Raw genomic sequence first — 43,005 nt, 5'->3', positions numbered from 1 at the left:
TTTGGGCGGCGCGGTCGATGTCGGCCTGCTGGACGGCCGCTACCGAACCGAAGATGTTGACCGCCTGGTAGTAGGTCCAGGCCAGGCTGTAGCAAGCTGGCCGGACGACCGAGTTGTACGTGGCGCAGACGCGCTTCAGGTCCGCGTAGAAGGCGCTGTCGACGCGGGACTTGTTGGCGGGGAACTGGCCGACGGCCTTGTAGTTGCGGTAGCCGAAGTCGTGCCGGTAGCAGCCCAGGTTGAAGGTGAACCCGAGCGGGTTGTCCGGGCTGGACGAGCAGTAGTCGGTGGACCAGTTGAAGTTGTACTCGGCCCAGGGTGCCCGGTTGACCCGGGCGCTGTTCCACGAGTTGTAGCTGGATGCGCTGGTCTGGGTCCAACTGGACAGCACGGAGAGCCGTTGGGCGGGGGTGACGGCGGCGGCGGGGGAGGCGATGGTGAGGGTGGCGAGCAGCGCTAACGCGCCCGAGGCGAGCAGGGTGGCGAGACGTCGGGGCACGGTTTACCTCCGCGGGGGTGGGCGGGTGGAACGGATGTTACCGGCGGGTTACCGGATGTCGATGAGTGTCGATCAGCTGATCAACTGGGCGGTATGCGCATCGCCAACTATTGGTGACATGCGTCGAAACAGACCAATGCCCCGGACGCGCGAGGCGTCCGGGGCATCCAGAAGAACGGGTCAGCGCAGTACGAACGCCGGCGGGCTCGCAGGGCTCTCGTTGGCCGACCGGTCCAGCGCTGTCAGCTGGTAGGTGTAGCGCCGACCGGGCTCGGCCGAGGTGTCCACCCAGGACTGTGCGCCGCCGGGCGTGGCCCGGACGGTGCCGATCAGGTGCGCGGCGTCGGCCGTTTCACACCGGCCGGGCAGCGTGGTGCCGTCGAACCGGTAGATCGCGTACGAGGTGGCGGTGCCGAGCGGGCCGACGCCGTCGGCGGGCTGCCGCCAGGTGAGCCGGACCCCGTCGGTCTGCCGGGTCGCCTTGCTGACCACCGGGAAGAGCAGCGGCCGGGCCGGCAGGTGAGGCGTGGCCGGCACCAGCGCCGGGCGGGAGTAGTGCTCGGCCGCGTAGATGTCGGTGGCGCCGAGGCGGTTGGCCCGCACCTGCACCGCGGAGAAGTGCACGTTGCCCTGCACCTCCGGGTACGACCGGTTGAGCGTCAGGTGGTCGGACAGCTCACTGGGGTTCTGCCAGTACGACCCGTACGCCGGGTCGCCGCTCTTGTAGTCGGCCTGGCCGATGTAGAGCTGCACGCGGGTGCCGCGCACCGTCTCGGCCCACCACGGTACGAGGCGCGCGTAGTCGGCCGCCGGGTACTGGCCGATGTACCAGTAGAGCTGCGGCACCACGTAGTCGATCCACTCCTGCTTGATCCACTTGTGGGTGTCGGCGGAGATGATGTCGTAGGACTGGCTGCCGGTGGTGTCGGAGCCGAGCGGGTCGGCGGCCTTGTTCCGCCAGATGCCGAATGGGCTGACGCCGAACTTCACCCACGGCTTCGCCGCCTTGATCTTGCCGTTCATCTCCTGGATCAGCAGATTGATGTTGTCCCGCCGCCAGTCGGCCCGGTCGGTGAAGCCCCGGTTGTGGGCCGCGAAGGTCCCGTCGTCCGGCACCTGGTAGGTCCCGCTGGGGTAGGGGTAGAAGTAGTCGTCGAAGTGGACGCCGTCGATGTCGTACCGCCGGACCGCGTCCATCATTGCGGTCTGGACGAACTCGCGGACCTCGGGGATCCCGGGGTTGTAGTAGAGCCGGCTGCCGGCCACACCGGCAGGTGGGTAGGCGAAGGTCCAGTCGGGGTGCTGCTGGGCGGGGTGGCCGGGGGCGAGCTGGGCGAGGTCCGTGCCGGCGCCGCCGGGGGCCGGCATGGACACGCGGTACGGGTTGAACCAGGCGTGGAACTCCAGGTTCCGCTTGTGCGACTCGTCGACCAGAAAGGCCAGCGGGTCCCAGCCCGGGTCCTGGCCGCGTACTCCGGTCAGGTATTCCGACCAGGGCTCGTACGGCGAGGGCCAGAGCGCGTCGGCGGTGGGCCGGACCTGCACCACGACGGCGTTGTGATGCAGTCGCCCGGCCAGGTCGAGCAGTTGGCGGTACTCGGCCTGCTGGGCCGCGATCCGGTTCGGACTGGTCTGGGACGCCTTGCTGGGCCAGTCGATGTTGACCACCGAGGAGATCCACATGGCCCGGAACTGCCGTTTCGGGATGGCCGGGTCGGTGGCGCAGGTGGCGGTGGTGATGTCGGCCGCGCTGGGTGCGGCGCTCGCGGGGGTGGCGGTGACGAACGTGCCGAGCAGGGCTGCGACCAGCCCGGCGACTCCGAGTCGTGCGGCTTTCATGCGGTGTGTCCCTTCGTTGGGGCTCCCGGATGTTTCGCGCGGCGCGCGGCAAGATTCGCCACTGATGTCCGCGTTACTGGTAGGAAATTTTCACAGTCTGGCCGTTGCCGCAAGAGTTCGTGGTTGACCAATCGCGCCGCTGGGTAGCAACGGCGGTCACCGGCCGCCACGAAGGTGGTCGCGCGGTGGGAGGGGTGACCGGGTGGAGGGCAGCACTGTCAACGTGGGCGCCATCGCCATCGTGCTGATCCTCGGCATCGTGGCGATCGTCGGCATCCGGGAATCCGCGCGCATCACCAACCTGCTGGTGCTGGTCAAGGTCGCCATCTGCGTCTTCGTGGTGGTCGCTGGGCTGTTCTTCGTCAAGGCCGCGAACCTCACCCCGTTCGTCCCGCCGGCCGAGCCCGCCGGGAGCGGCGACGACGGCATCAAGCAACCTGTCACGCAGGCGCTCTTCGGGCTGGAGCCGTCAGTCTTCGGCTTCGTCGGGGTGCTCAGCGCCGCCGCCGTGGTCTTCTTCGCGTACACCGGCTTCGAGGCCGTGGCCAACCTGGGCGAGGAGACGAAAAAGCCCAAGCGGGACCTCACCCTGGGGCTGCTCGGCACCCTGCTGATCTCCACAGTGCTCTACGTCGGCGTCTCGCTGGTGGTGGTCGGGATGGTGCCGTACACCGAGATCGATCGGGGCGCCCCGATCGCCTCTGCCTTCGAGTCGGTCGGCGCGGGCTGGGCGGCCGTGCTGGTCTCCATCGCCGCGGTCGCGGGCCTGACCAGCGTCATCCTGGTCGACCTGGTGGCGATGGGCCGAATCGGCTTCGCCATCGCCCGGGACGGGTTGATCCCGCCCTCGATCGCGAAGGTGCATCCGCGCTGGGGCACCCCGTACCGGATCTCGGCGATCATGACGGTGGCGGTCGCGCTGCTGGCCGGCTTCCTGCCGCTGTCCGCGCTGGCCGACCTGGTCAGCATCGGCGCGCTCTGCGCGTTCGTCCTGGTGTCGGTGGCGGTGCCGATCCTGCGCCGCAAGCGCCCGGACCTGGAGCGGCCGTTCCGGGTGCCGTTCTCACCGGTGCTGCCGATCGTCTCGGCGCTGGCCTGCTTCTACCTGATGCTCAACCTGTCGGTGGAGACCTGGCTGCGGTTCCTGGCCTGGATGCTGCTCGGCGCGGTGATCTACTTCGGCTACGGCTACCGCCGCAACCGGCTGGCCCGACACGAACCGGCGGTCGCCCCGGCCCCCCGTGAGCCGACCGCCGACAGCTGACCCGCCTAGTCGAAGAAGCGGGCCAGGTGGGACTGGGGTGCCGGGTCGGCGTCTGGGGGGAGGGGGGTCAGGTCGGCGAAGATCGAGGCGCCGTCGCAGCCGGCGTGCAGCGGGTACCACCGCGGCGCGCCAGGTGGCCGGAGCTGACAGATCCCCTTGAACGTCTGCACGTCCATCAGCCGGACGTGGGTCGGGTCGGCCACCGCGTTCACGTGCCCCCACCACGGGCTCATCACGTGCAGCACGCCACCGGGGCGGAGCACGCGGTGACACTCGTCGACCAGCGGCAGGAAGTCGATCAGGTGCTCCAGGATGTGCACCGCGAAGAGGACGTCCACCGAGTTGTCGGCGAGCGGCAGTGATCCGGACAGGTCCGCGACGGCGTTCACGCCGGGCGCCGGGTAGATGTCCAGCCCCAGGTTGCTCGACCACTGCTTGGTCGGCCCACAACCGAGGTCCACGACCACCGGCGCCCGCTCGCCGATGCCGACCCGGCACCAGACGCCGTAGACGCCGGCGAGCTGCCCCACCAGGCTCCGTACCAGCCGCAGCTGGGCGGGCTCGGCGACGTCACCGCTCAGGTGGGCCACCCCCCGGTCGAACCGCACCTCGACCGCCAGGTCCCGCAACCGATCATCGTGGCGGACCTGGTCCGCCCATGCCCGGGCGAGGAATTCGTCGATTGCCCGCAGCCGGTCGGCCGAGGGCGGAGTCTGTGCCAAAGCGACCATTCGGGCCACCTCCCGCCGCGCGTTACCCGCAATCGCGCCCGTTATGCCCCGCTCGTCCACCTCGTCGCCGACGCGGGGTGCGGCCGGCCGATGGACGTGTCGCAGGCTGCGGGGCAGGACCGCAGTCATCGTGATGCCACACAGGCATCACGATGACTCTGCGGCATCAGGCTCAACGCAGACATCGGCTCCGCACGGGCCGAGCCGCGCACGACCAACTCGGCTCATGCCACCGCAGTCGGCCCGGCGCGGTCGGGTCCAGCCGGAGAGGGTGCGGCGGCCGGCGCGGTCGGGTCAGCCGGAGAGGGTGCGGCGGCCCCCGCGCATCCGCTGGCGCGGTGGCGGGTCGGCGGGCTTCGGCCGCTTGAGGTGGTAGCGGTGCAGTTCGTGGTTGCCGGGTAGGGACGGGTCCTCGCTCATCGCGACCAACTCCCAACCCTGGTCGCCGGCCCGGTTCAGGTGGGCCAGCGAGGTGTCGCCGTACGGCGTCACGTCGACCATCGAGCCGTCCGGGCCGTACCAGACGAAGACGACCTCCCAGCCGAGGTCGTTGGTCGCCGCCTGGCGGCGGCGGACCAGCAGGGCGTACTCCCACTTGAGCATGGCGTCATTCTCACCCCGCGCCCGCCCACGGGCACGGATCAATCCTCGGCGATCCGCCCGGCGTCGACCCGCAGTCGCCGGTTGGTCTCGATGGCGGCCAGCATCCGCCGGTCGTGGGTGACCAACAGCAGCGTTCCGGGGTAGCTGGCCAGCGCCGATTCGAGCTGCTCGATGGCGGGCAGGTCCAGGTGGTTGGTGGGCTCGTCCAGCACCAGCAGGTTGACCCCACGGCCCTGCAACAGGGCCAGCGCCGCCCGGGTCCGCTCACCGGGGGAGAGGGTGGCCGCCGGCCGGGGCACGTGCGCCGCCCGCAGGCCGAACTTCGCCAGCAGCGTCCGTGCGTCCGCCGGCGACAGCTGGGGTACGGCCGCCTCGAACGCGTCGATCAGCGGTACGTCGCCGAGGAACAGCCCGCGGGCCTGGTCCACCTCGCCGACCACCACGCCGGGCCCGAGCGAGGCGGTGCCGGCGTCCAACGGCAGCCGGCCCAGCAGCGCGGCCAACAGGGTGGACTTGCCCGAACCGTTCGCCCCGGTCACTGCGACCCGGTCCGCCCAGTCGATCTGGAGATCGATCGGACCGAGGGTGAAGCCTCCCCGGCGTACCACAGCTCCGCGAAGCGTGGCCACGACGGCGCCGGCGCGAGGTGCGGCGGCGATCTCCATCCGCAGCTCCCACTCCTTGCGGGGCTCCTCGACCACGTCGAGCCGTTCGATCAGCCGATCGGTCTGCTTGGCCTTGGCGGCCTGCTTCTCGCTCGCCTCGGCGCGGAACTTGCGGCCGATCTTGTCGTTGTCGGTGGCCTTGCGGCGGGCGTTCTTCACGCCCTTCTCCATCCATCCACGCTGGGTGCGGGCCCGTGCCTCCAGCCCAGCCTTGGTGTCGGCGTACTCCTCGAAGTCCGCGCGGGCGTGCCGGCGGGCCACCTCCCGCTCCTCCAGGTAGGCCGCGTAGCCGCCGCCGTAGTGGTTCACCTGCTGCTGCGCCAGGTCCAGCTCCAGCACCCGGGTCACCGTGCGGGTGAGGAACTCCCGGTCGTGGCTGACCAGCACCGTGCCGGCCCGCAACCCGGTGACGAACTCCTCCAGCCGCTCCAACCCGGCCAGGTCCAGGTCGTTGGTCGGCTCGTCGAGCAGGAACACGTCGTACCGGCTGAGCAGCAGAGACGCGAGCCCGGCCCGGGCCGCCTGGCCGCCGGAGAGCCCGGTCGTCGGGTGATCCAGGTCGACCGCGAGCCCCAGGTCGGCGCTCACCTGCTCGGCGCGTTCGTCCAGGTCCGCGCCGCCCAGGGCGAGCCAGCGCTCCAGAGCGTCGCCGTACGCGTCGTCGGCACCGACCGCCCCGGCGGTCAGCGCCTCGGTCGCCGCGTCCAACGCCGCCTGCGCGGCGGTCACCCCGGTCCTGCGGGCCAGGAAGTCCCGTACCGTCTCGCCCGGTCGCCGTTCCGGCTCCTGCGGCAGGTGTCCCACGCTCGCGGTGGGCGGGCTGAGCCGCACGCTGCCGGCCTCGACCGGCAACAACCCGGCGAGGGTACGCAGCAGCGTCGACTTGCCGGCCCCGTTCGGCCCGACCAGCCCGACCACGTCGCCGGGGGCGACCACCAGGTCCAATCCGGCGAAGAGCGGGCGGTCGCCGTGCCCGGCGGCCAGGTCCTTGACGATCATCGTGGCGCTCATCAGGACGGCAGCCTATCCGGCCCCACGCATACGACCGGCCGGCAGCGGGCAGACTCAACGACGTGGTGACCACACTGGCGATCGACTGTGGCGGCGGGGGCATCAAGGCGTCCGTGCTCGACGAGGCGGGAACGATGCGGGCCCGGCCGTTGCGGGTGCCGACCCCGTACCCGTTGCCGCCCGCGTTGTTTGTCCGGACCCTGGTGGATCTGGGCGGGCGCCTGCCAACGGCGGACCGGCTCACTGTCGGCGTACCCGGGATGATCCGGCACGGAGTGGTCGTGAGCACGCCGCACTACGTCACCCGCAGCGGCCCGCGCAGCCGGGTCGATCCGGACCTGCAAGCTGAGTGGTCCGGCTGGGACGCGCGCGGCGCGTTGGCCGACGCGTTCGGGGTGCCGGCGTTGGTGCTCAACGACGCCGAGGTGCACGGCGCCGGAGTGGTCGCCGGCACCGGCTGTGAGCTGGTTCTCACCCTGGGGACGGGCCTGGGCAGCGCGCTCTTCGACGGTGGGGTGCTCGCACCGCACCTGGAGCTGTCGCACGCGCCGGTGCGCTGGGGCACCACCTACGACACGTACGTCGGCGAACCGGAACGGCGGCGGCTCGGCGACGCCTTCTGGTCCCGTCGGATCCGGCAGGTGGTGGACGGGCTCCGCCCGGTGTTCCGCTGGGACCGGCTCTACCTGGGCGGGGGCAACTCCCGGCTGATCCGGCCCGAGCAGTTGGCCCGGATGGGCGACGACGTCGTGGTGGTGCCGAACACCGCCGGAATCGTCGGCGGTGTCCGCGCGTGGGAACTCGCCGCCGGACGCCGGGGCGCCCGCACCTGACCCCCTCTCTGCCCGGAAGTGACCCGATCTCGACCGCGGGAACAGTCGCCAAACGTCCGGTGTTGTGCCAGCGTCGGAACAGGTGACGGTGCGACCCGAGGAGGTGGCAGATGGATCTTCTGGCGGACTACCGGCGGGCGACCATGTTCTTCGAGACCGGTGACCCCAGCGGAGCGGCCCGACTGCTGGAGCCGATCATCGACGCCGAACCCGGCAACGCGGCCGTTCGGCAGTTGCTGGCCCGGGCGTACTTCCAGTCGGCCCAGCTCAACCGGGCCGAGGAGCACCTGCGCGAGTTGATCGAGCGGGACCCGAGCGACCACTACGCGCACCACGTGCTCGGCCGGACGCTGGAACGGCTGAACCGACACAACGACGCGCTGCGGCACCTGCGGATCGCCGCCGCGATGTACGCGGCCAACGACGACTACCGGGCCGCGCTGGAGCGGGTGGAGACCCGACTGGGCGGCCGGCGCTGAGCGTGCGGCGTGACGTGGCAGGGGCGGTCCTTCGGGGCCGCCCCTTCCGTCGCCTCGCGGGTGACCTGCCGGACGTGCCTAGGATGGCGGACATGGGACCTGACCGGCCGGGGGCTGCGGCATGAAGCTCAAGCTGGACCTGCACGAGATCTTCAACAAGGGCCAGGACATCGACCGCGCGTTGCGCGGGATCATGGACGAGGCGGTGGCGAAGAAGGCCACCCTCGTCGAGATCATCCCCGGTAAGGGGTCCGGCCAGCTCAAGAAGCGGGTGCTGCGGTTCCTCGACCAGAAGGACGTCAAGCAGCTCTACCACCGCGTGGAGAAGGACTCGAAGAACTTCGGCCGCCTCTTCGTCCACTTTCGCTGGAAGTAGCGACGGCACAGCCTCTGACCTCAGGCCCCGATCTCAGCGACCATCGTGTCCGCGTCCTCGAACGACTCAACCGTGCGGAACCCTTCGGCGGCGTACAGCCCCGCAGCGAAGTTCGCCCGCTCCACGCTCAGCGACACGGTGCGGATGCCACGTTCTCGTGCGGCGTCCAGAACAGCGCGCAAAAGCGCCCGGCCCACACCCCGACCCCTCCAGGTTTCCACCACGCCGATAGTCAGCTCTGGCACGTCGTCACTGACGTACCCGTAGCCCGGATCAGCGGCGGTCAGGTATCGGAACCAGGCCGCGCCGACTGGCCGATCAGCCGGGTCCACCGCAACCAGGCCAAAGTCGTTTGGCTGCATCCACCCGGTGACATAGTGAGCCAGCGCGGGATTCGCCAGTATCTGCTCGCGAGACCAGTTGCGCTCAGGCAGCCAGTTCATGGCCTCCACGAGCATGTCAACCAGGAACTCGGAATCGGCCGAGGTGGCTGCGCGGATGCCGAGGTCGGTCACCGCCGAAGTCTCGCACACGGCTCCGACCAGGTCAGCCCTGTGGGTGCTGGGCCCAGAAGAGGGCGTGCCCGCTGCTGCCTTCCGGGACGAAATCCTCGGCGGTGATCGTCAGCCCCGCCTGCCGCAGCCATGCCTGTGACGCGGTGTCCAGCGTCGGCGAGGAAGCGGGCGACCGGCACCCCACAGCCGCATCCGAGGTCGAGGATTGCTGCTGAGGCAGGTAGGCGCTGGTGTAGGCCGGCGAGCCAGGGAGCGTACTGACCGTCGTCAGCGTCGTCCGATCGATAGTGGTAGGAGAGCGCGTCGTACCCGCGTCGGACCATGTCACGCTCGTCCCTCAGGCTCACTCCGGGAACGCTAGGCTCGGTGCCGCTTGCCGATCCATTGATCGCGGTACGGCTCCGTCCTGCCAGCGGTAGAGGTCGCGCAGCAGGGAAATCTCGGCGCCGTGATGGATCAGTTCCCTGTTGATGTGCAGGACGATGCCTTCCATGGGAAACCGCTCGGGACCCACAGTGGGCGGGTTCTCCAGGTCGGCGTCCGAGAGTTCGCGGACTCCCGCGTTCCACCTCCCGTACATCTCATCGAGCTGTTTCAGCGCCTCGTCAGCGGTCCCCGCGTAGGCGAACGTCTCGGAGTCGACGTCCTGGCCGCCGAAGTGCCATCCGACCCGGTAGCCCAGGCAAGAGACGATGATGTGCGCCAGCCGCCAGGCAATCGTGGTCACCGGCGCCGGCACCGGGTCAGGGGACGCGAAGTCCATCGTCCATTCCCCCGAACCTGCCGACATCGGTGCAGCCGACGTGCCACGTGGCCGGATGCTCCAGCAGCCATGCACCGGCTCCCAGAAGTACTCCTCATCGGCAAGACCGTGCAGCCGCGGCCGCAGGTTCTTGTGCCAGTGCCGGTCCAGCTGGTCCGCGATCCGCTCGCTCCTTGTCATTTCCGCACGGTACCTACAGCGAACACCTGGCGGTGCCCCTCGTGGACGCCGATGCCAGCTGGGCGTCGATGGTGATCGTTGGCCCGTAGGGTGTTCTGATGTCGACGGTGAATCTGCGGCGATCGGCGCGTGGGGTCGTCGTCGATGAGGACGACCGCGTTCTGCTGCTCCGACTCGCCATTCCCGATCCGGCTGGCACGATCGCCGTTTGGATCACTCCCGGGGGTGGCGTCGAAGACGGTGAGACGCCACTGGCCGCCCTGCGGCGAGAGCTGTGCGAAGAGGTTGGCCTTGCTCTCGATGCCGACCCGCCGCAGGTCTGGCGCCAGGAAATAGTCGCCTCCGGGTTCGCGCCCGGCCACGACGGCGTCGTGAACGATTACTTCCTGGTTCGGACCGCATCGTTCACGCCGCGGGGTTCGATGAGCGATGAGGAACTCGCCGCCGAGCACGTCATCGGCTGGCGTTGGTGGTCGCTGTCGGAGATCAGGGGGCACCGTGGCCCGGAGTTGTTCTCTCCCCGCGATCTCTCCACACCGTTGGCCGCGTTGATCGCTGACGGAGCACCAACCCAGCCTGTCCCGCTTGGCCTCTAGGCAGAGCCGAGCGGCCCCAGCGACGACAACGCACGGAGCACGAGGGTGGGCTGCCCCTCCTCCGCGATCTTGCGTTTTCTGTCGCGACATAAGTGCGCATTCGGTGCAATTCGGCGACCGAAACTGCAAGATCGACGCTGGTGGGGCGTTACTGGAGTGACGAACCCGGGTGTCGGGAGATGAGGACCGCCAGCGCCGCCACGCTGACCAGCAGCGCGAGGAACATCGCCGGCAGGGCCACGTAGAGCCCGAAGAAGAGCGCCCTCGACCGTTCCGAGTCGCACATCTCGCGGCAGTCCGCCGGGACCGACCCGGAGAGCGTGCCGAGGAGGAGGGCGAATGCCACGACGACGGCCACGTACCAGCCGGCGAGCACCAAGAACGAGGAGCGTGCGTCGATGCGTGGCGGTGACAGTGTCATCGCCGGAGTATCCGCTGTTGCGCGAGGAAGCGTCAGCCCGCGAGGGCGTCGGCGCGGGCGGTCGGGCGGCGGGACCAGCACTGTGGGCGCTGCCGGACGGCGAGCTCCAGAGCCTGATGGTCGGACTCGATCATTTCCCGGGCTATTCGACGCGCCATTTCCAGGCGGTCGGCGTGCATATCAAGATCCGTCGGGCCGGCGCCTGCCATCTCGAACTCCTCGTCAGTGTTCGAACTAGTCGCATCATGCGTCACGCCGAGAATCGTCACCATTCCCCGATCGGTGGAAAGCTTCCGCCGTACGGCTCGGGGTCACTTATCCCGGTTGCGCCGATGGTAGCGGTAGCCGCGCCGCCCTGCCCGGAACTGCGGATACCCCGCCTTGCCTGCGGTTTGTACATTGCACGGTGCGCGGATCGGGGGCCGCGACAAGTCCGGTGAGGGATCTTCGTTACGGGAGGACCGCCGTGCAGAATTCGAGCAGAACCGACCCCTTGTTCGTTGCCGTCGAAGCAGAGTCGATCACTCGTGTGGATGTCGCGGGGCTCGTTGCGGGCCGGCTGGCCGCCGTCCGGGTGCCGGGAATGCTGTCCGCGGCCCGTTGTCAGGCGATCACCGCTGCCCTCGCCAACGCGCCGATGGACCGCTACGACGAGAGCCGGGTCTTTCCCGTGGTCGCCAAGTTCGGCCCGGCCATCAACGACCACCGGTCCGTCGGTGAACTCCGCGAGGACTACTGGGACGCCGCCCGCGCGGCTGAGAAGAGCTGGTCGACGCTGGGTCTGTCGGATTCGCCCCGGGACCTGTGCCTGGCCGCGTTCCGGGACGCCTGGCCGGACGTCGCACCCGGGCGGCGGCAGCGTCGGGAGATGCACGTCGGCATCGTCCGCGAGATCAACGCTGGGCTCCAGGTGCACTACGACGACGCGGTCCGGGAGTACGCGGGCCGGCTGCTCGACGGCGAGGTGGTGGCACAGTTGGCGTTCAACATCTACGTCCGGGTGCCACCGGCCGGTGGTGAGACAGTGCTGTGGCGGCGGCGCTGGCAGCCGGACGACGAGTCTCGGCGGATTCCCGGCGGGTACGGCTTCCAGGAGGCGGTGGTGGCCGACACGCAGTCGTTGACGCTGCGACCCACGCTCGGGGAGGGCTTTCTGTTTGATCCGCGGCACTATCACACGGTGCGTCCCGCGTCGGATGGCCGACGGATCTCCATAGGATGTTTCGTCGGGCTCACCGACGATGGCCGACTGGCCCTCTGGTCGTAGTGAAGGGCGTTTCCCCATGGTGGACAGAAGCGACGTCGAGGCGGCCGCGGCCCTTGTCGAGGGGCGGGTCCGGGAAACCCCGGTCATCGCTGTCGACGGTGCCGATCTGGGTGTGCCCGGGCAGCTCAGCCTCAAGTTGGAGCTGCACCAGCACACCGGCTCGTTCAAGCCGCGTGGCGCGTTCAACCGGATGCTCCAGGGGTCGTTGCCCTCGGCCGGAGTGATCGCCGCATCGGGTGGCAACCATGGCCTCGCCGTGGCGTACGCGGCCCGATCGCTTGGCGTGCCGGCGGAGGTCTTCGTTCCGGTCACCGCCTCACCGGTGAAGGTGCAGCGGTTGGCCGGGCTGGGCGCCCAGGTGCGCCAGGTGGGCCAGCACTACGCCGAGGCGTTGGGGGCGAGCACCCAGCGGGCCGGGGAGACTGGCGCGCTTGTCGTGCACGCGTACGACCAGCCGGAGGTGGTGGCCGGTCAGGGCACCGTCGGCCGGGAGCTGGAGCGGCAGGTGGACGGGATCGACACCGTGCTGGTGGCGGTCGGTGGCGGCGGGTTGGTGTCCGGCATCGCCAGTTGGTTCGGTGGGTCGGTGCGCGTCGTCGCGGTCGAGCCCGAGCAGATCCCCACCCTGCACTCGGCCCTGAAGGCGGGCCGGCCGGTCGACATCGAGGTGGGTGGCATCGCCACCGATTCGCTGGGTGCCCGGCGGATCGGCGAGATCGCCTTCGACACCGCACGCCGGACCGAGGTGGTGTCCGTGCTGGTCCGCGACGAGGACCTGGTGCGGGCGCGCCGGTTGCTCTGGTCGGAGTTGCGGGTCGCGGCCGAGTTGGGTGGCGCGGCCGCGCTGGCCGCGCTGGTCGGTGGCGCGTACGTGCCGCAGCCGGGGGAGCGGGTGGCAGTGATCATCTGTGGTGGCAACACCGACCCGAGTGATCTGGGCCCGGTCGCGCCGCACTGACAGTTCAGGCGCCGTCACGCAGCCGGCGCAGCGCGTGTTCCACCTGGAGGGTGTCCAGGTGGGTGTCTCCGAGGAGTCGCCGGCGGTCGGCCAGCAACTGTTCGTACACCTCGATCGCCGCGTCGACCTGCTCCTCCAGCAGCAACACCAGGCCCAGGGTGGACCGGATGGCGAGCACCTCGCTGCGGTCGGCGTGCCGGGGTTCCACGGTGGCGAGGGTGGCCAGCAGTTCGGCTTCCGCCTCGGCGAGCCGGTCCTGTGCCTGCATGCAGCGGGCCAGGGTGTGCCGGGCCTGCCAGGTCTCCGGTTGGTTGAGCGGCCACAACCGGTAGCGGACCTCCAGGATGGCGTGCAGCATCTCCTCGGCCTCGGGTGCCCGTTGCTGGGCGAGCACCGCCAGCGCCAGGCTGTGCCGCACGATCATGGTGTCCCAGTGTTCCGGGCCGCGGACCTGGTCCTCGGCGGCGACGATCTGCCGCAGCTCCAACTCGGCCTCCGGCCACTGGCGCTGCGCCATGATCGCCTTGGTGAGCTTGTGCCGGCTGGCGAGGGTGTCGGCGTCGTCGCTGCCCAGCACCCTGGTCCGGTCCGCGATCACCTCGCGGAGCACCCGGTCGGCCATCTCCGGCTGGTTGCGCTCCAGCCAGGTGCGGCCCAACTCGTGACGCAGCGCCAGGATCTGCGGCCGGTCCAGGTCGTGGTCGTACGCGGCGCAACCGCGCACGATCGGCTCCAGGATGTCGAAGGCCGAGCCGGGTAGACCGATCGCGATGAGGTATCGGGCGGTGAGTCGGGTCAGCTCCAGTGCGCGGCGTACCGTCTCGGGGTCGTGTTTGTGTTTCTGCGGCACGAGGTATTCCCGCACTGCCTCGACCAGGTGCGGCACCAGCACGTCCCAGTTGGTCCAGGCCGCCGAGTCGTCCGGGTTCTGCCCCTCGGTGGCGGCGAGCAGCAGCTTCATGACCAGCCCGTGGTATTCGGCGATCTGCTCACGGACCTCGTCGCGGTCGCGGAACATGGCGTGCACCAGTGGGTGCAGCGACAGCACGTGCGCGAACGCCGGGTCGGTGACCTCCTCCTGGACGTCGAAGTCGACAAGGGCGAGGTTGCCGATGCCCTCCAGCACCTTCACCCGCTGCCGGCCGGTGAGCCCCTTGAAGAGTGGCGACTCGGCCAGGATGGCCGGCTTGAGGACCACCTCGTAGGGCACCGGGGAGATGCTCAGGCAGGCCAGCACGTTGAGCAGTGGCCGGCTCTGTTGGAGCTGGCGGCGGGCCAGCAGGTCCAGTGAGATGTCGTCGACCTCGCGGACGATCTCCAGGCCGAGGGACTCGTCGAGGTCGACGTCGGCGGCGTCGCGCGGTGAGCGGAACCGGCGCTGCACGGCCACCCGGTAGTCGGCGAAGGTGGTGATTGTGGATGAGCCGCGCCAGACCGGGCTGGCGTTGACCGACCGCAGGTAGTTGCCGGCCGCGCGTAGGGCGAGGGGCAACCCGCCCAGCTCCCGGGCGAGCTCTCGGGCGTCGGCCGGGCCACCGGCCTGGGCGCCGGCCCGGTCCATCAGCACCTGCGCGCCGGCGTCGGCGTCGAGCGGGCGCACCTGGTGCAGCGTTGACCAGGTGCCCCAGGTGGCCCGGTTGCCATCCCGGCTGGTCACGATGACCGTGCCGTCGTCGGCCTCCGGGCTGCGTAGCCAGCCGGTGCCGTCGGCGAGCACCCCGTCGGTGGGGCCCAGGCCGGCGGGCTCGTCAGCGCTGTCGAAGATCAACAGCCAGGGCTGCGCGGCCTGGTTGAGGTAGCGCCACACCAGGTCGGTTGCGCTGATCATGCCGGCCCACGCCTGGTCGACCTGGGTCTCCGACGCGCCGAGTTGGCTGACCACCTCACGCATTCCGGAGTTGAGCCGCCCGGCCTGCACCCACCAGACCGTCCGGCCGTCGGCCCGGGCGCGGCGGGCGATCTCCAGCGCGACGTGGCTCTTGCCGGAGCCGCCCATGCCGCACAGGATGTGCACCGAGGACCGGGCCTCGGCGACGTCCCCCGGTCGCACGATCTCGTCGATCAGGTCGTCGCGCCCGTGCAGTGGGCTGTCCAGTCGTCCGAGTGGTGGATCGACGGAGACGCGACTTGGCCGGTCGTACGCCGGCCGAGGCACGCCGGCATCCTCGGGTGGAACGTCCGCAGTCAATGCGGTCCCCCTTCGGTGGCGAATTCGAAATGGGCCGGCGGGGAAAGATCCTGTCCATCTGGTGGACAGTCGGAGGGATTGCCACCCGCACCATGTCGACAGCAAGCGTATCCACCGCCGTACTGGGTTGCACACTCTCCGTTTAGGCCGCCCGGCTGACCGGAATCGGTGCCGGAATTCCCAATTCGCGGTCGATTCCGGCCGATCCGCCGTGCGGGGCGCTCGACAGCTACATCCACGATGGACCCATGAACCGGTCGCCAATCCAGGACGTCGTCGACTGGGGTTCCGTACCGGATTGGTTCGGGGCGGTCGGCTCCATCGTCAGCGTGCTCTTCGTCTATGTCGGATTGCGACGGGAAATTCGCGCCCGCCGCAGCGACGATCTGCGGATCCGGGCCACCCAGGCCCGGTTGGTCTCGGCGGTGGCCGAGATTCGCGGTACCTCGGTGCTGCGGGTCGCCGTGGCCAACGAGAGCGACGCCCCGGTGCTGGACGTGGTGGTGCTGGCTCGGCTCGTCCCGCCCGACGACCCGGACGGTCCACCGATCGGTTTGGCCGCGGCGAAACAGGTCCGTCGGATACCGGGCCGCGACTCGCACGACCTCTTCGTCACCGTCGCGGCGGAGCACCGGCTACGCACGACGGACACCGTTCTGGTGGACCTCACCTTCACCGATCACGACGGTAATCGCTGGCACCGGGTCGGTGCCGGCCAACCGGAGCCGGCGGGCTGACCGGAAGACGTGCAACGGTGGTCCGGCGGGAAGGACCCTCCGCCGGACCACCGTTTCGCTCAGATGGGATAGGTGCGGGCGACCGCCAGCATCTCCGAGCTGTGCGACCCGACGACGCCGACGGCCGGCGGTCGGGGGAGGAAGCCGGGCAGTGCGTTCAACCCGTCACTGGCGTCCATCACCCGCAGTGCCACCTGCCCGCCGATGGGCCGCAGGGTCAACGTGACCTCGATGCCTTCCGTCGGCGGGGCGTGAAACACCAGCCCGAAGCCCCACTTCCCGGCACGGGGCTCCACCGGCACCGACCGCCCCGCCACCTCGGCGCGCAGCACGCTGGCGGTCGACGTGTCGACGTGCAGGGTGGCGAGCCGGGCCGCTCGCTGCGGGGTGAGCCGCAGCCGCAGCGTGCGTTCACCGCCGGAGGTGGCGTCCGCCACCACCTCCAGCTTCGGCGCCGGCAGGTTCGCCGCCTGTGCCGGGCCGACTCGCAGTTCCCCGCCGCCGAGCCCGGGGAACTCGTCGCCGACGTCGGTCACCCCGTCCACGTAGCCGTCCGTCCACGGCTGCGGGTCGCTCTCGTGGCTGAGCCAACGGGCCTGGCCGGTGTCGGCGTCCATGGCGTACATCAGGTGGGTCGGGGCGGGGTGGGCGGCGTCGAACCGGTCGACGCCCAGCCCGACCCCGGCGAGCACCACCGCCGCCACTGCGGCGGCACCGGCCGGCAGCGCCGCGAGCCGGCGGGCCCGCAGCGCGAGCAGGCCGCGCTGGCCGCCGGCCTGCGGGTGCAGCAGGTCCACCACCGGCAGGGCGGTCAGGCCGAGCAGCACCGCGACCAGCGCGGCCACCCCGCCCATGGCCATCCCCAGTGCGGGGAAGAGCAGCACCACTGTGGGCAGCAGGATGACCACACCCACGGCCGCGGCGGCCGTCACCGCCACCACCGGCCACGGTCCGTTCTGCCGGGTACGCAGCGCGACCAGCCCGCCGAGGGCACCGGCCAGCGCCGGCAGAGTGGTGAGGTACGCCCCGCCCGGCACCGCAACGGCGAGCAGCACCCCGAGCACTGCCAGCCAGGCCAGCCCGCCGACGGCGAGCGCGGCCGGGCCGATCCGGCGGCGGGTCAGCGCGTACCAGGTGAACAGGATGGAGGTGGCGAGCGCCAGGACGGCCAGCCGGTACCAGATCGGTCGGTACGGGTCGAGCAGCTCCGCGTACCCGGGTCGGATCGTGCTGATCGCCAGCCACAGCAGTTGGGCGGCGACCGGCGCGACCACGATCGGCACCAGCCCCAGCGCGAAGCCGGCGGCCAGCCGGCCGGTGCTGGCCCGGCCGCTCCGGCGGGTCAGCCAGCCCAGGGCGGCCACCGCGACCACCGCGAGCAGGGCCAGCGGCACTGTGAGCCAGCCCGGGTAGCGGACCAGCCCACCGGGGACGGGGAAGTAGGTGGCGTCGTGCCCGGAGCGCAGGTCGGTCAGGTCGGTGCCACCGAACGCCCGGGCCAGGCCCAACGCGTTGTCCCCGTGCTGCTGGAGGCTGCCCCGGTCCATGGCGGCCGGGGTGTCCAACGGCGTGTGGTAGATCGCGCCCCCGTCGATGTACGCCGAGTTCAGCCCGACGAACTTCTGATCGAGGAAGGCGGTGAAGTCGGTGTCGTTGGGCAGCGCGCGGTAGATCTCCACAGCGAACGAGGTGCCGACCGGGTGCGGGGCGGCCCGGCCGAAGATGTCCACCAACTTCGCGTTGTTCCGGGACGTCTCGAACATGATCACCGGTCCGGTGGAGCCCCGCGCCTCAAGATTGAGCACCACGCCGCCGTCGGCGGCCAGCGGGTGGCTGGCGGCGAACGCGGCCGCGCCGCACAGGCACGCCTCCTCGGCGTCGGTCAGCACGAAGACGATGTCGTTGCGCGGCCGGGGGCCGGTGGTCAGCGCGCGGGCCACCTCCAGGATGGTCGACGTGCCGGCCGCGTCGTCGTTGCCGCCCGGCCCGGTCTGTACCGAGTCGTAGTGGGAGACCAGGAAGACCCGACCCGTCGAGTTGGTGCCGGGCAGCCGGGCCACCACGTTGCGGACCCGGGCCACTGTCGCCCCGCCCGCCGCCCCGCTGAGCTGACCGGCCTCCGGTGCCACGGTGTCCTGCACCTCGGTCTCCAGGCCCAGCCCCCGCAACTGCTGCTCCAGGTGCGCGCGGACCTGCTCGTTGGCCGGGCTGCCGGCGACGTGCGGCCGGGCGGCGATCACCTGGACGTCCTCGTACGCGCGGCCGGCGCTGAACGCGCCAGCGGGCGCGTCGGCCGGCTTCGGGGCCGGGGTGCGCAGGTCGAGCAGACTGCCGGCGCCGACCGCGGCCAGCGCGACCAGCGCCGCCGCGGCGGCCACGAGCCGCCGGCGCGGTCGGGTCAGCGCGCGGTTGGCAGGGGGTACGCCCGGAATCGGACGCGGCGGTTTGCCCGTCGTGGCCGGGGTGGTGGGTGCGCCCACGGGAACTCCTCGGGGGGTGGTGGGGCCTGGGGTGGGATCATCCTGCCCGTCAGCGGCCACGGATGGGATGGCCGGTCCGTCAGGCGTGCACCAGCCGCCCGGTTTGTCCTCGGGCGGGCAGTGATGCGGCCCATCCCCGCCCGCGCCGCCGGCATCGTGTTGTGTGCGACCGTTGTCTAATACAGGATCAGCAGGGCACTCGAAAGGAGCCCGACATCACCAGCGAACTCCCGCGTCTCGCGGCGGTGACCCGGCCGCACCGGGGGGCCGGCTTGGCCGGTTCCCCAGTTGTGCCGTACCCGCACGGCGGCCTGGCGCGGCACGCCAACCTGCCGCCGGGTGAGCGGTTGCGGGTGCTGCTGGTGGAGGACGACGAGGGCGACGCCTTCCTGGTCGGTGAGCTGCTCGCCGAGACGAACTCGATGATCGACCTGCTGGTCGCCACCAGCCTGCGGGAGGCGCGGCAGCGGATCAACGACGTCGACTGCGTCCTGCTCGACCTTGGCCTGCCCGATGCGCAGGGCCTGGACGGGCTGCGCCAGGTGCTGGAGATGTCCAGCGGCGCCGCGGTCTGCGTGCTGACCGGCCGCACGGACGAGCACCTGGGCGTCGTGGCGGTCGCCGAGGGTGCACAGGACTACCTGGTCAAGGGCCAGGTCGACGGGGTGCTGCTGACCCGGGCGCTGCGCTACGCCGTGGAGCGTAAGCGCGCCGACGAGAACGCCCGCCGGTTGCGCGAGGTCGAGCTGCGCCAGGCCGAGTCGGCCCGACTCGAACGCGGCCTGCTGCCCCAACCGCTGATGACGACCGACCAGGTGGCGGTGCACACCTTCTACCGGCCCGGCCGGCACGCCGCGTTGATCGGCGGGGACTTCTTCGACGTGGTGCAGACCCACCCGGACCGCCTCGACCTGATCGTCGGCGACGTCTGCGGGCACGGGGTGGACGAGGCCGCGCTCGGGGTCGAGCTGCGGGTGGCCTGGCGCGCCCTGGTGCTCGCCCGAGTGCCGGACGACGAGGTGCTGCCAGCCCTGGAGCAGGTGCTGATGAGTGAGCGCCGCCTCCAGGAGATCTTCGCGACGGTGGCCACCGTCAGACTGGACCTGGCCGCCAACCGGGCCACCGTCCGACTGGCCGGGCACCCGCCACCGCTGCTGCTCTCCGGCGGCCGGGTCGTCCCGGTGCCCGCGCCCGGCGGCCTGCTGCTGGGCGTACGTCCTCGCCGGCCGATCGCCTACGACCTGGAGTTCGACACCGATGACTGGTCCCTGCTGATGTACACCGACGGCCTGATCGAGGGGCGGGTGGGTGCCGGCAACGAACGGCTCGACGTGCCGGGCCTCAGTGGGTTGCTGGACGAGCCGGCCAACCGTTCGGTGTCGCTGCCCGAACTGCCGGCCTGGCTGGTCGGCCGGGCCGAGCGGCTCAACGGTGGCGCGCTCGCCGACGACGTGGCCATGCTGCTGGTCAGCCGGGGTGGTGGCCGGTGAAGCCGGTTATCGGCGGCTGGAGTCTGCGCCGCCGGGTGATCACCCTGCTCACCGTCGTGGGCGTGTTGCTGATCGGCCTGGCCACCGCGGAGGCGGCGATGGCCGCCCGCAACCGCACCCAGATCGACGCCGTCCTGAACGAGACCGGCCCGTTGCGGGTGCAGTCGCAGGAGCTGCTCAACGCGCTGCTCGACCAGGAGACGGCGATCCGGGGGTACGCGGTCAGCGGCGACCCGGACGACCTGAACCCCTATCGGGAGGGGCTGGAGCAGGAGAAGAGCGTCGTCGCCTCGATGCGGACGCTGCTCGACGACTATCCACAGATCAGCCAGGAGCTGCGGACCGTCGAGGAGCGTGTCACGCGGTGGCGGCAGTCGGTTGCGCAGCCGGTGATCATCACCACCGAGCAGAGCGGCACCAGCGCCGGCCAGGCGTTGGTCACCGAAGCGGCCCGGCAACAGTTCGACGAGGTGCGCTTGGCGGTGAACGACCTCCAGGAGGAGGTCCTGGCCGCCCGGGAGCAGACCGCCAACAACGTGCGTACCAGCAGCAACGTGCTGGTTGTCCTGCTGATCGTCGCCGCCCTGGTGGTGGTCGTGGCCGGTGCCGTGCTGCTGCTCTCGCTGGATCGGATGGTGGTCCGGCCACTGACCGGCCTGGCCACCCAGGTCCGCGAGGTCGCCGAGGGCGACTACCAGCACCGCATCGCCACCGTCGGCCCCCCGGAGTTCATCCGGCTCGGGGAGGACGTGGACGCGATGCGGCAGAAGATCGCCGCCGACCTGGCCGAGGTCCGGGCCGCCCGCGAGCGGATCGAGTGGGTCAACAGTCAGCTCCAGAAGCAGGCCGAGGAGTTGACCCGGTCCAACCGTGACCTGGAGCAGTTCGCGTACGTCGCCTCGCACGATCTGCAGGAGCCGCTGCGTAAGGTCGCCAGCTTTTGCCAGCTGCTCCAGCGCCGTTACGCCGGGCAGCTCGACGAGCGGGCCGACCAGTACATCGCCTTCGCGGTGGACGGCGCGCAACGGATGCAGCGGCTGATCAACGACCTGCTCGCGTTCTCCCGGATCGGGCGGCTCACCACCGGCTTCGTCGAGGTCGACCTCAACAAGGTGATGGGCGACGTGGCCGGCCAGACCGAGGCCGCCCGGCAGTACGCGGACGCCGAGCTGACCTGGACCGAGCTGCCGGTGATCTCGGGTGAGGAACCGCTGCTCACCAACCTGCTGGCCAACCTGGTCAGCAACTCGATCAAGTTCCGCCGTCCGGACGTACCGTCGAAGGTGCACGTCTCGGCCCGGTTGGTGGGCGCCGAGTGGGAGATCACCTGTCAGGACAACGGCATCGGGATCGAGCCGGAGTTCGCCGACAAGATATTTGTGATCTTCCAGCGGCTGCACTCGAAGGACGCGTACCCGGGCACCGGCATCGGGTTGGCGATCGTCAAGAAGATCGTCGAGTACCACGGCGGTCGCGTCTGGGTGGACACCGACGTGCCGGAGGGCACGGCGATCCGGTTCACCCTGCCGGCGCTCCCCGGGGACGTCGCGGCGGCTGCCGCTGCCGACTCCGAGCAGGAGGCGAACGCCGTGACCGTGGGCGATCCGACGCCCTCGACCGAGGCTCCGGCAGCGCTGACGGAGCAGGCCGACGAGTCGGACCAGCCGGACCGGGCCGGTGAGGCGCCGGAAAGCGGTAGAACGGGTGACATGAGGGAGACGGTGGGATGACCGCGCCGGCGGATGGCAAGAGCCCGATCGAGGTCCTGCTCGTGGAGGACGACCCGGGTGATGTGCTGATGACCCAGGAAGCTTTCGAGGAACACAAACTGCGTAACCGGCTGACCGTCGTCTCCGACGGCGCCGAGGCGCTCGCCTACCTGCGCCGGGAGGGTCAGTACGCCGACGCGGTGGCGCCCGACCTGATCCTGCTCGACCTCAACCTTCCCCGGCGCGACGGCCGGGAGGTGCTGGAAGAGATCAAGAACGACCCGGAACTGCGCCGGATCCCGGTGGTGGTGCTCACCACCTCACAGGCCGACGAGGACATCCTGCGCAGCTACCAGCTGCACGCCAACGCCTACGTGACGAAGCCGGTGGACTTCGAACGCTTCATCTCGGTGGTCCGTCAGATCGACGAGTTCTTCGTCAGCGTGGTCAAGCTGCCGCCGCGTGGCTGACACCCTGCTGGACGACGTTGGCGACCTCCTCTGGGAGGCCGCCGACCAGGTCGTGCTGCCACTGTTCCGCAAGCTCGACGACGACGACGTGTCGGAGAAGGCGCCCGGTGAGGTGGTCACCGTCGCCGACCGCCGGGCCGAGGAGCTGCTCGCGGCGGGGCTGCGGCGACTGCGGCCGGGCTCGATGGTGGTCGGGGAGGAAGGTGTCGCCGACGATCCGGGGTTGCTGCGGCACCTGCGCGACGGCGGGGACGTCTGGCTTGTCGACCCGGTCGACGGCACCGCCAACTTCGCCGCCGGTCGCCGGCCGTTCGCCCTGATGGTGTCCCTGCTGAGCGACGGGCGGCCGACCGCCGGCTGGATCCTCGACCCGCTCGCCGACACCCTCGCCGTCGGCTCGGCGGACGAGGGCACCCTGCTCAACGGCCGGCCGGTGGACAGCGCCGGCTCGGTGCCGCCGCTCGGCGAGCTGCGGGGCGCGGCGATGACCCGGTTCCTGCCGCCGGAGACCCGCGACCGGGTCCGCGCCGGCGGTCAGCGGCTCGGTGAGCTGCTGCCCGGCCAGCACTGCGCCGGCAGGGAATACCTGGACATCCTCACCGGCGAGCAGCAGTTCGTCCTCTTCTGGCGCACCCTGCCGTGGGACCACGCCCCGGGCACTCTGCTGGTCCGTGCCGCCGGGGGTGTCGCCCGCCGGTTCGACGGCGTCGACTACCACCCCGCCGACGACGGCCACGGTCTGCTCGTCGCGGCCAACGAGAGGGTCTGGGGCGAGGTGCACGACGCTCTCCTCAGCACCTGATCCGCGCGCTGCGCGACCGCGTCGGGACGCTCCGTCGACATCGAGGCGGCCCGGGGGTCAGGGGGCTGGTCACCGGCCCACAGTCCGGTATCGTGACCGGCGGTCTCCGCCAGCAGGCCGCCGACCGGCGCCGCCGTGCAGTGTTCATTCGGGGGCCGGCGGTCGACGGAAGGACGCTTTCGTGCCCAGGACCAGGCTCAGCCCGCGGCTCGGTCGCCGCGCTCTGTTCGCCGTGCTCGCCGCCGTCGCGTTGGTGCTCGGCGGTGCTGCCGTGCCCGCGTACGCGGAGCCTGGCGAGGGCGGCAGCAAGAAGCTGCAGGACGCGTTGGAGCTGACCGCCAAGGGGCACATCGAGGCCAAGGCCAAACTGGACAACTCCAAGCGTCGCCAGACGGCGCTGACCGGCGAGCTGGCGACGCTGGAGGGTCGGCTGGTCGGGCTCACCAGCCAGGTGGGTGAGGTGGCCGCCCAGTCGTACCGGGTGGGTCGGCTGAGCGCGGTCTCGATGCTGCTCAACACCGCCACGCCGGAGGCGTTCCTGGAACGCGCGGGCGACCTCGACCTGATGGCCCAGCGCGACAGCAAGCGGCTGCGTGACCTCACCGCGGCCCGGCAGCAGGCGCAGCAGGCCAAGGTCGCCATCGACGCCGAGGTCCGCGAGCAGCAGAAGCAACTCGCAGTGATGGCGAAGAAGAAGAAGGAAGCCGAGGAGGCGCTCGCCGAGGTCAGCTCCGGCGGCAGCAACGGTTTCAGCGGCGGCAGCTCCACCTCGGCGAAGCCGGCGCCGCGTAACTCCGACGGGTCCTGGCCGTCGGAATCCTGCTCGGTGAAGGACCCGACCACCTCCGGATGCATCACCCCGCGCACCCTCAACGCGCTCAAGCAGACCCAGGCGGCCGGCTACAAGCGGCACGTCTCCTGCAAGCGCAGCGGCGGCGGCGGCGAGCACCCGAAGGGGCGGGCCTGCGACTTCTCGGCCGCCACCAACGGCTTCGAGGACAAGAACGCGACGGGCGGCGACAAGTCGTACGGGGACAGCCTGGCCGCCTGGCACGTGCGCAACGCCGACCGGCTGGGCGTGCTCTACGTGATCTGGTACCGGCAGATCTGGCATCCCGGCACCGGGTGGCGCTCGTACAGTGGTAGCGGCAGCCCGGCGGCCTCCCACACGAACCATGTTCATCTCTCGATGTACTGACCCGAAGCACCAGCTTCGCTGCGTACCATCGCGACGATGAGCTCCCCACCGTCCGACGTAGCGGCCCCGCCGGCTTCCCCGGCCCTGCCCGTGCCGGTCACCGGCCGGGCGCTGCCCAATGGCCTGGCCGCCTTCCTGGTCTTCTTCTCCAGCGGTGCCGTGCTGGTGCTGGAGACCGTCGCGCTGCGCCTGGTCGGCCCGTACGTCGGGGTGACCCTCCAGGTGACCAGCTCGGTGATCGGCATCGCGCTGGCCGCGATCGCGTACGGGGCATGGTCCGGTGGTTGGCTGGCCGACCGGCGCAACCCGCGGGGCCTGCTGGCGCCGGCATTGGTGCTGGCCGGCATCGCCACCGCCATCACCCTGCCCGTCGTCAGGTACGCCGGCGAGGTGCTGCGGGGTGGTGCCGCCAGCGGCATCCTGCTGCTGGTCGCGCTGGCGGTGTTCGTGCCAGCCGCGCTGTTGGCCGCTGTCACCCCGTTGGTCGTGAAACTCCAGCTCGCCGACCTGCGCCGCACCGGCCAGGTCGTCGGTCGACTCTCCGGGATCGGCACCCTCGGCGGCATCACCGCGACCCTGCTGACCGGGTTCGTGCTGGTCGCCGCCCTACGCAGCACCGTCATCCTGCTGGCCCTGGCGATCGCGCTCGGGCTGGTCGGCATCGGCCTCGGCTGGTACCTGCGCCGGCAGGAGCCCACCGAGCTGCCCGGTCCGGCCCGGGCCCGGGCCGCGCTGGCCGTGCTCGGCCTGGCCGGGGCGGGACTGACCACCGTGGCACCCAACCCGTGCGACATCGAGACGGCGTACCACTGCGCCCGGGTCACCTCGGACCCCTCCCGACCCAGCGGGCGGACGCTGCTGCTCAACTCCGCCCAGCACTCGTACGTGGACCTCGCCGACCCGAAACACCTGGAGTACGCGTACACGAAGTGGATCGGCGCGGTCGCCGACGTCGCCGCGCCGGCCGGTCAGCGCCTGGACGCGCTGCACCTGGGCGGCGGTGGGTTCACAGTGCCGCGCTACCTGACCGCCACCCGACCGGGCACCGACAACCTGGTGTTCGAGATCGACGGCGGGCTGGTCGAGTTGGGCGAGCAGGAACTGGGCGTACGGCCGGGGCCGGACCTGCGGGCGGTGGTGGGTGACGCTCGGATGCTTGTCGCCGGCGAGCCGACCGACAGCCGTGACCTGGTGGTCGGTGATGCGTTCGGGCACCTGGTGGTGCCCTGGCACCTGGCCACCCGGGAGATGGCCGCCGACGTCCGGCGGGTGACCCGCCCCGGCGGCGTGTACGTGCAGAACGTCATCGACTACCCGCCGCTGCGGTTCATCCGCGCCGAGCTGGCCACTGTGGCCGCTGAGTTCGGGCACGTCGCGTTGATCGCGCCACCGGAGGCGCTCGCCGAGGAGCAGGGCGCCAACTTCCTCATCGTCGGCTCCGATGCTCCGCTGCCACTGGAGGCCGTCCGCGCCCGGCTGGCCGAGGTGGACCCGAGGGTCAGCCTGCTCTCCGGCGCGGCCCTGACGGACTTCGTGGGCGGGGCGATGGTGTTGACCGACGACTACGCCCCGGTGGACCAACTGCTGGCCACCGCCTAGGCACGCCCTGAACGGGTGACAATCCTGACCGATTCCGATACTCCAGGTGTAGGCCGGCTGTTCCTGGGCAACAACGCTCACCATGGGTGGTGGGGACCGAAACGGCGCGCAGTTGCTCGATGAGCGGTACCGGCTGATCGAGCAACTCGGCGCGGGCGGGATGTCGGTGGTCTGGCGTGGGTACGACGAGGTGCTCGGCCGCCAGGTCGCGGTGAAGGTGCTGGCCTCCCGGCTGGCCAGCGACCGGGCCTTCCGGCACCGCATCCGGATCGAGGCGCAGGCCGCCGCGCGGCTGTGCCACCCCAACATCACGAACGTGTACGACTACGGCGAGTCCGAGCAGGTCGGTCTGACCGTGCCGTACGTGGTGATGGAGCTGGTCGACGGCGCTTCGCTGGCCAGCCGGTTGGGCCGGGAGAGCCGACTGCCGTGGCGGGAGGCGGTGACCATCGGCGCCGAGGTCAGCTCGGCGCTGGCCACCGCGCACGCCCGCGGTGTGGTGCACCGCGACGTCACCCCGGGCAACGTCATGCTCACCTCGACCGGGGTCAAGGTGGTCGACTTCGGTATCTCCGCGCTCGTCGGGGAGAGCGAGAAGGGGCCGGACGGCGCGCTGTTGGGCACTCCCGCCTACCTCGCCCCGGAGCGGCTGGACAACGGCCAGGTCTCCCCGGCCACCGACGTGTACGCGGTGGGGCTGCTGCTCTACCGGATGCTCACCGGCCGACTGCCGTGGCTGGCCAGCACGACCACCCAGATGCTGCGCGCCCACATGTACAACGACCCGGAGCCGATGCCCACCGTCCCGGGTCTGCCCGACGGGGTGGCCGAGCTGGTCGGACGCTGCCTGGCCAAGCGGCCCGCGGACCGACCGGCCACCGCCGAGCTGACCCGGACGCTCGCCGAGGCGGCCGGCATGCTCGCGGCGGTGCCGGTCTCCCCGGCCGCCGGACCTCTGGATGAGGCCATGCTCGGCAGTGCGCGCACCACGATCCTGCCCTGGTCGGCGGCGACCGACGCGTTGCCGTTGTCGCGGACCCGCAGCCGGGATCGTCGGACGCGGCAGCGGGTGACCCGGCGTCGGCGGGTGGAGGCCGGCGTGGCCGCCGTCGGGCTGATAGCGGTCACCGGGGCGATGTGGGGGTTCACCTCACGCAGCCCGGCCAGCGGCGGGGACCGGCCGACGACCGAGGCTCGGATGGGCCTGCCGGCGGCGGCGCCCTGCGAGGTGGCGTACGCGCTGCGCACCGACTCCGGCACCGAGTTCGCCGCCGAGTTGACCCTGACCAACACCGGTGGCCGTGAGCTGCGGGACTGGACGATGAGCTTCACCTTCCCCGGCCAGCAGAAGGTGACGAAGTCGGAGCCCGCGCCGGTGCACCAGCAGGGGAGCACGGTGCTGATCCGGCCGGCGGCCCAGCGCACCACGCTGGCCCCCGGTGGGGCCGAGAAGGTGACCCTCACGGGTAAGTACACCGGGGCGAACCCGTTGCCTGTCGAGTTCCGGCTCGGCGAGGCGACCTGCGGGGTTCGGGTGTCCGGGGTTGCCGGCAGTGCGCCGTCCACGGCCCCGCCGGGCAAGGCCGCCACGACGAAGGCACCGCCCAAGGCCGCGAAGGTGCCGAGCGGCTCCGGTTCGGGTGGCGGCGCGGCGAAGGCCAAGCCGCCGAAGCCTCCCAAGGCTCCCGCGAAGCCGAAGGCCGGGGGCGGTGGTCCGGGAAAAGCGGGAAGGTGACCAAGGGGCCGGGTGGTCACCGGAAGAAGTGAGTAGGCTGTCTCGTTGCAATGAGACGCGCTGAACGCTCCGCTGTTCGGCTGGCGGGTCGTGGGTCAGCGCATCCCCGCGAACCGCTGCACCTGGTCGATCCCACCCTCGACGATGAGCACCCCGCCCTGGGGGAGCGCCGTGTCGTCGGAGGTGTACCGGAAGCGTTCGCCCGGCAGCTTGGCGCCGACCACGCGTACCCCGTAACGCTCCTCCGGTCTCAGGTCGAGCAGCGTGCGCCCGACCAGGGACTCCGGCACCCGGACGGTGGCGATGGCGAAGTCATCGTCGAACTCGATGAAGTCGAGCAACCGGCTCACGATCAGGTGCGCGACCCGGTCCCCGGTCTCCGCCTCCGGGAAGATCACGTGGTGCGCGCCCACCGACGCCAGGATCTTGGCGTGCTTCTGCGAGGTGGCCCGAGCCCAGATCTGGGGCACACCCAGCTCGACAAGCGCCAACACGGTCAGCACACTCGCCTCCACCGAGGCCCCGATGGCGACCACCGCCCGTCCGAAACTGGTGATGCCCAGCTGCCGCAGCGCCCCCTCCTCGGTCGCGTCCGCCTGAACCACCCGGTCCAGCTCGGCCGACCAGCGCTGCACCTTCGTCGGGCTGCGCTCGATGGCCAACACCTCGCGGTTCATCCGGGTCAGCGACCCGGCCAGGTGACAACCGAACCGACCCAACCCGATCACCACGATGCCGCCGCTGTCCGCCCGTCTAGCCGACACCTCGGCCCTCCCTGCTACTAGCCGACAATGGGTTGCTCCTGGGGGTAGCGGTAGAGCCGGCGCCGGGTGTTCAGGGCGATCGCCGACCCCAGGGTGAGCGTCCCGACCCGGCCGATGAACATGAGCACGGTCAGCGCGAGTTGGCCGCCGGCCGGCAGTTCGGCGGCCAGACCAATGGTCAGACCTGTGGTGCTGAACGCCGAGGTGATCTCGAACAGGGCCGCGACGAAGCTGGCGCCCTCGGTGAGCAGCAGCAACAGCATGGTTCCGGCCGCCACCAACGCGACGCTGAGCAGCGCGACGGTGACCGCCTGCCGCTGGCTGGCGGTGGCCACCCGCCGGTGCCCGATCGTCACGTCGGGCTCACCCCGCAACTCGGCCCAGATGGTGAACGCCAGCAGGAAGAACGTGGAGACCTTGATGCCACCCGCCGTGCTGGCGCTGCCGCCGCCGATGAACATCAGCACGATCAGCAGGGGGTAGCTCTCCTCCTGGAGGTCGGCGATGTTCAGGACGCTGTAGCCACCGGTGCGGCTCAGCGCGATCTGAGTGAACGACGCGAGGAGCTTTCCCGGTACGTCGTACTGGCCGATCGTGCCCGCGTTGGTCCACTCGGCGGCGAGCAGCCCGGCGAAGCCGACCAGCAGCAGCGCCGCGCTGCCCCAGATGGTCAACTTCGTCGCCACCGCCCAGTGTGCCGGCTGGCGCCACTCGCGGACCGCCTCGAACAGCGCGGGAAACCCGAGACCGCCGATGATCGCGCCGATCGCCAGGGGCAGCGACACCCACGGGTCACGACTGAAGGCCAGCAGGCCGTCGGTGTAGAGCGCGAAGCCACCGTTGTTGAAGCCCTGCACGGCATGGAAGGCACCCGACCAGAGGGCCCGCCCGAACGGATAGTCGTAGGCCAGCCAGAGCCGACCGGCGATCAGCGCGGTCATCACCGCCTCGCAGGCGAAGACGGTCAGCGCGATCCGGCGGAGCAACCGGCCAACCTCGCCGATGCCGAACTCCGCCGTCTCGGCCTGCACCAGCAACCGGTTGCGGAGCCCGAGCTGACTGGAGACCACCAGGATGACCAACGCCGCGACGGTGAGGATGCCGAGGCCGCCGAGCTGGGTGAGCAGGGTGATCACCAGCAGTCCCCAGCCGGACCAGTAGTTCGGCGTGTCGGTGATCGCCATGCCGGTGACCGACACGGCCGAGGTGGCGGTGAAGAGGGCGGTGACCACGGGTGGCCGTTCGTGTTCGGCGGTCGCCCAGCGCGCCATGAGCAACCCGGTACCGAGCAGGATCGGCACCAGGAACGCGAACGGCACCAGCCGCACGGGATTGCGGAAAAACCGGCGCACCAGACAATCTTCCTTTCCGCCCGCGACCCTGGAGTGGGAACGGGCATTCCGGAGGTTCATCTGCCGGCCAGCCATCGACCAACTCCTGGCAAATCGCGGACGGTCTGCTTATCCGGACCATCGATGACAGGAGACGGCGTTGCGACGTACCCTCTCGACCCTCGGCGTGGCCGGCGCTCTGCTCGCTGCCGCCGTGGCCCTGCCGACCATGGCCACGGCCGAGCCGGCCGCGAACGCCGACAGCACCCGTGCGAACGACCGGCCAATCGTGATCGGTCACCGTGGTGCCAGCGGCTACCGCCCGGAGCACACGCTGGAGGCGTACCGGTTGGCGATCCGGATGGGTGCCGACTACATCGAGCCGGACCTGGTCTCCACCTCCGACGGCGTGCTGGTCGCCCGGCACGAGAACGAGATCTCCGGCACCACCGACGTGTCGACCCGCCCGGAGTTCGCGGCCCGGAAGACGACGAAGACCATCGACGGCGTCGCGGTGACCGGTTGGTTCACCGAGGACTTCACAGTCGCCGAGCTGAAGACACTGCGTGCCAAGGAGCGGCTGCCGCAGGTACGCGTCGCGAACACCGCCTTCGACGGCCGCTTCGAGGTGCCCACCCTCCAGGAGGTCATCGACCTGGCCCGGACCGAGGGGCGGGCACGGGGCCGCACCATCGGCATCTACCCGGAGACCAAGCACCCGAGCTACTTCGCCTCGATCAAACTGCCGTTGGAGGAGCCGCTGCTCCGCGTGCTGCGGCAGAACAAGCTGGACCGGAAGAACTCGCCGGTCTTCATCCAGTCGTTCGAGACGGCCAACCTGCGCCGCCTGAGCCGGCTGACCGAGGTGAAGCTGGTCCAACTGCTCGACGCGACCGGCCGCCCCTACGACTTCACAGCCGCCGGTGACGCACGCACCTACCTGGATCTGGCCACGCCGGCCGGGCTGAAGTGGATCGCCGGGTACGCCGACGGCATCGGCGCGAACAAGAACCTGATCGTCCCCCGGAACGCCGCCGGCGCCCTGCTCGCCCCCACCAACGTGGTACGCGACGCGCACCGGGAGCACCTGCTCGTGCACTCCTGGACGTTCCGCGCCGAGAACCAGTTCCTCCCGGTGGACTTCCGGATCGGCACCGACCCGAACGCGCGCGGCGACATCACCGCCGAGTACGAGCTCTTCCTTGGCCTGGGCCTCGACGGTGTCTTCAGCGACCACCCGGACACTGCCGTCGCCGCCCGCGCCGGCCTCTGACCCAGACCCCGGCCCGGAGCTGATCCGCTTCGAGCCGACCGCCGGGCCGACACGCGCCCGGCCCACACGCTGGCCCGTCGTCCGCCACCCGGACGACGGGCCAGCGTCACGTCCGACCTCGCTCTCCCGGGCATCCGCCGTTACCTAAACAGACGCTTTGGAGCTGATGCCGTAAACGAATCTGGCACCCACGCCCGCCCCTACCTGCGTCCACCCTCCATCGAAACCGGACGCTCGGTCCTGCGTCGGGGCGGTCTTGAGGCAGCAACTTCGGGGAAGTTGCTGCCTCGATGCGAGTTGAGGCAGCAATATCAGGGTTGTTGTGACGATCTTCGACCGCCCCGACGCGCCGACTCGCACAATTTCCGCAGAGTTCCGGACCGGCCTGTCAGGGAGTGTTGGTGGCATGTGCCTATGCCGACGCAGGGCCAGCGGCAGCGTAGACAGCGAAGATGGCGGGCCGACACGCCCCGCAACCCTTCCCATGCGTACGGTTGTTCGACAGTATTGGCCCGTCGAGTGGAAGGAGGGCGCATGGCGGACAAAAGCGCCATCGAGTGGACGGAAGCAACCTGGAACCCCACCACCGGTTGTGACCGCATCTCGTCGGGCTGCGACAACTGCTATGCGATGACTCTGGCCAAGCGGCTCAAGGCGATGGGCTCGATCAAGTACCAGACGGACGGAGACCCGCGCACCTCCGGCCCGGGTTTCGGCGTCGCCCTGCACCCTGATGCCCTCGATATTCCTCGTCGCTGGCGTGACCCACGGACCGTCTTCGTCAACTCCATGTCGGATCTGTTCCACGCTCGGGTTCCTCTCACCTATGTGCAACAGGTGTTCGCCGTCATGCGCGAGACCCCGAGGCACACCTTCCAGGTGCTCACCAAGCGCGCCTCAAGGCTGGCGAAGGTCGCCCATCAGATCGACTGGCCAGCGAACGTCTGGATGGGCGTGAGCGTCGAAGACCGCACTCAGCGGGAGCGGGTCGACCAGCTCCGCGAGGTGCCAGCTGCGGTACGGTTCATATCGGCTGAGCCGCTGCTGGGGCCACTGGTCGACTTGGATCTCGACGGCATCGACTGGCTGATCGCGGGGGGCGAGTCGGGGCAGGGCTGCCGCCCGATGGATCCGGCGTGGGCGCGCGACCTCCGGGATCAGTGCGCGGCTGCGGGCACCGCGTTCTTCTTCAAACAGTGGGGCGGGCGTACGCCGAAGGTTGGCGGCCGGCACCTCGACGGTCGGACCTGGGACGAGATGCCGGCCCCGCGCCTACTCGTGCAGGCATAAGGGCTGCCGCGAGTGCGGCGCCGGCTCAAGGTCGCCAGAGGACTTCCTTCCAGAAGTCACCCGTGCCGGGGCTGCTGATCCGGCCCTGCCGATGCAGCGACTTGACGGCCTGTCGTACATGTGGTGCCCAGGCATGCCCGAGCACGTCACCGTAGATCTCCGGCACGAGATCGACGATCTTGATCGTAGAGTTTTGTTCGAGCAGCTTGATGATGTTCCGCTCGATCGCACCTGACCACCGAGGGGCATTCTCGGCCTTGTACTGCTCGGCGTCGAAGACGGGACCGTCGCCGAACAACGTCTCCGTCACGTGGTCGCCCCGGCGGATCTGTTCCCGGACCCACGCCTCCTCCCATTCGACGCCAGCTTTCCCCAAGGTGTCGGCGAAATGCCAGGCACCTTCGCCATGGGTGGTGAACAGGGCAAGGACGTACTTCGGCGCGAGACCGGGGCGTGGCCGCACCGGCATCTGCACCGCCTGGTAGTCGGACCCCTGGGTGAGATCTCGGGCGTACCTGTCCGCAACCCGGAGCGCGACGTCCGTGGCGCGCTGGTCATCGCCCGCATCCGACACCTCGGCGAAATAACTGCGCCACCAGCCGCCACCCAGGAACCGGTCCAATCGCGCGGCGGTCCTCCGGTCGCTCTCCGACAGCCCACCCGATCGATTCTCGGCGACGTGAACGGCACGTCCCATCCGAGCCACGGTGGAGACGCTGAAATGCAGCAGCACTTCGGTCGGCGGCCAGCTCGGGCGCCCGAGCAGCCGCGTCCGGATCAGATCGAAGTCGAGCGCGGGACCGAAGGGATCGAGAAAGGCGAAGAGCGAGGCACCCTTGGCTCGGGCCAGCACCTCGGGCAGGTGCTGGTCGAGGGTGCCCTGGCGAAGTTCACGCCGAACTGCCCCACCCTTGTCGTGGAGCACCTGCTCCAGGTTCGCGTAGCTGTCCGGATCCTGCTCGACGAAGAACGCGAGCACGTCGCGGAAGCCTTGGACGAACTCGGCGCACCGGGACAACAGCAGTGGAGATCCGGGCTCGCCGCCGTCGTACTCGCCTCTGCCGGCGTAGCCGTCGAGGAAGACGATCGGGTTCCCCTGCCCCGTCTTGGAGGCGAACACCACGGGATAGCGCTTGAGGATGCCGTGCTTCAGCACGGCCGCAGCCTTCTTCGACCGGAAAAATTCGTCGTTGCTGGACAACGGTCCTCCCCGCGTCGCTCACTTCTGGTCATGAGAAGGTAGCGCTGCGTTGCAGGGCTCGCTGGCCGCAATAGGTCTGCTCGGAGGGGATTCGTCTGGTGGCAAGGCTTAATGAGCAGCACCGATGGCCGTCTGGCGGTTGATCGTCGCGCGGCCCGCAGTCCATGATCTGACACCGGCTCAGCCCTGAGGCGGAATTTCGGCGCGGGAACCCTCGTCGTCGGTCGGCGGGGTGGTGGAGCGTTATCGGGCAGGTCGTTCGGCCACGTAGGTGCCCCGGCCCGGCTGGCCGGTGATCAGCTCACGGTCGTGCAGCAACGACAGCGCGCGCGAGGCGGTGTTCATGTGGACCTCGTAGGCCTCGGCGAGTTCCCGGGTCGACGGAAGCTTGTCGCCCGGCTGCAGTTCGCCGCTCCTGATCTTGGCGGCGAGGTCGTTTGCGATTCGCCGGTACGGGGGTTCGGCTGTAGGCATGGGGAGACTCCGGTTGGTTCGGCGCCTCTGATCATGCCGGGCCTACACCAGTAACTGCAACAAGCTGTCGTGTCGCGATGACCAGGGGTCAACCTACACAAGTATTTGGGGTAGGTTTGCTGGTGTCCGGCTCCGGTTGGTTCGGCAAACCCCGGTTGGCGGACACCACAGTGGGCCGCGGGGCCGTACCGCCGATGAGGGCTGCGGTTGCGGGGCCGGCGGCCCGGCCTGCGTCCCCCTGTCTGCGGGCCGGGCCGCCTTCCAGTCCCACGCGACCGAGAGGTGGCCATGCGCACCGTCCTTGACAGGCTCCGCCGCGCCCTACGCCGTCGTCCCCGGCCCGAGCAGCGCGCCCTCCTCGCTGCCGAAGAGTCCCACCCGCCGCACTCCGGCTCGTGCCGGACGGAGTCCTGTCGCCTCCTGACTATCAGGCAAATCCGCGAACGCCAGTTCCGGCAGGTGCGCCGAGGGCTCGACCCGGTCGAGGTGCACGACTTCCTACACCGGCTCGCCGGTGACCTGGCCCGAGCGCGGCGCGACCTGGTGCTGACCAACGAGGAGAACATCCGGATCAAGCGGGCGCTGCGCCGCTGGCAGGTTCGGTTCGCCCCGGGCGCGCGGCGGTGAGCGGGGAGCGTTTCGTCGTACACCTGCCGGTGGTTGCCACCGACCTGCCCGGCGCGATGCGGCTGGCCCGGGCGGTCACCCGGGCACTGGGCTTCCTGCCCGACATGGACGGCGGCGGCGTCACTGTCTCGGCGGAGGACGCGCAGGGCGTACGCCACTGGGTATTCTGCGACCGGTTGCTCGGCGGTGGCCGGCGCTGCCCGCGGCCCGCCGGCCACGACGGTGACTGTCCACCGACCCCCTCGCGGCGCGGCGGCGGGTGACCGTCGGTGGCGGGTGCCGACACAGCGGCCGCCGGCGCGGTAGGGACGGTGCCCATCCGCTACCCGGGCTTCAGGCCGGAGCTACCCGGGTTTGTAACCTCCGGCCACCTCAATCCTGTTACTTGTGTGTTTCCGCCACATAGCTCGTGGGTGACGTCACTTCTAGCGTGAGCCGTCACGAAGAAGTTCTCTCCCTCCGAGTCCTCATGTGGAGTCGCAATGACGGTCCGGACGACGCGGCGGGTGTTCCTCTCCGCCGCCACGATGATGGCCGCGGCGCTGGCCGCCACGGCCTGTGGTAGCCCGCAGGACACCGCCACCGGCGGCGGCGACAGCGCCGCGCCGGTCAAGGTCGGCCTGGTGTACTCCCAGTCGGGAGCCCTGGCCAGCTACGGAAAGCAGTACATCGAGGGGTTCAAGGCGGGGTTGGACTTCGCCACCAAGGGCACCGGCAAGGTCGGTGACCGGAAGATCGAGGTGACCGAGGTCGACGACGCGGGCGACCCGGCCAAGGCGGTCTCCGCGGCGAAGGACCTGATCGGTAAGGGCACGAAGATCATCGCCGGCTCCACCGCCTCCGGCGTGGCGCTCCAGGTCGCGCCGATCGCGGCGCAGAACAAGGTCCTGTTCATCTCCGGCCCGGCCGCCACTGACGCGGTGACCGGCGCGAACAAGTACACGTTCCGCTCCGGTCGGCAGTCGTACCAGGACGTGGTGACCGCCAAGTCGTTCATCGGTGACCCGTCCGGCAAGAAGGTGGTGGTCTTCGCCCAGGACGGCGCGTTCGGCGACGCCAACGAGGCGGCCGTCAAGGCCGTCATCGGCACCGCGGGCGCGACAGTGAGCAGTGTCCGGGCCCCGGCCAGTGCCACCGAGTTCACCCCGTTCGCCAGCCAGATCAAGGCCGCCAAGCCGGATCTGCTCTTCGTGGCGTGGGCGGGCACGACCGCCCCGGCCATGTGGCAGACCCTCGACCAGCAGGGCGTGCTCTCGTCCACCACCGTCGTCACCGGCCTGGACATCCGCGCCTCGTGGCCGACCTTCGGCGCCGCCGGCGCGAAGATCTCCTTCCTGTCGCACTACTTCGACGGTGCCAGCGACACCGAGGCCAGTAAGGCACTGAAGGCCACTGTCAACACCATCGACCTGTTCCACCCGGACGGTTTCGCCGCCGCGCAGATGGTGGTTCGCGCCGCGCAGGACGGTGGGGACGACGTCGACAAGATGGTCACCGCACTGGAGGGCTGGAGCTTCGACGGGGTCAAGGGCAAGATGACCATCCGGGCCGCCGACCACGCGCTGCTCCAGCCGATGTTCCAGGCCAAGCTGACCGGCAGCGGCACCACCTTCACGGCGACCGCGCAGAAGAGCCTCACCGGTGACGAGACCGCGCCGCCGGCCGTGGCCATGAAGGGCTGACCCATGCTCGCCACCCGCGGTCTGACCTGGCGGATCGGTGAGGTCGCCATCGTCGACAGCGTCTACCTCGATCTGGCGCCCGGGGAGTTCCTGGGCGTCATCGGGCCGAACGGCGCCGGCAAGACCTCACTGTTCAACCTGATCACCGGCCTGCGCCGGGCCACCGAGGGCCGGATCGTCCTGGACGGGCAGGACATCGGGGCGCTCCCGCCGCACCGGCGGGCCCGCCTCGGTCTGGGCCGTACCTTCCAGGCGTCCTCGGTCTTCGGCTCGCTCAGCGTGCGGGAGAACGTCCGGCTCGCCGTGCAGGCGCACCGCGGGGGCTCGATGGCGCTGTGGCGGCGGGCGGCGGCCGACCGGGAGGTCGCCGCCGCCGCCGACGCGGCGCTCGACCGGGTCGGCCTCGCCCACCGGGGTACGGCCCTCGCGGGCACCCTGGCCCACGGCGAGAAGCGCAAGCTGGAGATCGCCCTGCTGCTCGCCGGTGAACCGCGGGTGATGCTGCTGGACGAGCCGATGGCCGGGGTCAGCGCCGAGGACGTACCGGAACTGGTCGCCGTCATCAAGTCGTTGACCGGCGACAGCGGCCGGGCGGTGCTGATGGTCGAACACCACATGGACGTCATCCTGGAGTTGGCCGACCGCATCGCCGTCATGCACCACGGCGCGCTGCTGGCCTGCGACACCCCGGAGACGGTGATGGCCAACCCCACAGTGCAAGAGGCCTACCTGGGGGAGCAGCTCTGATGGAACCCGTCCTCAGTGTGGAGGAGCTGTCGGTCCGGATCTCCGGGCTGCACATCCTCCAGGGGGTGTCCTTCACTGTCGCCCCGACCGGCGTGACAGTCCTGCTCGGTCGCAACGGCGTCGGCAAGACCACCACGCTGCGCGCCATCGTCGGCCTCACCCCGCCCGCCGGGGAGGTCCGCGGCACCATCCGGATGGGCGCGCAGAGCCTGCTGGCCCGGCCGACGCACCGGCTGGTCCGGGGTGGGCTCGGCTACGTGCCCGAGGACCGCTGCGTGTTCGCCGGGCTCACCGTCGCGGAGAACCTGCGGCTCGCCGAGCGGCGCGGCACCAGCCCGGCGTACGACAAGGTCTTCGCGCTCTTTCCGGAGCTGGACCGGCGCGGACGGCAACGGGCCGGTTCGCTGTCCGGCGGGCAGCAGCAGATGCTCGCCATCGGGCGGGTGCTGCTCAACGACAACCGGCTGCTGCTGGTCGACGAGCCGACCAAGGGGTTGGCGCCGAAGGTGGTGACCGAGGTGGCCGAGGTGTTGGAACGGGTCGCGGAGTCGGTGCCGGTGCTGCTGGTCGAGCAGAACCTGGCCGTCGTACGCCGGCTGGCCCGCGACGCGGTCGTGTTGGCCGCCGGCAAGGTGGCCTGGACCGGCGACGCCCACGAGCTGCTGTTGGAGACCGCGTTGACGAAGTCGCTGCTCGGGGTCGGCTCCGCGGAGGTGAAGCACTGATGGGGACCGTGATCCTGTTGGCGCTGACCGGGCTGGGCCTGGCGGCGCTGTACTTCCTGGTCGCCTCCGGCCTGTCCCTGGTCTTCGGCCTGGCCGACGTGCTCAACTTCGCGCACGGGCTGTTCCTCGGCGTCGGCGCGTACGGCACCTGGTGGGCGGCGGGCAACCTGCCGGGCGCCGGCCCGGACGGGTTCGGCTTCGTGTTCGCTGTCGCTTTCGGGGTGGCCGCCGGCACGCTTGTCGCGATCCTGGTCGAGCTGGTGCTGATCCGCCCGCTGTACTCCCGCACCATCGAGCAGGTGTTGGTCACCGTCGGGCTGTCGCTGGCCGGGGTGGCGTTGCTCCAGGCCACCTGGGGTGCGGACGCCCGGCCGTTTCCGCGCCCGGACTGGACCCGGCAGGTGACCGGGATCCTCGGCGCGCAGGTGCCCAACGGTGGCCTGCTGCTGATCATCGCGGCGGTGCTGGTGCTCGGTGCGATCCTGGCGTTCCTGCGCTGGACCCGGTACGGCCTGGTGATCCGGGCCGGGGTGGAGAACCGGGAGATGGTCACCGCGTTGGGCATCGACGTCCGCAAGGCGTTCACCCTCGTCTTCGCGATCGGTGGGGCGGCCGCCGCGCTCGCTGGCGCGCTCGGCGGCGTCTACTTCGGCACCGTCTCGCCCGGGCAGGGCGGCTCACTGCTGATCTTCGCGTTCATCGTTGTGGTGATCGGCGGGATGGGCTCGGTGGTCGGCTCCGCGTACGCGGCGGTCGTGGTCGGGCTGGTGCAGCAGTTCGTCAACTACTACGGCACGTCCGGGCTCGGCGACATCTGCGTGGTCGGGCTGCTGGCCGTGGTGCTGCTGCTGCGCCCGCAGGGTATCGCCGGAAAGGTGGCAACAGCATGACGGTGATCGACGCGCCTCCCGCGCAGGTGCCCGACGAGTTGACCCCGCAGCGGGGGCGGTGGCACCGGGTGCGCCCGTTCCTGCCGCTCGTCGCGCTGGCCGTGCTGGCGATCCTGCCGTACTCGACGATCTCCCTGCCGGGGATCTTCGAGGGGCCGGTCAACTCGCCCGGCACCCTGCAACTGCTCGCCATCTGCCTGATCTTCGGCGGGCTCGCGGCCGGGTACGACCTGCTCTTCGGCCGGACCGGGATGCTCTCCTTCGGGCACGCGCTGTACTTCGCCGCCGGTGTCTACGGCACCGACATTCTCATCACCCGGGCCGGTCTGCCGCTGTGGCAGGCGGCGCTGCTGACCATCACCGGCGGCACCATCCTCGCGGCGTTGCTCGGCGCGGTGGCGCTGCGGATCGTGGGCATCGCGTTTGCCATGGTCACGTTGGCGTTCGCCCAGGTGGGCGCGATCCTGGTGGCCCGGGACTTCGGCGGGCTCACCGGTGGCGAGGAGGGCCTGCCGTTGGACGTGTCCGGGCTGCCCGCCGGGCTGGTCGGGGTGACCAACACGGTCAACCTGTACTGGTTGGCACTGGCGTACCTGACCCTTGTGGTGTTCGTGGTGCACCGGGTGAGCGGGTCTCCGACCGGGCGGGTGCTGGCCGGGCTGCGCGACGACGAGCGGCGGATCGGCGTGCTCGGGCTGGACCCGTACCGCTACAAGCTGGTGGCGTTCACCCTGGCCGGCGGGTTGGCGTCGGCGGGCGGGGTGGTCTACGTCCTGATCGTCGGCGGCGCGTCGCCGCACATCACGTCCTCCGAGCTGACCCTGTCGCTGCTGGTCATGGTGGTGCTCGGCGGGCCGGGCACCCGCTGGGGTCCGGTGCTCGGTGGTGTCCTCTACATGTACCTGGACCACCGGCTCACCGCCTTCGGCACGAGCGACGCGGTGGACAACCTGCCGGCCATCCTGAGCCGTCCGCTGAGCCAGCCACTGTTCGTCCTGGGCACGGTCTTCATCCTGGCCGTCTACTTCTTCCCAGGAGGCCTAACCAGCCTGGCCCCCCGCCTGTCCCACCTAACCCGCTCCCTACGCCCCCGCCGCTGACCTCCCCCGCCCCGCCTTCACCCCGTCGATCATGAAGTTATTGCCACGACACGCCGCACCGGATGTCGCCAACTTCATGATCGACGGGGTTCTGTGCAGGGGGATGACGGACGGCGCTGGTAGACATGTCGGGTGGATGACGATCGAGCTGGGGTACGGGAGCGGGCCGAGGCGGTGCTGCGCCGGCTGGCCGGTGACCATGCCCGGCTGCGCGAGGATCAGTGGCGCGCCATCGAGGCGCTGGTCGTCGACCGGCGGCGGGTGCTCTGCGTCCAGCGGACCGGTTGGGGCAAGTCGGCTGTCTACTTCGTGGCCACCGCCCTGCTCCGGGACCGTGAGCAGGGCCACCAGGCCGGGCCGACAGTCATCGTCTCGCCGCTGCTGGCGTTGATGCGCAACCAGGTCGAGGCGGCCGCGCGGGCCGGCATCCGAGCCCGCACGATCAACTCGGCGAACCTCGACGAGTGGGACGAGATCACCGCCGAGATCCAGGCCGGCGCGGTGGACGTGCTGCTGATCAGCCCGGAACGGCTCAACAACCCGGACTTCCGCGACGGCGTCCTACCGAAGTTGGCCGCCACCACCGGCCTGCTGGTGGTCGACGAGGCGCACTGCGTCTCCGACTGGGGGCACGACTTCCGGCCCGACTACCGGCGGCTGCGGACGTTCCTCGCCGAGCTGCCCGAGCGCACCCCCGTGCTGGCGACGACCGCCACCGCCAACGCCCGGGTCACCCAGGACGTGGCCGAGCAGTTGGGCGACGCCCTCATCCTGCGCGGCACCCTGGACCGCGAGTCGCTGCGCCTCGGGGTGCTCGACCTGCCCAGCCCGGCGCACCGGCTGGCCTGGCTCGCCGACCACCTGGACCAGCTGCCCGGCTCGGGCATCGTCTACACGCTGACCGTGGCGGCAGCGGGGGAGACGGCCGAGTTCCTGCGCTCCCGGGGCTACCCGGTCGCCTCGTACAGCGGGCAGTCCGACGACGCCGACCGGCGCGCCGCCGAACAGGACCTGCTCGACAACAAGATCAAGGCGTTGGTCGCCACCAGCGCCCTCGGCATGGGCTTCGACAAGCCCGACCTGGGCTTCGTCGTCCACCTCGGCGCGCCGCCCTCGCCGATCGCGTACTACCAGCAGGTCGGCCGCGCCGGCCGCGCCGTCGAGCACGCCGAGGTGCTGCTGCTGCCCGGCGTCGAGGACGCCGCGATCTGGCGCTACTTCGCCTCGCTGGCGTTCCCACCGGAGCAGCAGGTCCAGGCCGTGCTGGCCGCCCTGCACACCGACCGTCCGCTCTCCACCCAGGCCCTCGAACCCCTCGTCGACCTGCGGCGGGCCCGGTTGGAGCTGATGCTCAAGGTGCTCGACGTGGACGGCGCGGTCCGCCGGGTGCGCGGTGGTTGGCTCGCCACCGGCGAGCCGTGGATCTACGACGAGGCCCGGTTGCGCCGCGTCGCCGAGGCGCGCACCGTCGAGCAACAGGCCATGCGGGAGTACGCGACCACGTCCGACTGCCGGATGCGGTATCTACGGGAACGCCTGGACGACACCGGGGCGACCGACTGCGGCCGGTGCGACACGTGCGCCGAGCCACTCTTCGCCGCCGACGTGTCGACGGCCGCGCACGCCGCCGCGCAGACCTTCCTGGGCCGACCCGGCGTGGAGATCGCGCCGAAGAAGCTCTGGCCGACCGGGCTCGACGCGGTCGGCGTACCCCTCAAGGGCCGGATCGCCCCCGCGGACCAGGCGCTGCCGGGCCGGGCCGTCGGGCGCCTCTCCGACCTGGGTTGGGGTGGCCGGCTGCGTGCTCTCGTCGGCCCGGACGCGCCGGACGCGCCGCTGCCCGACGACGTCGCCGGCGCGGTCGTGGAGGTGCTGAAGGCGTGGGCGCACGGCGACGACCCGTGGCCCCGCCGACCGGTGGCGGTTGTCGCTGTCGGTTCCCGGCGGCGGCCCCGGCTGCTCGGCTCGCTCGCCGAGCGGATCGCCACCGTGGGCCGGCTGCCGCTGCTCGGCGAGGTCGCCGCTGCCGGCCCCGGCGGCCCAGCCGGGCCGCGCGGCAACAGCGCCCAACGGGTACGCGCGCTGCACGACGCCTTCACCGTGCCGACCGACCTGGCCGACGCGTTGGCCGGGCTGGACGGGCCGGTGTTGCTCGTCGACGACCTCATCGACTCGGGCTGGACGATGACGTTGGTGACCCGGGCGCTGCGCCGGGCCGGGGCGACCGGTGTGCTCCCGCTCGCCCTCGCCGTGGCCGGCTGACGCGCTGCGTTCGCGCCGGTCCTTGGCGCTGCTCGGGTCCGCGGCCGTCGTCCCTGCTCGGTCGGGGTGTTGCTTGGTCCGCGTCGGTGTCCGTGCCTGGGTCGGGGTGTTGCCCGGCACTGCGGCGGTCGGGTGGGAAGTTCCCGGGCGGCGTCTAGTGCGACCGTCGCCACGCTGTCCGGGCGTCGGCCTGACGCGGCCGGAAGCGGCGGTACCGTGGGCGGCATGACCGACCAGCAGCCCGTCCGCCGCGCACACGCAGGCACGGACCTGACCGCCGCTGGCCAGGTGTTGGGCGTCGGCCGTGCCTGATGACGTCTCCGCCGGGCCGGACCGCAGCACTCTCCGGCTGGCGCTGGTGGTCGGTGGGCTGGTGCTGGCGGTGCTGCTCGGCTTCGGTCTCGGCCGGATGAACGTCAACGGTGCCGCCACCGGCAGCCCGTCGCTGGCCGCCGAGCACACCGATCCGCCCGGCGTCGCCCCGCACAACCACGGCTCCGCCACGGGCGTCGATCAGGGCGCGGCCACCGAGCCGGGCGGTCTGGCGGTCAGCTCGGCCGGGTTGACCCTGGTCCCCCTGGCCACCGAGTTCGCGGCGGGTCGCCCCGGTCAGCTCCGCTTCCAGGTGCGCGACGCGCAGCGCCGGCCGGTCACCCGGTTCGCCATCGTGCACGACAAGCCGATGCACCTCATCGTCGTCCGACGGGACCTCACCGGTTACCAGCACCTGCACCCGACCATGGCGGCGGACGGCACCTGGTCGGTGCCGTTGACCCTCGCGCAACCCGGCCTCTGGCGGGCGTACGCCGACTTCACAGTCGTCGCCGACAGCGGCGCGCAGACCGCGGTGACCCTCGGCACGGACCTGGTGGCGCCCGGCGACTACCGGCCCCGTCCACTGCCGGGGCCGGCCACCTCGACGACCGTGGACGGCTTCACCGTCGGCTACCAGGGCACACCGCAGACCGGGGCGACAGTGCCGCTGACCTTCCGGGTCGACGGCGCTGGCGGCGCTGCCCCGCTGGAGCGGTACCTGGGGGCGTACGGGCATCTGGTGGCGTTGCGCGAGGGTGACCTCGGCTATTTGCACGTGCACCCGGAGACTGAGCTGGTGGACGGTCAGATCAAGTTCTGGTTGACCACCCCCGGCCCAGGCCGCTACCGCCTCTACCTCGACTTCCAGGTGAACGCCGAAGTCCGAACCGCCGAGTTCACCCTGACCGTCCCCTAG

General features: G+C 70.8%; 41 protein-coding genes. 26 read left to right on the top strand and 15 right to left on the bottom strand.

Annotated features, from left to right (window positions below):
* The coding region (locus tag KBX71_RS32000) for a phospholipase (RefSeq protein WP_210821449.1) at window positions 1–499 on the bottom strand (499 nt) is incomplete at its 3' end.
* 180 nt (window positions 500–679) lie between these two features.
* Window positions 680–2,338, bottom strand: a complete 1,659-nt coding sequence (locus KBX71_RS31995; protein ID WP_210821448.1) for a glycoside hydrolase family 10 protein — start codon at window positions 2,336–2,338, stop codon at window positions 680–682.
* A gap of 202 nt (window positions 2,339–2,540) precedes the next feature.
* Here KBX71_RS31995 and KBX71_RS31990 point away from each other — a divergent pair, with 202 nt between their 5' ends.
* Window positions 2,541–3,602, top strand: a complete 1,062-nt coding sequence (locus KBX71_RS31990; protein ID WP_307847438.1) for an amino acid permease — start codon at window positions 2,541–2,543, stop codon at window positions 3,600–3,602.
* 5 nt (window positions 3,603–3,607) lie between these two features.
* Here KBX71_RS31990 and KBX71_RS31985 read toward each other — a convergent pair whose 3' ends face one another.
* From KBX71_RS31985 to KBX71_RS31975, 3 genes are all read right to left on the bottom strand, one after another.
* Entirely contained in the window at window positions 3,608–4,333 is a 726-nt protein-coding gene (locus KBX71_RS31985) for a methyltransferase domain-containing protein (RefSeq protein WP_210821447.1), read from the bottom strand.
* Between the two features lie 294 nt (window positions 4,334–4,627).
* The gene (locus tag KBX71_RS31980) at window positions 4,628–4,936 is read right to left on the bottom strand and encodes a hypothetical protein (RefSeq protein ID WP_124822832.1); all 309 of its coding nucleotides are present in this window, start codon (window positions 4,934–4,936) and stop codon (window positions 4,628–4,630) included.
* Between the two features lie 38 nt (window positions 4,937–4,974).
* On the bottom strand, window positions 4,975–6,612 hold the full coding sequence (locus KBX71_RS31975; RefSeq protein ID WP_210821446.1) for an ABC-F family ATP-binding cassette domain-containing protein: 1,638 nt from the start codon (window positions 6,610–6,612) through the stop codon (window positions 4,975–4,977).
* Between the two features lie 62 nt (window positions 6,613–6,674).
* On the opposite strand from KBX71_RS31975, the gene KBX71_RS31970 reads away from it, so the two are divergent.
* The 3 genes from KBX71_RS31970 to KBX71_RS31960 all read left to right on the top strand — a co-directional run bounded on the left by KBX71_RS31970 (window position 6,675) and on the right by KBX71_RS31960 (window position 8,300).
* Window positions 6,675–7,445, top strand: a complete 771-nt coding sequence (locus KBX71_RS31970; RefSeq protein ID WP_124822830.1) for an ROK family protein — start codon at window positions 6,675–6,677, stop codon at window positions 7,443–7,445.
* 110 nt (window positions 7,446–7,555) lie between these two features.
* On the top strand, window positions 7,556–7,924 hold the full coding sequence (locus KBX71_RS31965; RefSeq protein ID WP_124822829.1) for a M48 family metallopeptidase: 369 nt from the start codon (window positions 7,556–7,558) through the stop codon (window positions 7,922–7,924).
* A gap of 121 nt (window positions 7,925–8,045) precedes the next feature.
* Window positions 8,046–8,300, top strand: a complete 255-nt coding sequence (locus tag KBX71_RS31960; protein ID WP_007465523.1) for a Smr/MutS family protein — start codon at window positions 8,046–8,048, stop codon at window positions 8,298–8,300.
* Window positions 8,301–8,320: 20 nt separating this feature from the next.
* On the opposite strand, the gene KBX71_RS31955 is transcribed toward KBX71_RS31960, so the two are convergent.
* Window positions 8,321–8,815, bottom strand: a complete 495-nt coding sequence (locus KBX71_RS31955; protein WP_210821445.1) for a GNAT family N-acetyltransferase — start codon at window positions 8,813–8,815, stop codon at window positions 8,321–8,323.
* Between the two features lie 343 nt (window positions 8,816–9,158).
* Window positions 9,159–9,758 carry a DinB family protein gene (locus tag KBX71_RS31950; protein WP_210821444.1) on the bottom strand — a complete coding sequence of 200 codons (600 nt, stop codon included), beginning with the start codon at window positions 9,756–9,758 and terminating at the stop codon, window positions 9,159–9,161.
* 98 nt (window positions 9,759–9,856) lie between these two features.
* Between KBX71_RS31950 and KBX71_RS31945 the strand changes: the two genes are divergently transcribed.
* The gene (locus KBX71_RS31945) at window positions 9,857–10,354 is read left to right on the top strand and encodes an NUDIX hydrolase (RefSeq protein WP_210821443.1); all 498 of its coding nucleotides are present in this window, start codon (window positions 9,857–9,859) and stop codon (window positions 10,352–10,354) included.
* 148 nt (window positions 10,355–10,502) lie between these two features.
* Here KBX71_RS31945 and KBX71_RS31940 read toward each other — a convergent pair whose 3' ends face one another.
* Together KBX71_RS31940 and KBX71_RS31935 are read right to left on the bottom strand one after the other, a co-directional pair.
* Window positions 10,503–10,775 carry a hypothetical protein gene (locus KBX71_RS31940; protein ID WP_210821442.1) on the bottom strand — a complete coding sequence of 91 codons (273 nt, stop codon included), beginning with the start codon at window positions 10,773–10,775 and terminating at the stop codon, window positions 10,503–10,505.
* Window positions 10,776–10,807: 32 nt separating this feature from the next.
* Window positions 10,808–11,047 (bottom strand): hypothetical protein, encoded by a 240-nt coding sequence (locus tag KBX71_RS31935; RefSeq protein WP_210821441.1) that lies wholly within the window; start codon window positions 11,045–11,047, stop codon window positions 10,808–10,810.
* Between the two features lie 257 nt (window positions 11,048–11,304).
* Here KBX71_RS31935 and KBX71_RS31930 point away from each other — a divergent pair, with 257 nt between their 5' ends.
* Together KBX71_RS31930 and KBX71_RS31925 are read left to right on the top strand one after the other, a co-directional pair.
* Window positions 11,305–12,042 (top strand): hypothetical protein, encoded by a 738-nt coding sequence (locus KBX71_RS31930; protein ID WP_210821440.1) that lies wholly within the window; start codon window positions 11,305–11,307, stop codon window positions 12,040–12,042.
* 16 nt (window positions 12,043–12,058) lie between these two features.
* Complete coding sequence (locus KBX71_RS31925) at window positions 12,059–13,000, top strand: threonine/serine dehydratase (protein ID WP_210821439.1); 942 nt, start codon at window positions 12,059–12,061, stop codon at window positions 12,998–13,000.
* Between the two features lie 4 nt (window positions 13,001–13,004).
* Here KBX71_RS31925 and KBX71_RS34690 read toward each other — a convergent pair whose 3' ends face one another.
* Window positions 13,005–15,155, bottom strand: coding sequence for a tetratricopeptide repeat protein (locus KBX71_RS34690; protein ID WP_210821438.1), 2,151 nt, complete (start codon window positions 15,153–15,155; stop codon window positions 13,005–13,007).
* Window positions 15,156–15,436: 281 nt separating this feature from the next.
* Here KBX71_RS34690 and KBX71_RS31915 point away from each other — a divergent pair, with 281 nt between their 5' ends.
* Window positions 15,437–15,925: a hypothetical protein gene (locus KBX71_RS31915; protein WP_210821437.1), complete on the top strand. Its 489-nt coding sequence runs from the start codon at window positions 15,437–15,439 to the stop codon at window positions 15,923–15,925.
* Between the two features lie 59 nt (window positions 15,926–15,984).
* On the opposite strand, the gene KBX71_RS31910 is transcribed toward KBX71_RS31915, so the two are convergent.
* Window positions 15,985–18,405, bottom strand: coding sequence for a M28 family peptidase (locus KBX71_RS31910; protein WP_374102676.1), 2,421 nt, complete (start codon window positions 18,403–18,405; stop codon window positions 15,985–15,987).
* 290 nt (window positions 18,406–18,695) lie between these two features.
* On the opposite strand from KBX71_RS31910, the gene KBX71_RS31905 reads away from it, so the two are divergent.
* From KBX71_RS31905 to KBX71_RS31875, 7 genes are all read left to right on the top strand, one after another.
* Window positions 18,696–19,895, top strand: coding sequence for a PP2C family protein-serine/threonine phosphatase (locus KBX71_RS31905; RefSeq protein ID WP_210821452.1), 1,200 nt, complete (start codon window positions 18,696–18,698; stop codon window positions 19,893–19,895).
* Window positions 19,892–21,625 (top strand): ATP-binding protein, encoded by a 1,734-nt coding sequence (locus KBX71_RS31900; protein WP_307847437.1) that lies wholly within the window; start codon window positions 19,892–19,894, stop codon window positions 21,623–21,625. The genes KBX71_RS31905 and KBX71_RS31900 overlap by 4 nt, the downstream gene beginning before the upstream one ends.
* A complete protein-coding gene (locus KBX71_RS31895; RefSeq protein WP_007465485.1) occupies window positions 21,622–22,074 on the top strand; it encodes a response regulator in 453 nt (150 codons plus the stop codon). Before KBX71_RS31900 ends, KBX71_RS31895 begins: the two co-directional genes overlap by 4 nt.
* Window positions 22,067–22,876 carry an inositol monophosphatase gene (locus tag KBX71_RS31890; RefSeq protein WP_210821436.1) on the top strand — a complete coding sequence of 270 codons (810 nt, stop codon included), beginning with the start codon at window positions 22,067–22,069 and terminating at the stop codon, window positions 22,874–22,876. The genes KBX71_RS31895 and KBX71_RS31890 overlap by 8 nt, the downstream gene beginning before the upstream one ends.
* A gap of 181 nt (window positions 22,877–23,057) precedes the next feature.
* Entirely contained in the window at window positions 23,058–24,074 is a 1,017-nt protein-coding gene (locus KBX71_RS31885; protein ID WP_210821435.1) for a hypothetical protein, read from the top strand.
* 36 nt (window positions 24,075–24,110) lie between these two features.
* Window positions 24,111–25,673: a fused MFS/spermidine synthase gene (locus KBX71_RS31880; protein ID WP_247684459.1), complete on the top strand. Its 1,563-nt coding sequence runs from the start codon at window positions 24,111–24,113 to the stop codon at window positions 25,671–25,673.
* 82 nt (window positions 25,674–25,755) lie between these two features.
* Complete coding sequence (locus KBX71_RS31875; protein WP_210821434.1) at window positions 25,756–27,408, top strand: serine/threonine-protein kinase; 1,653 nt, start codon at window positions 25,756–25,758, stop codon at window positions 27,406–27,408.
* A 95-nt stretch (window positions 27,409–27,503) separates the two neighbouring features.
* Here KBX71_RS31875 and KBX71_RS31870 read toward each other — a convergent pair whose 3' ends face one another.
* Complete coding sequence (locus tag KBX71_RS31870; protein ID WP_124823163.1) at window positions 27,504–28,172, bottom strand: TrkA family potassium uptake protein; 669 nt, start codon at window positions 28,170–28,172, stop codon at window positions 27,504–27,506.
* A gap of 17 nt (window positions 28,173–28,189) precedes the next feature.
* Window positions 28,190–29,524 (bottom strand): potassium transporter TrkG, encoded by a 1,335-nt coding sequence (locus tag KBX71_RS31865; RefSeq protein WP_307847435.1) that lies wholly within the window; start codon window positions 29,522–29,524, stop codon window positions 28,190–28,192.
* Between the two features lie 139 nt (window positions 29,525–29,663).
* Here KBX71_RS31865 and KBX71_RS31860 point away from each other — a divergent pair, with 139 nt between their 5' ends.
* Together KBX71_RS31860 and KBX71_RS31855 are read left to right on the top strand one after the other, a co-directional pair.
* Window positions 29,664–30,776 carry a glycerophosphodiester phosphodiesterase gene (locus KBX71_RS31860; protein WP_210821433.1) on the top strand — a complete coding sequence of 371 codons (1,113 nt, stop codon included), beginning with the start codon at window positions 29,664–29,666 and terminating at the stop codon, window positions 30,774–30,776.
* 534 nt (window positions 30,777–31,310) lie between these two features.
* A complete protein-coding gene (locus tag KBX71_RS31855) occupies window positions 31,311–32,066 on the top strand; it encodes a DUF5131 family protein (protein WP_210821432.1) in 756 nt (251 codons plus the stop codon).
* A 25-nt stretch (window positions 32,067–32,091) separates the two neighbouring features.
* On the opposite strand, the gene tcmP is transcribed toward KBX71_RS31855, so the two are convergent.
* Window positions 32,092–33,267 carry a three-Cys-motif partner protein TcmP gene (gene tcmP, locus KBX71_RS31850; RefSeq protein WP_210821431.1) on the bottom strand — a complete coding sequence of 392 codons (1,176 nt, stop codon included), beginning with the start codon at window positions 33,265–33,267 and terminating at the stop codon, window positions 32,092–32,094.
* Between the two features lie 243 nt (window positions 33,268–33,510).
* The gene (locus KBX71_RS31845) at window positions 33,511–33,741 is read right to left on the bottom strand and encodes a GntR family transcriptional regulator (RefSeq protein WP_210821430.1); all 231 of its coding nucleotides are present in this window, start codon (window positions 33,739–33,741) and stop codon (window positions 33,511–33,513) included.
* 288 nt (window positions 33,742–34,029) lie between these two features.
* Here KBX71_RS31845 and KBX71_RS31840 point away from each other — a divergent pair, with 288 nt between their 5' ends.
* The 9 genes from KBX71_RS31840 to KBX71_RS31800 all read left to right on the top strand — a co-directional run bounded on the left by KBX71_RS31840 (window position 34,030) and on the right by KBX71_RS31800 (window position 43,005).
* Window positions 34,030–34,368, top strand: a complete 339-nt coding sequence (locus KBX71_RS31840; RefSeq protein ID WP_210821429.1) for a DivIVA domain-containing protein — start codon at window positions 34,030–34,032, stop codon at window positions 34,366–34,368.
* Window positions 34,365–34,631: a hypothetical protein gene (locus tag KBX71_RS31835; protein ID WP_210821428.1), complete on the top strand. Its 267-nt coding sequence runs from the start codon at window positions 34,365–34,367 to the stop codon at window positions 34,629–34,631. Before KBX71_RS31840 ends, KBX71_RS31835 begins: the two co-directional genes overlap by 4 nt.
* A 219-nt stretch (window positions 34,632–34,850) precedes the next feature.
* Window positions 34,851–36,050 (top strand): substrate-binding domain-containing protein, encoded by a 1,200-nt coding sequence (locus tag KBX71_RS31830; protein ID WP_210821427.1) that lies wholly within the window; start codon window positions 34,851–34,853, stop codon window positions 36,048–36,050.
* Window positions 36,051–36,053: 3 nt separating this feature from the next.
* Window positions 36,054–36,797, top strand: a complete 744-nt coding sequence (locus KBX71_RS31825; RefSeq protein WP_196929416.1) for an ABC transporter ATP-binding protein — start codon at window positions 36,054–36,056, stop codon at window positions 36,795–36,797.
* On the top strand, window positions 36,797–37,522 hold the full coding sequence (locus KBX71_RS31820; protein WP_210821426.1) for an ABC transporter ATP-binding protein: 726 nt from the start codon (window positions 36,797–36,799) through the stop codon (window positions 37,520–37,522). Before KBX71_RS31825 ends, KBX71_RS31820 begins: the two co-directional genes overlap by 1 nt.
* On the top strand, window positions 37,522–38,412 hold the full coding sequence (locus KBX71_RS31815) for a branched-chain amino acid ABC transporter permease (protein WP_124815814.1): 891 nt from the start codon (window positions 37,522–37,524) through the stop codon (window positions 38,410–38,412). The genes KBX71_RS31820 and KBX71_RS31815 overlap by 1 nt, the downstream gene beginning before the upstream one ends.
* Window positions 38,409–39,512 carry a branched-chain amino acid ABC transporter permease gene (locus tag KBX71_RS31810; RefSeq protein ID WP_210821425.1) on the top strand — a complete coding sequence of 368 codons (1,104 nt, stop codon included), beginning with the start codon at window positions 38,409–38,411 and terminating at the stop codon, window positions 39,510–39,512. The genes KBX71_RS31815 and KBX71_RS31810 overlap by 4 nt, the downstream gene beginning before the upstream one ends.
* A 132-nt stretch (window positions 39,513–39,644) precedes the next feature.
* On the top strand, window positions 39,645–41,774 hold the full coding sequence (locus tag KBX71_RS31805) for a RecQ family ATP-dependent DNA helicase (protein ID WP_210821424.1): 2,130 nt from the start codon (window positions 39,645–39,647) through the stop codon (window positions 41,772–41,774).
* 304 nt (window positions 41,775–42,078) lie between these two features.
* A complete protein-coding gene (locus KBX71_RS31800) occupies window positions 42,079–43,005 on the top strand; it encodes a hypothetical protein (protein ID WP_210821423.1) in 927 nt (308 codons plus the stop codon).

The sequence above is a fragment of the Micromonospora sp. D93 genome, from assembly GCF_018070365.1.
Lineage (GTDB): Bacteria > Actinomycetota > Actinomycetes > Mycobacteriales > Micromonosporaceae > Micromonospora > Micromonospora ureilytica.
This window is presented reverse-complemented; position numbering and strand designations above follow the sequence as displayed.

What these genes read in the sequence shown, in the direction of transcription:
- KBX71_RS31815 (WP_124815814.1), top strand. Translation starts at nt 37,522, where the DNA reads ATGGGGACCGTGATCCTGTTGGCGCTGACCGGGCTGGGCCTGGCGGCG.
- KBX71_RS31855 (WP_210821432.1), top strand. Translation starts at nt 31,311, where the DNA reads ATGGCGGACAAAAGCGCCATCGAGTGGACGGAAGCAACCTGGAACCCC.
- KBX71_RS31980 (WP_124822832.1), bottom strand. Translation starts at nt 4,936, where the DNA reads ATGCTCAAGTGGGAGTACGCCCTGCTGGTCCGCCGCCGCCAGGCGGCG.
- KBX71_RS31820 (WP_210821426.1), top strand. Translation starts at nt 36,797, where the DNA reads ATGGAACCCGTCCTCAGTGTGGAGGAGCTGTCGGTCCGGATCTCCGGG.
- KBX71_RS31960 (WP_007465523.1), top strand. Translation starts at nt 8,046, where the DNA reads ATGAAGCTCAAGCTGGACCTGCACGAGATCTTCAACAAGGGCCAGGAC.
- KBX71_RS31975 (WP_210821446.1), bottom strand. Translation starts at nt 6,612, where the DNA reads ATGAGCGCCACGATGATCGTCAAGGACCTGGCCGCCGGGCACGGCGAC.
- KBX71_RS31845 (WP_210821430.1), bottom strand. Translation starts at nt 33,741, where the DNA reads ATGCCTACAGCCGAACCCCCGTACCGGCGAATCGCAAACGACCTCGCC.
- KBX71_RS31940 (WP_210821442.1), bottom strand. Translation starts at nt 10,775, where the DNA reads ATGACACTGTCACCGCCACGCATCGACGCACGCTCCTCGTTCTTGGTG.
- KBX71_RS31965 (WP_124822829.1), top strand. Translation starts at nt 7,556, where the DNA reads ATGGATCTTCTGGCGGACTACCGGCGGGCGACCATGTTCTTCGAGACC.
- KBX71_RS31880 (WP_247684459.1), top strand. Translation starts at nt 24,111, where the DNA reads ATGAGCTCCCCACCGTCCGACGTAGCGGCCCCGCCGGCTTCCCCGGCC.
- KBX71_RS31895 (WP_007465485.1), top strand. Translation starts at nt 21,622, where the DNA reads ATGACCGCGCCGGCGGATGGCAAGAGCCCGATCGAGGTCCTGCTCGTG.
- KBX71_RS31840 (WP_210821429.1), top strand. Translation starts at nt 34,030, where the DNA reads ATGCGCACCGTCCTTGACAGGCTCCGCCGCGCCCTACGCCGTCGTCCC.
- KBX71_RS31935 (WP_210821441.1), bottom strand. Translation starts at nt 11,047, where the DNA reads ATGGTGACGATTCTCGGCGTGACGCATGATGCGACTAGTTCGAACACT.
- KBX71_RS31945 (WP_210821443.1), top strand. Translation starts at nt 9,857, where the DNA reads ATGTCGACGGTGAATCTGCGGCGATCGGCGCGTGGGGTCGTCGTCGAT.
- KBX71_RS31810 (WP_210821425.1), top strand. Translation starts at nt 38,409, where the DNA reads ATGACGGTGATCGACGCGCCTCCCGCGCAGGTGCCCGACGAGTTGACC.
- KBX71_RS31925 (WP_210821439.1), top strand. Translation starts at nt 12,059, where the DNA reads ATGGTGGACAGAAGCGACGTCGAGGCGGCCGCGGCCCTTGTCGAGGGG.
- KBX71_RS31950 (WP_210821444.1), bottom strand. Translation starts at nt 9,758, where the DNA reads ATGACAAGGAGCGAGCGGATCGCGGACCAGCTGGACCGGCACTGGCAC.
- KBX71_RS31825 (WP_196929416.1), top strand. Translation starts at nt 36,054, where the DNA reads ATGCTCGCCACCCGCGGTCTGACCTGGCGGATCGGTGAGGTCGCCATC.
- KBX71_RS31985 (WP_210821447.1), bottom strand. Translation starts at nt 4,333, where the DNA reads ATGGTCGCTTTGGCACAGACTCCGCCCTCGGCCGACCGGCTGCGGGCA.
- KBX71_RS31830 (WP_210821427.1), top strand. Translation starts at nt 34,851, where the DNA reads ATGACGGTCCGGACGACGCGGCGGGTGTTCCTCTCCGCCGCCACGATG.
- KBX71_RS31995 (WP_210821448.1), bottom strand. Translation starts at nt 2,338, where the DNA reads ATGAAAGCCGCACGACTCGGAGTCGCCGGGCTGGTCGCAGCCCTGCTC.
- KBX71_RS31875 (WP_210821434.1), top strand. Translation starts at nt 25,756, where the DNA reads ATGGGTGGTGGGGACCGAAACGGCGCGCAGTTGCTCGATGAGCGGTAC.
- KBX71_RS31915 (WP_210821437.1), top strand. Translation starts at nt 15,437, where the DNA reads ATGAACCGGTCGCCAATCCAGGACGTCGTCGACTGGGGTTCCGTACCG.